General features: G+C 59.6%; 47 protein-coding genes and 2 pseudogenes (2 of these 49 running past the window's edge). 23 read left to right on the top strand and 26 right to left on the bottom strand.

Annotated features, from left to right (window positions below; all coding sequences use genetic code 11):
* The 12 genes from gbpA to ACVWYU_RS06805 all read right to left on the bottom strand — a co-directional run.
* Positions 1 to 2, bottom strand: partial view of an N-acetylglucosamine-binding protein GbpA gene (gene gbpA / locus ACVWYU_RS06750; protein ID WP_457372287.1) — a 2-nt sliver only. 1,465 nt of this gene lie to the left of the window's left edge; just 2 of its 1,467 coding nucleotides fall inside the window; its start codon straddles the left edge of the window (only 2 of its three bases are visible, at positions 1 to 2); its stop codon lies beyond the left edge, outside the window.
* Positions 3 to 297: 295 nt separating this feature from the next.
* Entirely contained in the window at positions 298 to 1,365 is a 1,068-nt protein-coding gene (hemE, locus tag ACVWYU_RS06755; protein ID WP_090328253.1) for a uroporphyrinogen decarboxylase, read from the bottom strand.
* Between the two features lie 246 nt (positions 1,366 to 1,611).
* Entirely contained in the window at positions 1,612 to 3,030 is a 1,419-nt protein-coding gene (locus ACVWYU_RS06760; protein ID WP_090328250.1) for an FAD-dependent oxidoreductase, read from the bottom strand.
* Between the two features lie 33 nt (positions 3,031 to 3,063).
* Entirely contained in the window at positions 3,064 to 7,509 is a 4,446-nt protein-coding gene (gene gltB / locus ACVWYU_RS06765) for a glutamate synthase large subunit (protein ID WP_247257832.1), read from the bottom strand.
* Between the two features lie 349 nt (positions 7,510 to 7,858).
* Positions 7,859 to 9,463, bottom strand: a complete 1,605-nt coding sequence (locus ACVWYU_RS06770; protein ID WP_457372288.1) for an AAA family ATPase — start codon at positions 9,461 to 9,463, stop codon at positions 7,859 to 7,861.
* Between the two features lie 10 nt (positions 9,464 to 9,473).
* Positions 9,474 to 10,574, bottom strand: a complete 1,101-nt coding sequence (gene aroB, locus ACVWYU_RS06775; RefSeq protein WP_090328241.1) for a 3-dehydroquinate synthase — start codon at positions 10,572 to 10,574, stop codon at positions 9,474 to 9,476.
* 152 nt (positions 10,575 to 10,726) lie between these two features.
* Entirely contained in the window at positions 10,727 to 11,245 is a 519-nt protein-coding gene (gene aroK / locus ACVWYU_RS06780) for a shikimate kinase AroK (RefSeq protein WP_090328238.1), read from the bottom strand.
* Positions 11,246 to 11,249: 4 nt separating this feature from the next.
* Positions 11,250 to 13,322 (bottom strand): type IV pilus secretin PilQ, encoded by a 2,073-nt coding sequence (pilQ, locus tag ACVWYU_RS06785; RefSeq protein ID WP_457372289.1) that lies wholly within the window; start codon positions 13,320 to 13,322, stop codon positions 11,250 to 11,252.
* Positions 13,323 to 13,335: 13 nt separating this feature from the next.
* Positions 13,336 to 13,863 carry a pilus assembly protein PilP gene (locus ACVWYU_RS06790; protein ID WP_457372290.1) on the bottom strand — a complete coding sequence of 176 codons (528 nt, stop codon included), beginning with the start codon at positions 13,861 to 13,863 and terminating at the stop codon, positions 13,336 to 13,338.
* On the bottom strand, positions 13,860 to 14,483 hold the full coding sequence (locus tag ACVWYU_RS06795; RefSeq protein ID WP_457372291.1) for a type 4a pilus biogenesis protein PilO: 624 nt from the start codon (positions 14,481 to 14,483) through the stop codon (positions 13,860 to 13,862). The genes ACVWYU_RS06790 and ACVWYU_RS06795 overlap by 4 nt, the downstream gene beginning before the upstream one ends.
* A complete protein-coding gene (locus tag ACVWYU_RS06800; RefSeq protein WP_457372292.1) occupies positions 14,480 to 15,046 on the bottom strand; it encodes a PilN domain-containing protein in 567 nt (188 codons plus the stop codon). The genes ACVWYU_RS06795 and ACVWYU_RS06800 overlap by 4 nt, the downstream gene beginning before the upstream one ends.
* A complete protein-coding gene (locus ACVWYU_RS06805) occupies positions 15,046 to 16,107 on the bottom strand; it encodes a pilus assembly protein PilM (RefSeq protein ID WP_457372293.1) in 1,062 nt (353 codons plus the stop codon). Before ACVWYU_RS06805 ends, ACVWYU_RS06800 begins: the two co-directional genes overlap by 1 nt.
* 214 nt (positions 16,108 to 16,321) lie before the next feature.
* Between ACVWYU_RS06805 and ACVWYU_RS06810 the strand changes: the two genes are divergently transcribed.
* On the top strand, positions 16,322 to 18,760 hold the full coding sequence (locus tag ACVWYU_RS06810; protein WP_390959818.1) for a penicillin-binding protein 1A: 2,439 nt from the start codon (positions 16,322 to 16,324) through the stop codon (positions 18,758 to 18,760).
* A gap of 209 nt (positions 18,761 to 18,969) precedes the next feature.
* Here the strand turns inward: ACVWYU_RS06810 and ACVWYU_RS06815 are convergent, their stop codons facing one another.
* From ACVWYU_RS06815 to rpmE, 3 genes are all read right to left on the bottom strand, one after another.
* Positions 18,970 to 20,238 (bottom strand): malic enzyme-like NAD(P)-binding protein, encoded by a 1,269-nt coding sequence (locus tag ACVWYU_RS06815; protein WP_090328218.1) that lies wholly within the window; start codon positions 20,236 to 20,238, stop codon positions 18,970 to 18,972.
* Between the two features lie 182 nt (positions 20,239 to 20,420).
* On the bottom strand, positions 20,421 to 21,209 hold the full coding sequence (locus ACVWYU_RS06820) for a thermonuclease family protein (protein ID WP_457372294.1): 789 nt from the start codon (positions 21,207 to 21,209) through the stop codon (positions 20,421 to 20,423).
* Positions 21,210 to 21,244: 35 nt separating this feature from the next.
* Positions 21,245 to 21,463, bottom strand: a complete 219-nt coding sequence (rpmE, locus tag ACVWYU_RS06825) for a 50S ribosomal protein L31 (protein ID WP_008047849.1) — start codon at positions 21,461 to 21,463, stop codon at positions 21,245 to 21,247.
* 289 nt (positions 21,464 to 21,752) lie between these two features.
* On the opposite strand from rpmE, the gene ACVWYU_RS06830 reads away from it, so the two are divergent.
* The 10 genes from ACVWYU_RS06830 (at position 21,753) to ACVWYU_RS06875 (ending at position 34,745) form a co-directional block, all read left to right on the top strand.
* Complete coding sequence (locus ACVWYU_RS06830) at positions 21,753 to 23,972, top strand: primosomal protein N' (RefSeq protein WP_247257824.1); 2,220 nt, start codon at positions 21,753 to 21,755, stop codon at positions 23,970 to 23,972.
* Between the two features lie 212 nt (positions 23,973 to 24,184).
* Entirely contained in the window at positions 24,185 to 25,921 is a 1,737-nt protein-coding gene (argS, locus tag ACVWYU_RS06835) for an arginine--tRNA ligase (protein WP_457372295.1), read from the top strand.
* A 1-nt stretch (position 25,922) separates the two neighbouring features.
* Positions 25,923 to 26,636, top strand: coding sequence for an SPOR domain-containing protein (locus ACVWYU_RS06840; RefSeq protein ID WP_090328206.1), 714 nt, complete (start codon positions 25,923 to 25,925; stop codon positions 26,634 to 26,636).
* Between the two features lie 173 nt (positions 26,637 to 26,809).
* Complete coding sequence (hslV, locus tag ACVWYU_RS06845; protein ID WP_090176604.1) at positions 26,810 to 27,340, top strand: ATP-dependent protease subunit HslV; 531 nt, start codon at positions 26,810 to 26,812, stop codon at positions 27,338 to 27,340.
* 54 nt (positions 27,341 to 27,394) lie between these two features.
* Positions 27,395 to 28,732: an ATP-dependent protease ATPase subunit HslU gene (gene hslU / locus ACVWYU_RS06850; protein WP_090328203.1), complete on the top strand. Its 1,338-nt coding sequence runs from the start codon at positions 27,395 to 27,397 to the stop codon at positions 28,730 to 28,732.
* A 204-nt stretch (positions 28,733 to 28,936) separates the two neighbouring features.
* Positions 28,937 to 29,317, top strand: coding sequence for a gamma-butyrobetaine hydroxylase-like domain-containing protein (locus tag ACVWYU_RS06855; protein ID WP_090328200.1), 381 nt, complete (start codon positions 28,937 to 28,939; stop codon positions 29,315 to 29,317).
* A 261-nt stretch (positions 29,318 to 29,578) separates the two neighbouring features.
* On the top strand, positions 29,579 to 31,258 hold the full coding sequence (gene phaC, locus ACVWYU_RS06860; RefSeq protein ID WP_090328197.1) for a class II poly(R)-hydroxyalkanoic acid synthase: 1,680 nt from the start codon (positions 29,579 to 29,581) through the stop codon (positions 31,256 to 31,258).
* 156 nt (positions 31,259 to 31,414) lie between these two features.
* Positions 31,415 to 32,269, top strand: a complete 855-nt coding sequence (gene phaZ, locus ACVWYU_RS06865) for a poly(3-hydroxyalkanoate) depolymerase (protein WP_090328195.1) — start codon at positions 31,415 to 31,417, stop codon at positions 32,267 to 32,269.
* Positions 32,270 to 32,382: 113 nt separating this feature from the next.
* A complete protein-coding gene (gene phaC / locus ACVWYU_RS06870) occupies positions 32,383 to 34,065 on the top strand; it encodes a class II poly(R)-hydroxyalkanoic acid synthase (RefSeq protein WP_248915256.1) in 1,683 nt (560 codons plus the stop codon).
* 59 nt (positions 34,066 to 34,124) lie between these two features.
* A complete protein-coding gene (locus tag ACVWYU_RS06875) occupies positions 34,125 to 34,745 on the top strand; it encodes a TetR/AcrR family transcriptional regulator (protein ID WP_457372296.1) in 621 nt (206 codons plus the stop codon).
* A 165-nt stretch (positions 34,746 to 34,910) separates the two neighbouring features.
* Here the strand turns inward: ACVWYU_RS06875 and ACVWYU_RS06880 are convergent, their stop codons facing one another.
* The 3 genes from ACVWYU_RS06880 to ACVWYU_RS06890 all read right to left on the bottom strand — a co-directional run bounded on the left by ACVWYU_RS06880 (position 34,911) and on the right by ACVWYU_RS06890 (position 36,733).
* The gene (locus tag ACVWYU_RS06880; RefSeq protein WP_390958238.1) at positions 34,911 to 35,774 is read right to left on the bottom strand and encodes a phasin family protein; all 864 of its coding nucleotides are present in this window, start codon (positions 35,772 to 35,774) and stop codon (positions 34,911 to 34,913) included.
* A gap of 10 nt (positions 35,775 to 35,784) precedes the next feature.
* On the bottom strand, positions 35,785 to 36,207 hold the full coding sequence (locus ACVWYU_RS06885; RefSeq protein WP_457372297.1) for a phasin family protein: 423 nt from the start codon (positions 36,205 to 36,207) through the stop codon (positions 35,785 to 35,787).
* A 250-nt stretch (positions 36,208 to 36,457) separates the two neighbouring features.
* On the bottom strand, positions 36,458 to 36,733 hold the full coding sequence (locus ACVWYU_RS06890; RefSeq protein ID WP_090328181.1) for a polyhydroxyalkanoic acid system family protein: 276 nt from the start codon (positions 36,731 to 36,733) through the stop codon (positions 36,458 to 36,460).
* A 155-nt stretch (positions 36,734 to 36,888) separates the two neighbouring features.
* On the opposite strand from ACVWYU_RS06890, the gene ubiE reads away from it, so the two are divergent.
* From ubiE to ACVWYU_RS06950, 12 genes and pseudogenes are all read left to right on the top strand, one after another.
* A complete protein-coding gene (ubiE, locus tag ACVWYU_RS06895; protein WP_007989286.1) occupies positions 36,889 to 37,659 on the top strand; it encodes a bifunctional demethylmenaquinone methyltransferase/2-methoxy-6-polyprenyl-1,4-benzoquinol methylase UbiE in 771 nt (256 codons plus the stop codon).
* Positions 37,659 to 38,282, top strand: coding sequence for a ubiquinone biosynthesis accessory factor UbiJ (locus ACVWYU_RS06900; RefSeq protein ID WP_090328177.1), 624 nt, complete (start codon positions 37,659 to 37,661; stop codon positions 38,280 to 38,282). The genes ubiE and ACVWYU_RS06900 overlap by 1 nt, the downstream gene beginning before the upstream one ends.
* Positions 38,279 to 39,883 (top strand): ubiquinone biosynthesis regulatory protein kinase UbiB, encoded by a 1,605-nt coding sequence (gene ubiB / locus ACVWYU_RS06905; RefSeq protein ID WP_090328174.1) that lies wholly within the window; start codon positions 38,279 to 38,281, stop codon positions 39,881 to 39,883. Before ACVWYU_RS06900 ends, ubiB begins: the two co-directional genes overlap by 4 nt.
* 81 nt (positions 39,884 to 39,964) lie before the next feature.
* A complete protein-coding gene (hisI, locus tag ACVWYU_RS06910; RefSeq protein ID WP_247257819.1) occupies positions 39,965 to 40,366 on the top strand; it encodes a phosphoribosyl-AMP cyclohydrolase in 402 nt (133 codons plus the stop codon).
* Positions 40,359 to 40,691: a phosphoribosyl-ATP diphosphatase gene (locus ACVWYU_RS06915; RefSeq protein ID WP_090328169.1), complete on the top strand. Its 333-nt coding sequence runs from the start codon at positions 40,359 to 40,361 to the stop codon at positions 40,689 to 40,691. Before hisI ends, ACVWYU_RS06915 begins: the two co-directional genes overlap by 8 nt.
* Positions 40,692 to 40,716: 25 nt before the next feature.
* On the top strand, positions 40,717 to 40,989 hold the full coding sequence (locus ACVWYU_RS06920; protein WP_090328167.1) for a twin-arginine translocase TatA/TatE family subunit: 273 nt from the start codon (positions 40,717 to 40,719) through the stop codon (positions 40,987 to 40,989).
* 10 nt (positions 40,990 to 40,999) lie between these two features.
* Positions 41,000 to 41,467, top strand: a complete 468-nt coding sequence (gene tatB, locus ACVWYU_RS06925) for a Sec-independent protein translocase protein TatB (RefSeq protein ID WP_457372298.1) — start codon at positions 41,000 to 41,002, stop codon at positions 41,465 to 41,467.
* A complete protein-coding gene (gene tatC, locus ACVWYU_RS06930) occupies positions 41,464 to 42,258 on the top strand; it encodes a twin-arginine translocase subunit TatC (protein WP_457372299.1) in 795 nt (264 codons plus the stop codon). The genes tatB and tatC overlap by 4 nt, the downstream gene beginning before the upstream one ends.
* Positions 42,255 to 42,962: a 16S rRNA (uracil(1498)-N(3))-methyltransferase gene (locus ACVWYU_RS06935; protein WP_247257816.1), complete on the top strand. Its 708-nt coding sequence runs from the start codon at positions 42,255 to 42,257 to the stop codon at positions 42,960 to 42,962. The genes tatC and ACVWYU_RS06935 overlap by 4 nt, the downstream gene beginning before the upstream one ends.
* 136 nt (positions 42,963 to 43,098) lie before the next feature.
* Positions 43,099 to 44,160 (top strand): annotated as a pseudogene (locus tag ACVWYU_RS06940) (methyl-accepting chemotaxis protein); the annotation flags it as partial.
* 141 nt (positions 44,161 to 44,301) lie between these two features.
* Entirely contained in the window at positions 44,302 to 45,015 is a 714-nt protein-coding gene (locus ACVWYU_RS06945) for a methyl-accepting chemotaxis protein (protein WP_457372397.1), read from the top strand.
* A gap of 217 nt (positions 45,016 to 45,232) precedes the next feature.
* Positions 45,233 to 47,560 carry a fibronectin type III domain-containing protein gene (locus tag ACVWYU_RS06950; protein ID WP_457372300.1) on the top strand — a complete coding sequence of 776 codons (2,328 nt, stop codon included), beginning with the start codon at positions 45,233 to 45,235 and terminating at the stop codon, positions 47,558 to 47,560.
* 55 nt (positions 47,561 to 47,615) lie between these two features.
* On the opposite strand, the pseudogene ACVWYU_RS06955 reads toward ACVWYU_RS06950, so the two are convergent.
* The 8 genes and pseudogenes from ACVWYU_RS06955 to ACVWYU_RS06990 all read right to left on the bottom strand — a co-directional run.
* Positions 47,616 to 47,752: pseudogene (locus ACVWYU_RS06955) on the bottom strand (peptide ABC transporter ATP-binding protein); the annotation flags it as partial.
* A 319-nt stretch (positions 47,753 to 48,071) separates the two neighbouring features.
* The gene (locus ACVWYU_RS06960; protein WP_457372301.1) at positions 48,072 to 49,490 is read right to left on the bottom strand and encodes an IS1182 family transposase; all 1,419 of its coding nucleotides are present in this window, start codon (positions 49,488 to 49,490) and stop codon (positions 48,072 to 48,074) included.
* Between the two features lie 97 nt (positions 49,491 to 49,587).
* On the bottom strand, positions 49,588 to 52,158 hold the full coding sequence (gene mdoH / locus ACVWYU_RS06965; protein WP_457372302.1) for a glucans biosynthesis glucosyltransferase MdoH: 2,571 nt from the start codon (positions 52,156 to 52,158) through the stop codon (positions 49,588 to 49,590).
* Complete coding sequence (locus ACVWYU_RS06970; protein ID WP_457372303.1) at positions 52,151 to 53,965, bottom strand: glucan biosynthesis protein; 1,815 nt, start codon at positions 53,963 to 53,965, stop codon at positions 52,151 to 52,153. The genes mdoH and ACVWYU_RS06970 overlap by 8 nt, the downstream gene beginning before the upstream one ends.
* A 321-nt stretch (positions 53,966 to 54,286) precedes the next feature.
* Positions 54,287 to 54,724 (bottom strand): D-aminoacyl-tRNA deacylase, encoded by a 438-nt coding sequence (gene dtd / locus ACVWYU_RS06975; protein WP_034148582.1) that lies wholly within the window; start codon positions 54,722 to 54,724, stop codon positions 54,287 to 54,289.
* A complete protein-coding gene (pip, locus tag ACVWYU_RS06980) occupies positions 54,721 to 55,692 on the bottom strand; it encodes a prolyl aminopeptidase (protein WP_090328150.1) in 972 nt (323 codons plus the stop codon). The genes dtd and pip overlap by 4 nt, the downstream gene beginning before the upstream one ends.
* 200 nt (positions 55,693 to 55,892) lie before the next feature.
* Positions 55,893 to 57,200, bottom strand: coding sequence for a hypothetical protein (locus ACVWYU_RS06985; RefSeq protein ID WP_457372304.1), 1,308 nt, complete (start codon positions 57,198 to 57,200; stop codon positions 55,893 to 55,895).
* Between the two features lie 290 nt (positions 57,201 to 57,490).
* Positions 57,491 to 57,671, bottom strand: partial view of a hypothetical protein gene (locus tag ACVWYU_RS06990; RefSeq protein WP_457372305.1) — the end only. Its footprint extends 1,136 nt past the window's final position; 181 of the gene's 1,317 nt are visible here — the last part of the coding sequence; its start codon lies off the right edge, out of view; its stop codon occupies positions 57,491 to 57,493.

Here is a 57,671-nt window from a genome sequence, read left to right on the forward strand (position 1 = left end):
ATCAAATGAATTCCAGACTACTTATCGAAGATCAAGACGCGCAGAACAGGCGCCGATTTTTGCGACATTGCTCAGCGAGGGGCTGGGCAAGGGTCCGAAACCTTACTTGGATAAATTCGTTTTCTATGTAGGGAAAATCGCTGCTTAACGCAGGATCAGTCTCTATAAGCCTCTGTCCGACAAAGAATGAAAAAGCTCTTACAAGAAACTTCCCCCTCACTAAACGCAAAGTTGAAAGACATAAAAAAAACCTGTCCGGCACCAGGCCGGACAGGCTTCTGATCATTGCAGAATCAATTACTCGTGATACTGCGCCGACAACTCATGCACCGCGCGCAGGAAGGCACCCGCGTGTTCCGGGTCGACTTCCGGCGTGATGCCATGACCGAGGTTGAACACGTGACCACTGCCCTTGCCATAACTGGCGAGAATGCGCCCGACTTCGGCGCGGATCGCTTCTGGCTTGGCGTAAAGCACGGTCGGGTCCATGTTGCCCTGCAGTGCGACTTTGCTGCCGACACGCTCACGGGCGTTGCCGATGTCGCAGGTCCAGTCCAGGCCCAATGCATCGGCGCCGGCATCGGCAATGCTTTCCAGCCACAGGCCACCGTTCTTGGTGAACAGGATCACCGGCACCTTGCGACCTTCGTGCTCGCGGATCAGGCCGCTGACGATTTTGCGCATGTAGGCCAGGGAGAATTCCTGATAGGCCGCCGCCGACAGGTTGCCGCCCCAGGTGTCGAAGATCTGCACCGCTTGCGCACCGGCCATGATCTGGCCGTTGAGGTAGCTGGTGACCGACTGCGCCAGCTTGTCCAGCAGCAGGTGCATGGCTTGTGGGTTGTCGTAGAGCATGGCTTTGGTCTTGCGGAAGTCTTTCGACGAGCCGCCTTCGACCATGTAAGTCGCCAGGGTCCATGGGCTGCCGGAGAAACCGATCAGCGGCACACGGCCGTTGAGTTCGCGGCGGATGGTGCTAACCGCGTCCATCACGTAGCCCAGGTCTTTCTGCGGATCGGGAATCGGCAGGGCTTCGATGTCGGCCAGGGTGCTGACGACTTTCTTGAAGCGCGGACCTTCGCCGGTTTCGAAGTACAGACCTTGGCCCATGGCATCGGGGATGGTCAGGATGTCGGAAAAGAGGATCGCCGCATCCAGTTGTGGATAACGATCGAGCGGCTGCATCGTGACTTCGCAAGCGAACGACGGGTTCATGCACAGGCTCATGAAATCGCCGGCCTTGGCACGGCTGGCGCGGTACTCCGGCAGGTAGCGACCGGCCTGACGCATCATCCACACGGGCGTGACGTCTACGGGTTGCTTGAGCAGGGCGCGAAGGAAACGGTCGTTCTTCAGGGCAGTCATGTCGGCATCCGGAAAAAAAGTGCGGGCATTTTCTCAGAGCCGGACGCAAAAGGCACGGATGCAGGTCAGCCTTTTGTCTATCGGGTCAATTTGTCGCAATGAAATGCAGGCTTTGCAGCAGCACAAAACACTGTGGGAGCTGGCTTGCCGGCGATGCAGACACCTCGGTTTGTCAGGTAGACCGAGGTGATGCTATCGCTGGCAAGCCAGCTCCCACAGGTATTGCAGTGCTGTGTCTAACGAAGCTTAGACGCCCAGGTAATCCAGGATCCCTTCAGCCGCCGTGCGACCTTCGAAGATCGCCGTCACCACCAGGTCGGAACCGCGGACCATATCGCCACCGGCGAAGATCTTCGGGTTGCTGGTCTGGTGTTTGTATTGGCCCTGCTCAGGCGCTACCACGCGGCCCTGGCTGTCGGTCTGGATGCTGAACTGTTCGAACCACGGCGCCGGGCTCGGGCGGAAACCGAAGGCGATGACCACGGCATCGGCCGGGATGATCTCTTCGGAGCCCGGGATCGGCTCAGGGCTGCGACGGCCACGGGCGTCCGGTTCGCCGAGACGGGTCTCGACCACTTTCACGCCTTCGACCTTGTCTTCGCCGACGATGGCGATCGGCTGACGGTTGTAGAGGAATTTCACGCCTTCTTCCTTGGCGTTCTTCACCTCTTTGCGCGAGCCCGGCATGTTCGCTTCGTCACGACGATAGGCACAGGTCACCGACTTGGCGCCCTGGCGGATCGACGTACGGTTGCAGTCCATCGCCGTGTCACCACCGCCCAGTACCACGACCTTCTTGCCTTTCATGTCGACGAAATCTTCCGGCGACTTTTCAAAGCCCAGGTTGCGGTTGACGTTGGCGATCAGGAAGTCCAGCGCGTCATACACGCCCGGCAGGTCCTCACCGGCAAAGCCGCCCTTCATGTAGGTGTAGGTGCCCATGCCCATGAAGACCGCATCGTATTCTTCGAGCAGTTGCTCCATGGTGATGTCCTTGCCCACCTCGGTGTTGAGGCGGAACTGGATGCCCATGCCGGTGAAGACTTCGCGGCGATTGCTCAGCACGGTCTTTTCCAGCTTGAACTCGGGGATACCGAAGGTCAGCAGACCGCCGATTTCCGGGTTCTTGTCGAACACCACCGGGGTCACGCCACCGCGCACCAGCACGTCGGCACAACCCAGGCCCGCCGGGCCCGCACCGATGATCGCGACACGCTTGCCGGTCGGCTTGACCTTGGACATGTCCGGGCGCCAACCCATGGCGAACGCGGTGTCGGTGATGTACTTCTCCACCGAACCGATGGTCACCGCGCCGAAGCCGTCGTTGAGGGTGCAGGCACCCTCGCACAGACGATCCTGCGGGCACACCCGGCCGCAAACTTCCGGCAGGGTGTTGGTCTGGTGCGACAGCTCGGCGGCCTGGAGGATGTTGCCCTCGGCCACCAGTTTCAGCCAGTTGGGAATGAAGTTGTGCACCGGGCACTTCCATTCGCAATACGGGTTGCCGCAACCCAGGCAGCGGTGGGCCTGGTCGGCCGACTGCTGGGGTTTGAACGGTTCGTAGATTTCCACGAACTCTTTCTTGCGTTGACGCAACAGTTTCTTCTTCGGATCCTTGCGCCCGACCTCGATGAACTGGAAGTCATTATTCAGACGTTCAGCCATTGTTAAAACCTCATCAAACTCTTCAGGCGCATATCACTGCGGGTTGGCACGGGTGCTGGAAAGCAACGATTTCAGGGAGGCAGCCTTGGGCTTGACCAACCAGAAACGGCGCACGTAATCGTCGAGGTTTTCGGCGAGTTCACGACCCCACTCGCTGTCGGTTTCCTCGACGTACTCGTTCAGCACGCGCTGCAGGTGGCTGCGGTAGGCTTCCATCGCCTCGCCGCTGATCCGCTGGATTTCCACCAGTTCGTGGTTGACCCGGTCAACGAAGGTGTTGTCCTGGTCGAGCACGTAGGCGAAACCACCGGTCATGCCAGAGCCGAAGTTGTAACCGGTCTTGCCCAGTACACAGACGAAACCACCGGTCATGTACTCGCAGCAGTGATCGCCAGTGCCTTCCACGACGGTGTGGGCACCGGAGTTACGCACGGCGAAACGCTCACCCGCGGTGCCGGCGGCGAACAGCTTGCCGCCGGTGGCGCCGTACAGGCAGGTGTTGCCGATGATGGCACTGTCCTGGGTCTTGTAGACGCTGCCCTTCGGCGGAACGATGACCAGCTTGCCACCGGTCATGCCTTTGCCGACGTAGTCGTTGGCATCGCCTTCCAGGTACATGTTCAGGCCGCCGGCGTTCCACACGCCGAAGCTCTGACCGGCAGTCCCTTTGAAACGGAACGTGATCGGTGCGTTGGCCATGCCCTGGTTGCCGTGCTTGCGGGCGATTTCACCGGAGATCCGCGCGCCGATGGAACGGTCGCAGTTGCAGATATCCAGGGCGAATTCGGCGCCGCTCAGGTCGTTGATCGCCGAGGTGGCCATGTCGACCATTTTCTCGGCCAGCAGGCCCTTGTCGAACGGCGGGTTACGGTCAACGCCACAGAACTGAGGCTTGTCAGCCGGCACGTGATCGCTGCCGAGCAACGGGGTCAGGTCCAGGTGATGCTGCTTGGCGGTCTGCCCTTCGATGATTTCCAGCAGATCGGTACGGCCGATCAGCTCTTCGAGGGAGCGCACACCCAGTTTGGCCAGCCACTCACGGGTTTCTTCGGCGACGTAGGTGAAGAAGTTGACCACCATGTCGACGGTGCCGATGTAGTGATCCTTGCGCAGCTTCTCGTTCTGGGTCGCAACGCCGGTGGCGCAGTTGTTCAGGTGGCAGATGCGCAGGTATTTGCAGCCCAGGGCGATCATCGGCGCGGTGCCGAAGCCGAAGCTTTCAGCGCCGAGGATGGCCGCCTTGATCACGTCGAGGCCGGTTTTCAGGCCGCCATCGGTCTGTACCCGGACTTTGCCGCGCAGGTCGTTGCCGCGCAGGGTCTGGTGGGTTTCGGCCAGGCCGAGTTCCCACGGGGCGCCCGCGTATTTGATCGAGGTCAGCGGCGATGCACCGGTACCGCCGTCGTAGCCGGAGATGGTGATCAAGTCCGCGTAGGCCTTGGCCACACCGGCGGCGATGGTGCCGACGCCCGCTTCAGCCACCAGCTTCACCGAAACCAGCGCTTTCGGGTTGACTTGTTTGAGGTCGAAAATCAGCTGCGACAAGTCTTCGATCGAGTAGATGTCGTGGTGTGGCGGCGGCGAAATCAGGGTCACGCCCGGCACTGCATAACGCAGCTTGGCGATCAGACCGTTGACCTTGCCGCCCGGCAGTTGACCGCCCTCGCCCGGCTTGGCGCCCTGGGCAACCTTGATCTGCAGCACTTCGGCATTGACCAGGTATTCCGGGGTCACACCAAAACGGCCAGTGGCGACCTGCTTGATTTTCGAGCTCTTGATGGTGCCGTAGCGCGCCGGGTCTTCGCCGCCTTCGCCGGAGTTGGAACGCGCACCGAGGCGGTTCATGGCTTCGGCCAGGGCTTCGTGAGCCTCCGGCGACAGGGCACCCAGCGAGATACCCGCGGAGTCGAAGCGCTTGAGCACCGATTCCAGCGGTTCGATTTCGCTGATGTCCAGCGGCGTGTCGAGGGTTTTGACTTTCAGCAGGTCGCGGATCATCGACACCGGACGGTTGTCCACCAGCGACGTGTATTCCTTGAACTTGCTGTAGTCGCCCTGCTGCACGGCGGCTTGCAGGGTGTTGACCACGTCCGGGTTGTACGCGTGATATTCGCCGCCGTGGACGAACTTCAGCAGGCCGCCTTGCTGGATCGGCTTGCGCGGGCTCCAGGCTTCGGTGGCCAGGGCTTTCTGCTCGGCTTCGATGTCGACGAAACGCGCACCCTTGATGCGGCTTGGCACGCCACGGAAGCTCAGGTTGCAGACTTCCTCGGACAGGCCGATGGCTTCGAACAACTGCGCACCACGGTACGACGTGATGGTCGAGATACCCATCTTCGACAGGATCTTGAGCAGGCCCTTGGTGATGCCTTTGCGGTAGTTCTTGAACACCTCATAGAGGTCGCCCAGCACTTCACCGGTACGGATCAGGTCACCCAGCACTTCATAAGCCAGGAACGGATAAACGGCAGAGGCACCGAAACCGATCAACACGGCGAAGTGATGCGGATCACGGGCGGTCGCGGTTTCCACCAGGATGTTGGAGTCGCAACGCAGGCCTTTTTCGGTCAGGCGATGGTGCACCGCGCCAGTGGCCAGGGAAGCGTGGATCGGCAGCTTGCCCGGGGCGATGTGACGGTCACTCAGCACGACCTGGGTACGACCGGCGCGCACGGCTTCTTCAGCCTGATCGGCAACGTTGCGGATCGCCGCTTCGAGGCCGACGCTTTCGTCGTAGTTCAGATCGATGATCGCGCGCTCGAAGCCCGGACGATCGAGGTTCATCAGCGAGCGCCACTTGGCCGGGGAAATGACCGGCGAGCTGAGGATCACGCGCGAGGCGTGTTCCGGCGACTCCTGGAAAATGTTGCGCTCGGCACCGAGGCAGATTTCCAGCGACATGACGATGGCTTCACGCAGCGGGTCGATCGGCGGGTTGGTCACCTGCGCGAACTGCTGGCGGAAGTAGTCGTACGGCGTGCGCACGCGCTGGGACAGCACGGCCATCGGCGTATCGTCGCCCATGGAGCCCACGGCTTCGTAGCCTTGCTCGCCGAGCGGACGCAGCACCTGGTCGCGCTCTTCGAACGTGACCTGGTACATCTTCATGTATTGCTTGAGCTGATCGACGTCGTAGAACGCCGAACCGTGGTCGTTGTCTTCCATGGTCGCCTGGATGCGCAGGGCGTTCTTGCGCAGCCATTGCTTGTACGGATGACGAGACTTCAGGCGGTTGTCGATGGCATCGGTGTCGAGGATCTGACCGGTTTCGGTGTCCACGGCAAAGATCTGGCCTGGGCCCACACGGCCCTTGGCGATCACGTCTTCAGGCTGGTAGTTCCAGACGCCGATTTCCGAGGCCAGGGTGATGAAGCCGTTCTTGGTGGTGACCCAGCGCGCCGGACGCAGACCGTTACGGTCGAGCAGGCACACCGCGTAGCGACCATCGGTCATGACCACGCCAGCCGGGCCGTCCCACGGTTCCATGTGCATCGAGTTGTATTCGTAGAACGCACGCAGATCCGGGTCCATGGTCTCGACGTTCTGCCACGCTGGCGGAATGATCATCCGCACGCCACGGAACAGGTCGATGCCACCGGTGACCATCAGCTCGAGCATGTTGTCCATGCTGGAGGAGTCGGAACCAACGCGGTTGACCAGCGGGCCGAGTTCTTCCAGGTCCATCAGATCGTTGGTGAACTTGGTGCGACGGGCCACGGCCCAGTTGCGGTTGCCGGTGATGGTGTTGATCTCGCCGTTGTGCGCCAGGAAGCGGAACGGTTGAGCCAGCGGCCATTTCGGCAGGGTGTTGGTGGAGAAGCGCTGGTGGAACACGCAAATCGAGGTTTGCAGGCGCTCATCGCTCAGGTCCGGATAGAAGGCGGTCAAGTCCGCCGGCATCATCAGGCCTTTATAAATGATGGTCTTGTGGGAAAAGCTGCAGACGTAGTGATCGACGTCGGCGGCGTTGGCCACGGACGAGCGACGACGGGAGGTGAACAGCTTGACGGCCATGTCCTGATCACTCAGGCCTTCACCGCCGATGAACACTTGCTCGATTTGCGGCAGACGCTCAAGGGCCAGGCGGCCGAGGACGCTGGTGTCGATCGGCACTTTGCGCCAGCCGACCAGCTGCAGGCCGGCGGCCAGGATCTCGCGGTTCATGTTCTCGCGAGCGGCTTCGGCTTTGACCGGGTCCTGGTTGAAGAAGACCATGCCCACGGCATATTGCTTGGGCAGGTCGACGCCGAACGTTTCCTGGGCGATGGCTCGCAGGAACACGTCCGGCTTTTGAATCAGCAGACCGCAACCGTCACCGGTCTTGCCGTCGGCATTAATCCCACCGCGGTGGGTCATGCAGGTCAGGGCCTCGATGGCCGTTTGCAATAGGGTATGACTGGGCTCGCCCTGCATGTGGGCTATCAGGCCGAAACCGCAGTTATCCTTGAATTCATCTGGTTGGTACAGACCTGCTTTCATAGACACTTTCTCACCAGGCTGCCTCTTGTCGAGGCAAATTTCTTTTCAATTCAACCACTTACCATCCACGCCGAACGTGCGCCGGCTTTGCGGGGGCAAAAGGGAGGTCATTGTACACACCGACACTTAGCCTCACAAATTTGACGACGAAATGTCGCAAATCCATGTCGCATTTGTGAAAGGTTTAAAGCGATCTGCTGTGCTAGTCAAAACTTTTTTAATTTTGACCGCAACGACTCAAAGACTACTGTGACGCAGACACCACAAGGCACGCGGCCTGTAGAGACTGCGCGCACTTGTAGAATTTTGAGGTGCTTGGAGAGGCGGCCTGGGTAAGGCCGCCGAATCTTCAGCGAGTTGTTGCCAGTTCCTGTTGGACGCTGGCGACAGTGCGAGGCCAAGGTTTACCAGCCTGAACCTTCGCTGGCAAGGCCTTGATGGCGGAAACGGCTGCATCACGATTGGCGAAACTGCCGTAAGTGATCACATAGAGCGGCTTGCCGTTGAGGACTTTCTTGAAGTAGCGGTACTCGCCGCCCTGCTCCTTGACGAAGTTTTGCGCAGCCGCTTCGGAGCTGGTGCCGAGGATCTGCACAACGTAGTTGCCCGGAGCCTGGCCTGCATACCAGGTGCCACCTGCAGCCTTGGCCACGGCGGCTGGTTTCTCGGCCGGTTTTTCAACCGGCTTGGCCGCTGGCGCGGCTTTGGCGACCGGTGCCGGAGCAGGTGCAGGCTTGGCGGCCGGAACAGGCGCTGGCTTGGCGGTAGCGACCTGAGTCGGCGCCGGCGTTGGCTTGACTGCTGGTGTCGGCGCAGGGCCGGCAGGCACGCCCGCAGGCGGCGCGGTGGTGGTCACGGTCGGCGGCGTGGCGCTTGAGCCTTCGACCGGCACACCGTCATCACCCTCGGTAATGCCTCCCGCCGCTTCGGCCAGCGGGCCGCGCATGACCGGCTGCGAATTACCGACCAACGGCAATGGCATCGGCTGCGTGTTGCCGGCGAATTCGACGGCCGGCGCGCCGCCATTGGCTTGCGGCTTGCCCTGGCCAAGTGGCAATTGCGCCTGTTCGTTGGCAGGCGCCCCCGTGGTCGGCGCTTTGTTGCGACCCGGCATCAACCAGGCGGCAGCTACCGCGACCACAACGACGGCGGAAATTGCCAATACGTGCTTCTTCGGCATATTGAACCCCATACTTGGACGCTTGACCGCTGTGCGGCTGGCAATCATGGCTTCGATCATGGCATCGCGGGCGACCTGGTTGATGTTGCCAGGCCAACCGTCAGCGCTTTCATGAATATCAGAGATCTGATCCGCGGTAAAAAGTTCGATACCCCGGCCGGCACCTTCGAGACGCTGCTCCAGGTATTCGCGCGTTTCCTCTACGGTGTAAGGCTGCAGTTCGATGACGTGGAAGCGCTCTTCCTCGAGGCTCAACTGCTCCAACTGGGCAATCAGCGACGACTCGCCAAACAGGAACACATGGGGGCGACCTTCCGGCGCGCCAGCCGCCAAAGCCATCAAGGCTTCCAGCGCGGACTCGTCGAGTTGTTCGGCGTCATCCACCAGCAGATAGACTTCCTGACCGGTGAGCGCCAGTTGCACCACCTGAGCCAGAATTGAGCCGATCTCGGCCTGGGCAACGTCCAGCGCCTGGGCGACCTGTCGCAAGATGCCTGCCGAATCGCCGGCGCCACGGGCGGAAACCACCACGCTCTGCACCGACTGTTTGTTGGTGCTGGCCACCAGGGCCTGGCGCAACAGGGTCTTGCCACTGCCTTGGGGACCTGTGACGACCAGCAGCAACTGGCTGTAACGCGCCAGGTGGTGCAACTGCCCCAGCACCGGTTTGCGCTGGGCCGGGAAAAACTTGAAGCCAGGCACCCGTGGAGCAAAAGGGTCATGACTCAACTGGTAATGGCCGAGGAAAGCCTCGTCCGCATGCAAACTAGTCATCGCGATCTTATTAACCTTTAAGCTGAGCCAGGGCGCGGTAATCCGCTCCCAGCGTGGCCTGTAAAACCTCTTTCGGATAATCGTCGGTCACCACTGCTTCGCCCATTTGGCGCAGCAGCACCAGGCGCAAACGACCGTCGATCACTTTTTTATCAATTGCCATGTGTTCGAGGAAATCAGCTTCAGTCATCTCTTGCGGCGGGATGACCGGCAGCCCGGCGCGCTGGAACAGGCGAATGCCGCGGTCGCGGTCCTGTTCGCTGATCCAGCCCAGGCGCGCGGACATTTCCAACGCCATTACGGTGCCCGCAGCGACGGCCTCACCGTGAAGCCAGACACCATACCCCATGTGAGTTTCGATGGCGTGGCCGAAGGTGTGGCCCAGGTTCAACGTTGCGCGCACGCCGGTCTCTTTCTCATCGGCGCCGACCACGGCGGCCTTGGCTGCACAGGAACGCTCGATGGCGTAGGTCAGGGCTTGCTGATCCAGGTTGCGCAGGCGATCGACGTTGTCTTCGAGCCAGGTCAGGAACGGCTCATCACAGATCAGCCCGTATTTGATGACTTCAGCCAGGCCGGCGGACAGTTCACGGGCCGGCAGGGTCTTTAGGGAGGCCGTGTCGATGAGCACGACATTCGGCTGATAGAAGGCACCCACCATGTTCTTGCCCAGCGGGTGGTTGATCCCGGTCTTGCCGCCCACCGAGGAGTCGACTTGCGACAGCAATGTGGTCGGAACCTGAATGAAATCGACGCCGCGCTGGTAGCAGGCGGCAGCAAAACCGGCCATGTCACCGATCACACCGCCACCGAGGGCAATCACCGTGGTACGACGATCGTGCCGCGCGGTCAGCAGGCCGTCGAAGATCAGTTGCAGGGTTTCCCAGGTTTTGAAGGCTTCGCCGTCGGGCAGCACCACGGAAATCACCGAGAACTGCGCGAGGCTGCGGGTCAGACGTTCGAGATAGAGCGGCGCGACGGTTTCGTTGGAGATGATTGCCACTTGCCGTCCGCGAATATGCGGGGCCAGCAGCTCAGGCTGATCCAACAAACCTTCGCCAATATGAATCGGGTAGCTGCGCTCGCCTAGATCGACCTTGAGTGTCTGCATGTGTCCCCACAGTGAAGATGGAATCAGGCGTTCCGCCTTGAGTTAACGAATGTCCACGGCCTTTGCAGTTATTGACGCCGTTGGGTCGCCGTTCGCCACAACCTTGAGCGGTTGTGGCAGGACGCCGAGGATAGCGCATTTCGCTCTGCGCATTAACGGGGAGGCAGCTGCTGCAAGCGTTCGAGGATATCGAGCACGACCATTCGTGGCGGTCGCTCATCGGTTTCCACCACCAGATCAGCGATTTCCCGATACAGCGGATCGCGGATCGCCAGCAGATCACGAAGGGTCTTGGCCGGATCGGCGGTGCGCAACAAGGGCCGATTGCGGTCGCGCGACGTGCGACCGACCTGCTGCTCGACAGAGGCATGCAGATAAACCACCCGCCCACCGGCGCGCAGAGCCCGACGATTGGCTTCGCGCATCACTGCACCGCCGCCGGTCGCCAGCACCACGCCATCGTAATCGCACAGTTCGGCAATCATTGCCTCCTCGCGGTCACGAAAGCCCGGTTCGCCTTCTTTATCGAAGATCCATGGGATATTGGCGCCCGTGCGTAATTCAATTTCCTTATCGGAATCTTTGAATGGCAAGCGCAGCTCTTTGGCCAGCAACCGGCCGATGGTGCTTTTTCCAGCGCCCATCGGTCCTACAAGAATCAAATTTCGCACAGAATCAACGACTCACAGCAATCGCCTGGTTATTCATGATACGCGGTGTGAGAAACACCAACAGCTCGGATTTTTTCTCCGAAACCACGTCACGCCGGAAAAGGCGGCCAAGATACGGCACATCGCCAAGAAATGGCACCTTATCTACAACCTTGCTTTGAGTATTTGAGAAAACACCGCCAATGACGATGGTCTCTCCATCATTGACCAGGACCTTGGCGTTGACCTCGTTTTTCTTGATGGGCGGCACATCCTGGACCTTGTTGAGGTAGTCCGGCTCGTCCTTGGTGACCTTGACCTCCATGATGATCCGGTTGTCCGGAGTGATCTGCGGCGTCACTTCCAGCGAGAGCGATGCCTCTTTGAAAGACACCGATGTAGCGCCGCTGGAGCTGGCTTCCTGATAGGGAATCTCGGTGCCCTTGAGGATTTTTGCGGTTTCCTTGTCGGACGTGACGACCTTGGGTTGCGAGACGATTTCCCCGTTGCCGGTCTTCTCCATGGCCGTCAGTTCCAGGTCCAGCAAGACGTTATCGGTAATAAACGCAATGCCGATCCCTGAGGTGTTGTTCGCCGCCCCTAAGTCGACGAACGGTGAATTGGTGCTGGTGCTGCCCGGAGTACCGATGGTCGATGATCCGTTGGCGCCGTTGCTGACCCCGGATGTATTCCAGTTGCCCTTGTTCTGGATCGAACCGCCCCAGCGCACACCCAGGCTTTTGTCGTAATCGACGTTGGCTTCGACGATGCGTGCTTCGATCATGACCTGGCGCACCGGAATATCCAGCTGGGCAACGATGCGTCGCAGCTCGTCGAGTCGCTCCTGAGTCTGGTAGGCAATGATGTTGTTGGTACGCTCATCGACAGTGATGGAGCCCCGCTCGTCGACTTTCGTCTCGGCACTGGTCACCGACTGGAACAGTTTGGCGATATCCGCCGCCTTGGCGTAATTGACCTGCAAAAGCTCCCGCCGCAGCGGCGCCAGGTCGGCGATCTGTTTTTGCGACTCCAGCTCCTGACGCTCACGGGCGGCAATTTCATCGGCCGGCGCCACCAGTAGCACGTTACCGATCTTGCGCTTGTCCAGCCCCTTGGTTTTCAGCACCAGATCCAGTGCCTGATCCCACGGGACGTTCTGCAGGCGCAGGGTAATGCCGCCCTGTACCGTATCGCTGGCGACCAGATTGAGATTGGTGAAGTCCGCGATCAGTTGCAGCACTGAGCGCACGTCGATGTCCTGGAAGTTCAGCGAAAGCTTTTCACCACTGTAGGTGTAGCGGTCGGCGTTACGCTTTTGCAGGTCGTCGGTGGTCACCGGACGGACGCTGACCGTGAGTTTGTTGTCGGTCTGATAGGTCGAGTAGTCGAAGGCGCCAACGCCGGGCTCGATCGTGATGATGGCCCGGTCACCAATGGCGCTGGCGTTGATGAACTGCACCGGCGTGGCGAAGTCCTTCACATCCAGACGCACGCGCAAGGGTTCGGGCAAGTGAGTCCTGGCAAACCCGACGATGATCTTGCCGTCGCGCTCCTGAATATCCGGCGCAATGGACGGGTCAGACAGATCGATCACCACATTGCCTTCACCCTGGGTACCACGCTGAAAGTCCACACCGCCGATAGCCTTGACCGATGGCACTGGGGGGCGCGCCGGAGCCGGCGCTGCAATGGCGGTCGATCTGGCCGTCACGTTTTTGCCGCCCTGCCCGACCAGCACAAACAGGTTGTTGCCCTCGATTCGCGTGCTGTAAGGGGCCGATTGGGTCAAATTGATGATCAGCCGCGTACGATCCTTGACCTCCACCACCGTCGCGCTTCGGGCATTGCCAGCACCCAGGTCGCGGGTTTTGTTCGCCAATTGACTGACGACTCCCGGCAAATCCAGCGCGATCCGCGCCGGTGATGCCGTGGTGTAGCCCTGAGGGGCCGGTGGCGGCTCATCGAATGCCAGCTTCAACTCGACGCGATCTCCCGGCAGCGCCACGACATCCAGCGCCTTGAGGCTGGCCGCTTGTGCCATCGGCGACAACAACGCCATCCATAGCGTCATTCCGATGGCTGAAAAAGTCCTGTTCATTTTTCCGGTTCCACTATGAGTGCTCTTTCAGAGGGATGGTCCGAGGCCGTTCCAGCCAGGCACCTTCCCCGTCGGGAACGATTTCGACCACATCCACTTGTGAGCCGCTGATGGCGACGATCCGCCCATCATTGCGCCCCAGGTAATCACCGACTTTCAGCCTGTGCACCCCGCCAGCCCCGCGCAGCAATGCAAAGGAGCCCGCTGCATTGGAAATCGTGCCGACCATTTCAAACTGCTCGATGTTGAAACCCTCGAGGTATTGCTTGACCCGGTCGGGGTCGGGCCTGACGTTGCGTGAGCCGTGTTTCTGACCGGACAGGTCGATTCTGACCTGCGGAGAAAACGGGCTGCGCAGGTTGGCTGCGTTGTAAGTGAATGACGGGTAAGACCGGATCGTGGGCGTTGGTTCAATCTTGCCCGGTGCGCGCACGCGCGTTTCGTTCAGCCAGGCATCCAGGTCACTGAAGTCATCGCCACTGCCACAACCGGAGAGGACCACTAACGACACAGCCATCGATAAACAACGAATCGGGCTCATTGATGCAAACCCCTGTCGTTGTAGCGATAGGTCTTGGCGAGGATGCTCATGCGCAGCTTCGGGCCGCCGTCGGGATTGGCAGGCACCAGGTCGAAATCATCCAGGGTAACGATGCGCGTTAGCCCGGCCACACCGCTGACGAAGGTGGCCAGGTCGTGATAGGCACCGGTGACGGTGATCTGGATCGGCAGTTCGATATAGAACGGCTGGGTCACCTCCGGCAGCAACTTGATCTCTTCAAACTCCAGCCCGCTCCCCAGACCGGTGCGAGTGATGTCTTCCAGCAGGCCGGGCACTTCGGTATCGCTGGGCAGTTGCCGTAGCAGTACACCAAAGGAGTTTTCCATCTCCCTCAGTTGCTGCTTATAGAGTTCCAGATTCGCCGCCATGCGCGCCTTGGTGGCGAACCGTTCCTTGAGAACCGTCTCTTCTTCGCGCTTGAGGTCAAGCTGGCTCCGAACCTCGCTCGTGGAGAAACTGTAACCGAGAGCCAGCACCAGGATCATGACCAACACGCCCACCAGCACCTTGATCGCAGGCGGCCATGAACCCATGTTGTGGGTGTCCAGTTCGTGAATATCGATCCTGCGCAGCCCTTCCAGCCATCCGGAGGGACTCATTGTTCACCTTCCAAGGCTGCCGGCTGAGTCTGACGAACGGTCAGCTGGAAGACATTGGCCTGATCCAGCTGACCCGCAGTGGTCGCTTTGACTTCAGTCAGGCTCGGCGCATCGAACCAGTCCGAAGCATTCAGGTTGCGCATCAGGTCGGAAACACGATTGTTCGATTCAGCGGCGCCAGAAATCGACAAGGTCTTGCCCACCCTTTTGACTTCGGTGAAAAACACACCGTCGGGAAGGGTCCGCGCCAACTGTTCAAAAATACGCCCACTGATCGGTCGATTGCCTTGCAGGTCCTGGATGATGCGCATGCGCTCAAGCAACTGCTGACGACGCGCCTTGAGATCGCTGATCTGTTTGATCCGTTCGTCGACCACGGCAATCTGCTGATTGATGTAATCATTTCGGGCGACTTGCCGTTCGATGGCGCCATTGATGGCCTGGTTCGCAACCAGCACCGCACCCGCCGCCCCCACCAGCACGCCCGCCAGAATCAGTAAAAAACGCTTTCGGCGCTCCTCGCGCAGCGCTTCGCGCCAGGGTAGAAGATTGATCCGCGCCATCAATCGAAACTCCTGAGAGCCAGCCCGCAGGCAATCATCATGGCCGGAGCATCGCTTGCCAGGGCTGCGGCGTTGACCTTGGCGCTCAACGTCATCTCGACAAACGGATTGGCCACCTGAGTCGGTGTTCCCAAATGCTCCTGGATCAACCGATCCAGCCCGCAGATCGAGGCGGTGCCGCCGACCAGCAGGATATGATCGACAGCATCGTATTGGCCGCCAGCGAAGAAAAACTGCAATGAGCGAGCTACCTGCTGCACCAGCGCCTCGCGAAACGGCTGTAACACTTCGTTGACGTAATCATCCGGCAAACCACCCTGCTTCTTTGCCAGCCCCGCCTGTTCGAGGGTCAGGCCGTAGCGGCGCTGAATGTCCTCCGTCAGCTGACGGCCACCGAACAATTGTTCACGGGTATAAATGATGCGACCGTGGTGCAACACGCTCAGGGTGGTCATGGTCGCACCGATGTCGACCACCGCCACCAGGCGTTCCTTGGGCACCACCGATTGATTGGCCAGCAGCGCGAAGGATCGCTCCAGGGCATGGGCCTCGACGTCAATGACGCGAGCGGTCAGGCCGGCCAGGGCCAGCGCGGCCTCACGGACTTCGACGCTTTCCTTGCGACAGGCCGCGAGCAGCACATCGACCCGCTCTGGATTGCGCGACGAAACCCCTTGGACTTCAAAATCGATGGCGACTTCATCCAGCGGATAGGGGATGTACTGATCGGCCTCGATCTTCAGCTGGTTTTCCATGTCGTCGTCACAAAGTCCGGCATCCATCTCGATGATCTTGGTGATCACCGCCGAGCCAGCCACCGCCACAGCCACGTGCTTGAGGCTGGTTCTGGCCTTGATCAATACGCGAGAGAGCGCCTGGCCCACAGCTTCGAGCTCGGCAATATTTTTTTCGATAACGGCGTTGGCGGGCAGCGGTTCGACCGCATAGGCCTCGACCCGATAACGGGCGCCCTGGCGGCTCAGCGCCAGAAGCTTCACCGAAGTGGAGCTGATGTCGATACCCAAAAGGGTGTCGGGCTTTTTGTTGAAGAGTCCTGGCACTGGCAATTCCCTATGACTATCCGTGAGTTACGGACTCTGTAATGTGTTTTGTGTTCCCTCCGCCCGTCTTGACATCAGCGCAAATGACGCTTCCGGCGGAAAAATGCTTATAATGCCCAGCGTTTTTTTCCGCTTTCTCAAGCGCGGGTCGTTCGCCTTTAGCCTGAACCCTGATGCCTAATTCATTCTTTGCCCTGGATATCCAAAAGCCTTGATTCGTCTGCTGAAATTTTTCGGTTGGTCCATCGTCGCGGTTTTCTGCGGACTGCTCCTGGGTCTGAGCGGGGCGTTTCTCTACCTTAGCCCCGGATTGCCGTCCGTAGAGGCGTTGCGAAGCATCCAGTTGCAGATCCCTTTGCGGGTCTACAGCAGCGATAACAAGTTGATCGCGGAATTCGGCGAAATGCGCCGTACACCGATCCGTTTCGCCGACATTCCCCCCAATTTCATTAATGCGTTACTAAGTGCTGAAGACGATAACTTCGCCAATCACTACGGCGTGGATCCCAGCAGCCTGATGCGTGCCGCGACCCAACTGGTAAAAAGCGGACACATCCAGTCCGGCGGCAGCACCATCACCATGCAGGTGGCGAAGAACTTCTTCCTGACCAGCGAACGCAGCTTCTCGCGCAAAACCACCGAAATCCTCCTGGCCTTGCAGATCGAACGGCAGCTGACCAAGGACGAGATCCTCGAGCTGTACGTCAACAAGATCTATCTGGGTAACCGCGCCTACGGCATCGAGGCGGCGGCGCAGGTCTATTACGGCAAGTCGATTCGTGACGTCAGCCTGGCGCAGATGGCGATGATCGCCGGCCTGCCCAAAGCCCCGTCGCGCTTCAACCCGCTGGCCAACCCGGCCCGCAGTAAAGAGCGTCGCGACTGGATCCTGGGGCGCATGTACAAGCTCGGCAAAATCAGCGAGGCCGACTACACCGCCGCGATCAACGAGCCGCTGAATGCCAGCTATCACGTCCCGACCCCGGAAGTGAATGCGCCATATATTGCCGAGATGGCCCGCGCCGAAATGGTCGGCCGCTACGGCAGCGACGCCTATACCGAAGGCTTCCGCGTGACAACCACGGTGCCGAGCAATCTGCAGGAAATGGCCAACACCGCGGTCCATGAAGGCCTGATGACCTACGACCAGCGCCACGGCTATCGCGGCCCTGAATCGCGCCTGCCGGGCAAGACCCGCGAAGCCTGGGCTACCGAGCTGACCAAGCAGCGCACCATCAGCAGCCTTGAGCCGGCCATTGTCACTCAGGTCGAGAAGAACGGCCTGCAGGTGCTGACCCGCACCGGCAACGAGCACGTCAGCTGGGACAGCATGAAATGGGCGCGTCCGTTCCTGAACACCAACAGCATGGGCGCCAATCCGAAGCAACCGTCCGATGTGGCCCAGGTCGGCGACCTGATTCGTGTGCAGCGTCAGGCGGACAATTCGCTTAAGTTCAGCCAGATCCCGCAAGCCCAGGGCGCGCTGGTATCCCTGGACCCGCAAAACGGCGCGATCCGCGCGCTGGTCGGCGGCTTCGCCTTCGAGCAGAGCAATTACAACCGCGCCTTGCAGGCCAAACGCCAGCCGGGTTCGAGCTTCAAGCCATTCGTCTACGCCGCTGCGCTGGATAACGGCTATACCGCCGCCAGCCTGGTGAACGACGCACCGATCGTTTTCGTCGACGAATACCTGGACAAGGTCTGGCGCCCGAAGAACGACACCAACACCTTCCTCGGCCCGATCCGCTTGCGCGAAGCGCTGTACAAGTCGCGTAACCTGGTGTCGATCCGCCTGCTGCAAGCGATGGGCGTTGGCAAAACCATCGACTACATCACCCGCTTTGGCTTCAACAAGCAGGATCTGCCGCCCAACCTGTCCCTGGCCCTGGGCACCGCGACCCTGACGCCAATGGAAATCGCCACGGGCTGGAGCACCTTCGCCAACGGCGGCTACAAGATCACCCCGTACATCATCGACAAGATCGAAAGCCGCAACGGCGATACGCTGTTTGTCGCCAACCCGCCGAGCGTACCGAAAGGCGGCGCCGCCAGCGATGGCATCGCCGCCCCGTCCGCCCAGGCCTTCACGGTCAACGCTACGCCAGGCGAAGCGCCGACGACCCAATCGGCACCACAGGCACCGGCCGTGGCTGAACGCATCGTCGATGGCCGTACCACCTACATCCTCAACAGCATGCTGGAGGACGTCATCAAGCTGGGTACCGGCCGCCGCGCACTGGCGCTGGGTCGTCCTGACATCGCCGGCAAGACCGGTACCACCAACGAATCCAAGGACGCCTGGTTCTCCGGTTACAACGCCGATTACGTGACCACCGTCTGGACCGGTTTCGACCAGCCGGAAAGCCTGGGTCGCAAGGAATTCGGCGGCACCGTCGCGCTACCGATCTGGATGAACTACATGGGCGCTGCACTCAAAGGCCTGCCACCACACACCCAACCAGAGCCGGATGGCATCCTGAGCCTGCGCATCGACCCGGTCAGCGGCCGTGCGGCAAGCCCAAGCACGCCTGGAGCCTACTTCGAGCTGTTCAAGGCCGAAGACACGCCACCGTCGGTGAATGAAATCGGTAATGGCACTGCACCGGGTAGCCCGTTGCCAGCGGATGAACAGGCGCCAATCGATTTGTTCTAGAGAAGCAGCCTGCAGGCGCGAGCCTGCTCGCGAAAAATGTTCAGACAACGCGGGTATTCATACCGCCCGCGTCATCGCTGACGACCATCGCGAGCAAGCTCGCTCCTACAGGGTTTGGCGGCGTACACAACTGCGCCATCGACCCTCCAGACAACAAAAAAGCCCCGACTCTCACGAGCCGGGGCTTTCTTTTGAAGCGCTACAACGACTTAGCCGTTGAACACGTCATCCACGCTTTTGAGCGGGTAGTTCTTCGGATACGGCAGGGTGGCCACGCCGGTCTCGATCGCAGCCTTGGCCACGGCATCGGAGATCAGGGTGATCAGACGGGCATCCATTGGTTTCGGAATGATGTACTCACGGCCGAATTCCAGTTTGATGCCGCCGTAGGCGTCGCACACTTCCTGAGGCACTGGCAGCTTGGCCAGTTCGCGCAGGGCGTTGGCCGCAGCCACTTTCATTTCTTCATTGATGCGCTTGGCGCGAACGTCCAGGGCACCACGGAAGATGAACGGGAAGCCCAGTACGTTGTTGACCTGGTTCGGGTAGTCCGAACGGCCAGTGGCCATGATCACGTCGTTACGGGTCGCGTGAGCCAGCTCCGGGGAGATTTCCGGATCAGGGTTCGAGCAGGCAAAGACGATCGGGTTAGGCGCCATCGACAGCAGGCCTTCAGCGCTCAGCAGGTTCGGGCCGGACAGGCCGACGAACACGTCAGCGCCTTGCAGGGCATCAGCCAGGGTGCGCTTGTCGGTCGCGTGGGCGAACACGGCTTTGTACTGGTTCAGGTCGTCACGGCCGGAGTGGATCACACCGGTACGGTCAACCATGAAGATGTTTTCGATCTTCGCGCCCATGCTGACCAGCAGCTTCATGCAGGAGATCGCGGCAGCGCCGGCGCCCAGGCAGACGATCTTGGCTTCCGCCAGGGTTTTGCCGGCGATTTCCAGGGCGTTGATCATGCCAGCGGCGGTCACGATAGCGGTGCCGTGCTGGTCATCGTGGAATACCGGGATGTCGCACTGCTCGATCAGGGCACGTTCGATCTCAAAGCACTCAGGTGCCTTGATGTCTTCCAGGTTGATGCCACCGAAGGTGATGGAGATGCGCTTGACGGTGTCGATGAAGGCTTGCGGGCTTTCGGAGTCGACTTCGATGTCGAAAACGTCGATGCCGGCAAAGCGCTTGAACAGCACGCCTTTACCTTCCATGACTGGCTTGGAGGCCAATGGGCCAAGGTTACCCAGACCAAGAATCGCGGTGCCATCGGAAATGACTGCAACCAGGTTGCCTTTGCCGGTGTATTTGTAGGCCAGTTCAGGGTCGCGAGCGATTTCGCGTACTGGTTCGGCTACGCCGGGGCTGTAGGCCAGCGACAGGTCGCGAGCGGTAGCGGTGGCCTTGGTGAGCTCGACGCTCAGCTTCCCTGGACGAGGATTGGCATGATATTCGAGAGCGGCAGTTTTCAAATCAGACATGGGGGCATTCCGCTTTTACTGTTGGACAGACTGGTCAGCGAGGATACGCGCCTCGCAAAATCCCCACAAGACTGACCGGTCACCCCTGTCAAGCGCCCTGCCCTACGACTTTGGGCCAAGAGCCGCAGAACACAAGGGATAGACTGTTCACAATCGACATAAAAAATGTCTACAATTTTTTATCAGTGCGCGACTTGAAGCATCGCTGGATCGGTCAAAGGCAACATCCAGCGCGCCTGCCCCTCCTTGAGCCCGCCCTTGCGCGAACGATCCAGCACCCAGCCGCGAGCCTCGACTTGCTTGCCTTTGAGGCCGTCAAGGGTGGCAGCCGGGAATCTGTCCAGCAAATTGGGTGCAACGCGCAGTACAACCGAGTCCTGCAACTCGATCCAAACCCCGCCGCGATTGCGCTGGACCTTGCTCACACGACCGCTGAGCACGGCAAACCCGGAGGCACTGATCTGATCCGCTTTCAGTACAGGTGACTGGCGCCACACGCCAAGGCCGGCCTGTCGGGCGCTGCGTTCTGCCGCTTGCTGACAGTCAACCAGATCGACATTCGGCGCGACCGCCACTTGAAAGCCGAGGCCTTCGGCGAGCATTTGCGCTTCGAGGTTGGCGCCATCGGCGCCATAGACGTGGGCCAGGGTACGGCCGTAATGGTCTTTGCCTTCCTTCCCGGGGAGCAATCCGAGCCGTCCGTCGCTCGCGGCCACCAAGGCTTCAAGGCGCTTACGCGCCGCCACGGCGAACGGTTCGTCGGAACGGCCTTTCTTGCCCAGCTCCGGCGTATTCAAGCCGATCATGCGCACGCTGCGACCATCCGTCAGCCGTAGCGTGTCACCATCCACAACCCGCTGTACCGCCACCGAGGCCAGACCACTCGGCGCCGGGCAGAAAGCCTGGGCGCCGGACAGCCAAATCGCGGACACAAAAAAGGCGCCCGCAAGGGACGCCTTTTTCATCAGCATGGAAAAACCGAAACGGCTTCCCAAGTTGATCGGCCTTAGGCCTTTTTCGCGCCGAAAGCACCGAAACGGTCTGCGAAACGCTGAACGCGGCCGCCAGTGTCCAGAGTCTTTTGCTTACCGGTGTAGAACGGGTGGCATTCGTTGCAAACGTCGATCGCCAGGGCTTTGCCGAAGGTCGAACGGGTTTCGAACTTGTTGCCGCAGCTGCAGGTAACAGCAACTGCTGGGTATTCTGGATGGATATCAGCTTTCATGGTGTCTTCCTCAGGCTAGCGTGCCGCCACCCAACACTATTGTTGAATACCGCACGTAATTAGGCCGCGGATTCTACCAGACAATGCCAATCACGCAAGCTGTCCCTGAGACCGACCGTCTGCTAGGCTCCCGAGCCAATACGCGATCCCCGGTGGGAGCGAGCCTGCTCGCGATAGCGGTGTTCCAGTCGCGATGAATGTTGACTGACACGCCGTCATCGCGAGCAGGCTCGCTCCCACACGTTATGCGCCTAGCCCTTTTTTTGCCTGTTTATCGAGATCCCCCCGCGTGCCCGACGCCATACTGCGCCTCGCTTTGCCCTCGCCGCTGCGCCGCCTGTTCGACTACCGCGCTCCGGCCGGAGTCCTGCGCGCCCAGTTGCACCCCGGCATGCGCCTGCGGGTGCCGTTCGGCCGGCGGGAGATGATCGGGATTCTGGTGGAGGTCACCGACACCAGCGAAGTCCCGGCGGAAAAACTCAAGCCCGCGCTGGCGTTGCTCGATGCCACGCCGCCGCTGCCACCCGCCCTGTTCAAGCTATGCCTGTGGACTTCCCAGTATTACCAGCACAGTCTCGGCGACACCTTGAGCTGGGCGCTGCCGGTGCTGCTGCGTCAGGGCGAACTGGCCGAGGCGCGCCAGGAGCGTTTCTGGTCCGCCGCCCCCGGCGCCAGCCTTGATGACCCGCGGATCGCCCGCGCCCCGCGCCAGCGTGAAGCACTGGCGACACTGGCCCAGCACCCCCACGGCGTCGCCCATCAGTTGCTGAGCAAGCTGATGCTGAGCAAGGACAGCCTCGATCTGTTGCTGGCCAAGGACCTGGTGCAGGTCGAGATCCGCAAGCATGCCCCCGGCGCACGCCACGAACACTGGCTGGCGCAGCCCGAACTGCCGCTCAATCCGGAACAACGTGCCGCTTATGAAGCCATTCGCGCCGGGTTCGACAGTTATCACGCGTTCCTGCTGGCCGGCGTCACCGGCAGTGGCAAGACCGAAGTCTATTTGCAACTGATCCGCGAAACCCTGGAGGCCGGTAAACAGGCGTTGGTGCTGATCCCGGAAATCAACCTCGGCCCGCAGACCCTGGCGCGCTTCGAACAGCGCTTCAACGCGCGTATCGCCCTGATCCACTCGGCAGTCAACGATCGTGAACGCCTCGACGCCTGGCTCGCCGCCCGTGACGGCGAGGCCGACATCATTATCGGCACGCGCTCGGCGCTGTTCACACCGATGAAGAATCCCGGCCTGATCATCATCGACGAAGAACACGACGGCTCCTATAAACAGCAGGAAGGCCTGCGTTACCACGCCCGCGACCTGGCGCTGGTGCGCGCCCGGCAGGAAAACATCCCGATCGTGCTGGGCTCCGCCACACCTTCGCTGGAAAGCCTGCACAACGCCTACACCGGACGCTATGGCCTGCTGCGCCTGAATGAGCGCGCCGGTGGCGCCAGGCAGCCACGTTTCCTGCGCCTTGACGTGAAAAGTCGTCCACTGGACAGCGGCATTTCCGGGCCGATGCAACAAGCCATCGGCCAGACGCTGGCTGCGGGCCAGCAAGTATTGGTGTTCCTCAATCGCCGCGGCTTCGCACCGACCCTGCTCTGTCACGACTGCGGCTGGATGTCCGAATGCCAGCGCTGCGACGCGCGGATGACCGTGCACCAGCGCCACGGCGAGTTGCGCTGCCACCATTGCGGCTACGTCGAGCGGGTGCCGCGCCAGTGCCCGAAATGCAACAAGGTCGATTTGCGTCCGGTGGGGGCCGGCACTGAGCGGGCCGAAGAGCGCTTGGGGATTCTGTTCCCCGACTACCCGGTTTTGCGGGTCGACCGCGACAGCACTTCGCGCAAAGACGCAATGAATCAGTTATTCGCGACCATCCAGAAAGGCCAGCCCTGCATCCTGGTGGGCACGCAAATGCTTGCCAAAGGGCACCACTTTCCACGGGTGACCCTGGTGTCGATTCTTGACGCCGACGGCGGGCTGTTTTCCGGTGACTTCCGTGCCAGCGAGCGCATGGCCCAGCTGATTGTCCAGGTCGCCGGGCGTGCGGGACGTGCCGAAGAGCCGGGCAAGGTGATCATCCAGACGCATCTGGCCGATCACCCGTTGCTGGTGCAATTGACCGAACAAGGCTATTTCGCCTTTGCCGAGCAAGCCTTGAGTGAACGCCGCGCGGCTGGCCTGCCGCCGTTTGCGCACCTGGCACTGCTGCGGGCCGAAGCGCACAAGCCTGGGCAGGCCGAAGGATTTCTCGACGAGGCGTGCAGCGAGGCCGAACGCCTGCTGGCCGAACAGGGTTTGACCGGCATCGAATTGCTGGGGCCAGTGCCGGCACCCATGGAGCGCCGCGCCGGGCGCTATCGTGCACAGCTATTGTTGCAGGCCACCGCGCGGGCGCCGCTGCATCGCTTGCTTGCCAGTTGGCTGCTGGTGCTGGAGCAGATGCCAAGCGGGCGGGCGGTGCGCTGGTCGCTGGATGTTGACCCTGTGGATTTGTATTGATGGGGCGACTGCCTTCGCTGGCAAGCCAGCCCCTGCAAGGGGCACATCGCGTCATTGCAGGAGCTGGCTTGCCAGCGAAAGCTGGTCGAATTGTCACCACACATCCACATCCTGCCTGCTAAGGTTGGCAAGCCCGTCTTCGCCACGGATAATGCCCAGTTTTTCCACCAGCGCACGATGCGCCGCCGCGCCAGCGGTCGAAAGAGAAGACCATGAAAGACACCATTCGCCAGCTGATCCAACAAGCCATCACCCAACTCGTCAACGAAGGTGTGTTGCCTGAAGGCCTGACGCCGGCGATCCAGGTGGAAAACTCTCGCGACAAGAAGAACGGCGACTTCGCCAGCAACATCGCCATGATGCTGGCCAAGCCTGCCGGCATGAAGCCGCGTGACCTGGCCGAGAAAATCATCGCCGCGCTGCCGGCTGACGAAAATGTCTCCAAGGCCGAAATCGCCGGCCCCGGCTTCCTCAACTTCTTCCAGAACACCCAGGCCCTGGCGACCCGCCTGGACGCCGCCCTGGCCGATGAGCACATCGGCGTACGCAAGGCCGGCCCGGTGCAACGCACGGTGGTTGACCTGTCGGCTCCGAACCTGGCCAAGGAAATGCACGTCGGCCACTTGCGCTCGACCATCATCGGCGACGGCGTGGCTCGAGTGCTCGAGTTCCTCGGCGACGACGTGATCCGTCAGAACCATGTCGGCGACTGGGGCACCCAGTTCGGCATGTTGATGGCCTATCTGCAGGAAAACCCGATCACCAGCGACGAGCTGTCGGACCTGGAAAACTTCTACCGCGCCGCCAAGCAGCGCTTCGACGAATCCGAAGAATTCGCCGACCGCGCCCGCGGCCTGGTGGTCAAGTTGCAGGCCGGCGACCCGGACTGCCTGGCGCTGTGGACCAAGTTCAAGAACATCTCGCTGTCCCACTGCCAGAAGATCTACGAACTGTTGAACGTCAAGCTGACCATGGCTGACGTGATGGGCGAAAGCGCCTACAACGACGACCTGATCAACGTGGTCAACGACCTCAAGGCCGCCGGCATGCTGGTCGAAAGCAACGGCGCCCAGTGCGTGTTCCTCGATGAATTCAAGAACGCCGATGGCGATCCGCTGCCGGTGATCATCGTCAAGGCCGATGGTGGCTACCTCTACGCCACCACCGACCTGGCGGCCGTGCGTTATCGCAGCGGCAAGCTCAAGGCCGATCGCGCCCTGTACTTCGTTGACCAGCGTCAGGCCCTGCACTTCCAGCAAGTGTTCGCCGTGGCACGCAAGGCCGGCTTCGTGACCCATCCGATGGAGATGGAACACATGGGCTTCGGCACCATGAACGGCGCTGATGGCCGTCCGTTCAAGACCCGCGATGGCGGCACCGTGAAGCTGATCGACCTGCTGACCGAAGCCCAGGAGCGCGCCTACACCCTGGTCAAGGACAAGAACCCGGAACTGGCCGAAGCCGAGCTGCGCAACATCGCCAAGGTCGTGGGCATCGGCGCGGTGAAGTACGCCGACCTGTCCAAGCACCGCACCAGCGACTACAGCTTCAACTTCGACCTGATGCTGAACTTCGAAGGCAACACCGCGCCGTACCTGCTGTACGCCTACACCCGTGTGGCCGGCGTGTTCCGCAAACTCGGCAAGGACTTCAGCGAAGTCGACGGCCAGATCGTGCTCGAAGCGCCCCACGAACACGAGCTGGCGGCAAAACTTGCACAATTCGGTGAAGTGCTGAACAACGTGTCCGAAAAAGGCACGCCGCACATTCTTTGCACTTACCTGTACGACGTCGCCGGCCTGTTCTCCAGCTTCTACGAGAACTGCCCGATCCTCGCCGCCGATACACCGGCGCAAATGCAGAGCCGCCTGCGCCTCGCCGCGCTGACCGGACGCACCCTCAAGCAAGGCCTGGAACTCTTGGGCCTGGAAACTCTGGAGCGTATGTAAGTTGGCCGCCAAGAAAAAACCTGCACCCAAGCGTGGCGCCAGCCGTTACCAAGCTCCAGCGAAGCAGCCGATTCCGGGCTGGTTGTGGATGGCCATCGGCCTGACGGTCGGTGCATTCATCGTATTCCTGATGAAGCTGGAGCCGGGCAAGGGCAGCGACACGGTCAAACGCGAGAAGGTGGAGCAACAACAGCAGAAAGCCACCAAGATCGCCGAGGCCAACAAGACGCCGCCGAGCCCGACGCAACCGGTGAAGCCGAAGTACGACTTCTACACCTTGCTGCCGGAATCGGAAGTCATCGTGCCGCCGGATGCCGTGCCGGAAAAAACCCTGCCGACGCCACAAGTGCCGGCGATTCCGACAACGCCGGTTACGCCAGCGGAAGCGGCGAAAATTGACACCGCCCGCGCTCAGGCGGCGCTGTCGGGAATCACGCCACCACCCGCGCCCCCGGTCACCAAGGCCGCGCCGGTGACCAAGTTCTTCCTCCAGGCGGGTTCGTTCCGCAAGCAAACTGACGCGGACAAGGTTCGTGCGCAGATCATCCTGCTTGGCCAGGCGGTGGCGGTTGAATCCGGCACAGTGAAAGACGAGACCTGGTATCGGGTTCTGGTCGGACCGTTCAGCAACCGCGAACAACTGACCACCGCCCAGAAACAACTGGCCGGCGCCGGCTTCAGCAATTTGTTGTTACAACAACGCCAAAGCCGATAACGCCCCCTGTGGCGAGCGAGCTTGCTCCCTCGCCACTATTGTTACAGCGGCAACCCATCACCATCGCAATACACCGCTCGTCCCCTCTCCCGCCCTACAGTTGAAATCCACTCCACCACCCCCATATGAGTGGGCATAAGGCATTTTCGCCCCGCTGCGTGGAGACTCTTCCCTTGACCACCATCGTTTCAGTTCGCCGCCACGGCAAAGTCGTCATGGGCGGCGACGGCCAGGTATCCCTTGGCAATACCGTGATGAAAGGCAACGCGAAAAAAGTTCGCCGCCTGTACCACGGCCAGGTCATCGCCGGTTTTGCCGGCGCCACCGCTGACGCCTTTACCCTTTTCGAACGTTTCGAAGGCCAGCTTGAAAAGCATCAGGGCCACCTGGTTCGCGCTGCCGTCGAACTTGCCAAAGAATGGCGCACCGACCGCTCCCTGAGTCGCCTCGAAGCCATGCTCGCCGTCGCCAACAAAGATGCCTCGCTGATTATCACCGGCAACGGCGACGTCGTTGAGCCCGAGCAAGGCTTGATCGCCATGGGTTCCGGTGGCGGTTATGCCCAGGCTGCCGCCAGCGCCTTGCTGAAAAAAACCGATCTGTCGGCCCGGGAAATCGTCGAAACCGCACTCGGCATCGCCGGCGACATCTGCGTATTCACCAACCACACCTTTACCATTGAGGAGCAGGACCTCGCGGAGTAAGCCTGTTCCGGCCTTGGCGCCACGGCTCACTTTTGCTTGAGGACCGCAATTACTATGTCCATGACTCCCCGTGAAATCGTCCACGAACTCAATCGCCATATCATCGGCCAGGACGATGCCAAGCGCGCCGTCGCCATTGCCCTGCGCAATCGCTGGCGCCGGATGCAGCTGCCCGAAGAGCTGCGCGTTGAAGTCACCCCGAAAAACATTCTGATGATCGGCCCGACCGGTGTCGGTAAAACCGAGATCGCCCGTCGCCTGGCCAAACTGGCCAACGCGCCGTTCATCAAGGTCGAAGCCACCAAGTTCACGGAAGTCGGCTACGTCGGTCGCGATGTCGAATCGATCATTCGTGACCTGGCCGATGCAGCGATCAAGCTGCTGCGTGAACAGGAAATCATCAAGGTTCGCCACCGCGCCGAAGACGCTGCTGAAGAGCGCATCCTCGACGCCCTGCTGCCACCGCCACGCATGGGCTTCAGCAACGACGACACCCCGACTCAGGATTCCAACACCCGCCAGCTGTTCCGCAAGCGCCTGCGCGAAGGTCAGCTGGATGATAAAGAGATCGAAATCGAAGTCGCCGAAATCACCGGCGTCGATATCTCCGCGCCTCCGGGCATGGAAGAAATGACCAACCAATTGCAGAGCCTGTTTGCCAACATGGGCAAAGGCAAGCGCAAGAGCCGCAAGCTCAAGGTCAAGGAAGCGCTGAAACTGGTGCGCGACGAAGAAGCCAGCCGCCTGGTCAACGATGAAGAGTTGAAGGCCAAGGCGCTGGAAGCGGTCGAGCAGCACGGCATCGTGTTCATCGACGAAATCGACAAGGTCGCCAAGCGCGGCAATGTCGGCGGCGCCGACGTGTCCCGCGAGGGTGTGCAACGTGACCTGTTGCCACTGATCGAAGGTTGCACCGTCAACACCAAGCTGGGCATGGTCAAGACCGACCACATCCTGTTCATCGCCTCGGGGGCTTTCCACCTGAGCAAGCCGAGCGACCTGGTGCCCGAGCTGCAAGGTCGTCTGCCGATTCGTGTTGAGCTCAAGGCGCTGTCGCCGGAAGACTTCGAACGCATCCTCAGCGAGCCGCACGCGTCGCTCACCGAGCAATACTGTGCACTGCTGAAAACCGAAGGCCTGACCATCGAGTTCCAGCCAAGCGGCATCAAACGCATCGCGGAGATCGCCTGGCAGGTTAACGAGAAAACCGAAAACATCGGTGCCCGTCGTCTGCACACGCTGCTTGAGCGCCTGCTTGAAGAAGTGTCGTTCAGCGCCGGCGACCTGGCCAGCGCCCATGACGACAAGGCGATCCAGATCGACGCTGACTACGTCAACAGCCACCTCGGCGAATTGGCGCAGAACGAAGACCTGTCCCGTTATATCCTGTAGGTCACATTCTGTGTGAGCGGGCTCCTGTGGCGAGGGAGCTTGCTCCCGCTGGGTCGCGAAGCGGCCCCATAGCCAGCGATGCGGTCCATCAGAAAGACCGCACTCTCTGGACTTACGACTGCTGCGCAGCCGAGCGGAAGCAAGCTTCCTCGCCACAGGATCACCCGCCGACACAGGGCCTCAATAAGACGGAAGACCGGCCCCATGACAACCCAACTCCCCACCGACATCAAACTGCACAAAGCCTCGAAAACCCTGACGCTCAAATACGCGTCCGGCGAGGAATTCACCCTGCCCGCCGAATTCCTTCGCGTGCACTCTCCTTCCGCCGAAGTCCAGGGACACGGCAAACCCATCCTGCAATTTGGCAAGATCAACGTAGGCCTGAGCAAGATAGAACCGGCCGGTCAGTACGCACTGAAATTGACCTTCGACGACGGCCATGACAGCGGCCTGTTCACCTGGGAATACCTCTATGAGCTGGGGCGACGTTATGACGCACTCTGGGAGGATTACCTTGCCGAGCTCAAAGCCGCCGGAAAAACCCGCGATCCGAACGAGTCCGTCGTCAAGCTGATGCTCTAGCCTGAGCCTCTTGCTCTTTAGAGGGCATTTTCTAATTTCATCTGTTTGAATGCTTGGCCGCGAGGTCAGTCATTGGCCTGCTTGCGAAAAAAATTAAACTCGGGTAACCAATGGAGCTGGCAAGTTCCCTGCAGTGCTCTCTGCGAAATTAAAAGCAGCGATGCAGAATTAACGGTCACCCGAGCAGTAGTACCTGGCATTGGCTGTGTGACTGCACAACCAGGGCCCGGGTACTCGCCTCAGGACAATGGAGCGTCGTAGATGAGTATCAAGAATAACGATGACTTGAAGTATCAGGCCTCGGAAAACACCTTGGGACTGAATCCTGTCGTTGGGCTGCGTGGAAAGGATCTACTGGCTTCTGCTCGAATGGTGCTCAGGCAGGCCATCAAACAACCGGTGCACAGCGCCAAGCATGTTGCGCACTTCGGCCTTGAACTCAAGAACGTGCTGTTCGGCAAATCCGCACTGCAACCGAGCAGCGATGACCGTCGCTTCGCCGATCCGGCCTGGAGCCAGAACCCACTCTACAAACGCTATCTGCAAACCTACCTGGCGTGGCGCAAGGAACTCCACGACTGGATCGATGACAGCAATCTCACAGCCAGTGACGCGGCTCGCGGGCACTTCGTGATCAACCTCATGACCGAAGCCATGGCCCCGACCAACACGGCGGCCAACCCGGCGGCCGTCAAACGCTTCTTCGAAACCGGCGGCAAGAGCCTGCTCGACGGCCTCTCGCATCTGGCCAAGGACCTGGTGCACAACGGCGGCATGCCGAGCCAGGTCAACATGGGCGCGTTCGAGGTCGGCAAGAGCCTTGGCGTGACCGAAGGTGCGGTGGTCTTTCGCAACGATGTACTTGAGCTGATCCAGTACAAGCCGATTACCGAGCAAGTCCACGAGCGCCCACTGCTGGTGGTGCCGCCACAGATCAACAAGTTCTACGTTTTCGACCTGAGCCCGGACAAGAGTCTGGCGCGGTTCTGCCTGCGCAATAATGTGCAGACCTTCATCGTCAGCTGGCGCAACCCGACCAAGGAACAGCGCGAGTGGGGCCTGTCGACCTACATCGAGGCGCTCAAGGAAGCGGTCGACGTGGTCACCGCCATCACCGGCAGCAAAGACGTGAACATGCTCGGTGCCTGTTCCGGCGGTATCACCTGCACCGCCCTGCTGGGCCACTACGCCGCGATCGGCGAGAACAAGGTCAACGCCCTCACCCTGCTGGTCAGCGTGCTCGATACCACGCTGGAGAGCGACGTCGCCCTGTTCGTCAACGAGCAGACCCTCGAAGCCGCCAAGCGCCACTCGTACCAGGCCGGTGTGCTGGAAGGCCGCGACATGGCAAAAGTCTTTGCGTGGATGCGTCCCAATGACCTGATCTGGAACTACTGGGTCAACAACTACCTGCTGGGCAACGAGCCACCGGTTTTCGACATCCTGTTCTGGAACAACGACACCACCCGGTTGCCTGCCGCATTCCATGGCGACCTGATCGAGATGTTCAAAAACAATCCACTGATTCGCCCCAATGCACTGGAAGTGTGCGGCACGCCCATCGACCTGAAGCAGGTCACGGCCGACATATTTTCCCTGGCCGGCACCAACGACCACATCACCCCGTGGAAGTCCTGCTACAAGTCGGCGCAACTGTTTGGCGGCAATGTGGAGTTCGTGCTGTCCAGCAGCGGGCATATCCAGAGCATCCTGAACCCGCCGGGCAATCCGAAATCCCGCTACATGACCAGCACCGAAAAGGCTGCCAATGCCGAGGAGTGGCAAGAAAACTCCACCAAGCACACCGACTCCTGGTGGCTGCATTGGCAGGCCTGGCAGGCCCAGCGTTCGGGTGAACTGAAAAAATCGCCGACAAAACTGGGCAACAAGGCTTATCCGGCGGGCGAGGCTGCCCCAGGTACTTACGTACACGAGCGGTAACTGACACACCCCGCTCTTGCTGTGGGCGCGAGCTCGCTCGCGATGGACGTTAACGAAAACGCGTACTGTCTGAATTAACGCGTTGCCCGGACATTCTTCGCGAGCAGGCTCGCTCCTGCAGGGGGCGGGGATGAATTCATAAACAGGGCCAGAAGCATGCCGCAACCGTTCATATTTCGTACCGTCGACCTGGATGGCCAGACCCTCCGCACGGCGGTACGCCCCGGCAAGCCTCACTTGACGCCCCTGCTGATTTTCAACGGCATCGGCGCCAACCTGGAGCTGGTGTTCCCGTTCGTCGCAGCGCTGGACCCGGACCTGGAAGTCATCGCTTTCGACGTGCCCGGTGTCGGTGGCTCTTCGACGCCGAGACGACCGTATCGCTTTCCAAGCCTGGCCAAACTGACGGCACGCATGCTCGACTACCTCGACTACGGACAGGTCAACGTGATCGGTGTGTCCTGGGGCGGCGCCCTCGCCCAGCAGTTCGCCTATGACTATCCGGAGCGCTGCAAGAAACTGGTGTTGGCGGCCACGGCGGCCGGCGCGGTGATGGTGCCGGGCAAGCCGAAAGTACTGTGGATGATGGCGAGCCCCCGGCGCTACATTCAGCCGTCGCACGTCATCCGCATTGCGCCGATGATCTACGGCGGCTCATTCCGTCGCGACCCGACACTGGCTGCGAGCCATGCGGCGAAAGTGCGTTCGGCGGGCAAGCTCGGTTACTACTGGCAGCTGTTCGCCGGCCTCGGCTGGACCAGCATCCACTGGCTGCACAGGATCAATCAGCCGACCCTGGTACTGGCGGGCGATGACGATCCGTTGATCCCGCTGATCAACATGCGTTTGCTGGCCTGGCGAATTCCCAATGCTCAGTTGCACATCATCGATGACGGCCATCTGTTCCTGATCACCCGGGCCGAGGCGGTAGCGCCGATCATCATGAAATTCCTTGAAGAAGAACGACAACGCGCCGTGATGCATCCGCACCCGGCGCCATTGGGCGGTTAATCCGCACATTGACGCGCGGCAGGACGCCGCGCCGCGCAACAACCCGTTACAGCGTCTATGGTGTTCTGGTTCGGTTGTTTGTTTTTGGCCTGAAGACGAAGGAGTGTTGACTCATGCGTGACAAACCAGCGCGGGACTCTTTGCCCACTCCCGCCGCGTTCATCAACGCACAGAGTGCGATTACCGGCCTGCGCGGCCGGGATCTGATGTCGACCCTGCGCAGCGTGGCCGCCCATGGCCTGCGCAACCCGCTGCACAGTGCCCGGCACGCCCTGAAACTGGGTGGGCAACTGGGCCGCGTGCTGCTCGGCGAAACCCTGTACCCGACCAATCCGCAGGACAGTCGTTTTGCCGATCCGGCATGGAGCCTCAACCCGTTTTACCGTCGCAGCTTGCAGGCGTACCTGGCCTGGCAAAAGCAGGTCAAAAACTGGATCGATGAAAGCAACATGACCCCGGACGATCGCGCCCGGGCGCATTTCGCCTTCGCCTTGCTCAATGATGCCGTGTCACCGTCCAACAGCCTGCTCAATCCCCTGGCGATCAAGGAACTCTTCAACTCCGGCGGCAACAGCCTGGTGCGCGGGATCGGTCACCTGGTGGATGACTTGCTGCACAACGACGGCCTGCCCCGGCAAGTCACCAAACAGGCGTTCGAAGTCGGCAAGACCGTCGCCACCACCACCGGCGCTGTGGTCTTTCGCAACGAATTGCTGGAGCTGATCCAGTACAAACCGATGAGCGAAAAGCAGTATTCCAAGCCGCTGCTGGTGGTGCCGCCGCAGATCAACAAGTACTACATTTTCGACCTGAGCCCGCATAACAGCTTCGTCCAGTTCGCCCTCAAGAACAGCCTGCAAACCTTCGTGATCAGCTGGCGCAACCCGGATGTGCGTCACCGCGAATGGGGACTGTCGACCTACGTCGAGGCGGTTGAAGAAGCCATGAATGTGTGCCGGGCGATCACCGGTGCCCGCGAGGTCAACCTGATGGGCGCCTGCGCCGGCGGGCTGACCATCGCTGCGTTGCAGGGGCACTTGCAAGCCAAACGGCAGCTGCGCCGGGTCTCCAGCGCGACGTATCTGGTGAGTCTGCTCGACAGTCAGCTGGATTCGCCAGCGACCCTCTTCGCCGATGAACAGACCCTGGAAGCCGCCAAGCGTCGCTCCTACCAGAAAGGCGTGCTCGACGGTCGCGACATGGCCAAGGTGTTCGCCTGGATGCGCCCCAACGACTTGATCTGGAGCTATTTCGTCAACAACTACCTGCTGGGCAAAGAACCACCGGCGTTCGACATCCTCTACTGGAACAACGACAACACGCGCTTGCCGGCGGCCCTGCATGGCGACTTGCTGGATTTCTTCAAGCACAACCCGCTCACCCACCCGGGCGGCCTGGAAGTGTGCGGCACGCCAATCGACTTGCAGAAGGTCACCGTCGACAGTTTCAGCGTGGCCGGTATCAATGACCACATCACGCCGTGGGACGCGGTGTATCGCTCGACGCTGCTGCTCGGCGGCGATCGCCGCTTCGTGCTGTCCAACAGCGGTCACGTGCAAAGCATCCTCAATCCGCCGAGCAACCCGAAAGCCAACTACGTCGAGAACGGCAAACTGAGCAGTGATCCACGGGCCTGGTACTACGACGCCAAGCACGTCGATGGCAGCTGGTGGACCCCATGGCTGAGCTGGATTCAGGAGCGCTCGGGGGCACTGAAGGAAACCCACATGGCCCTCGGCAACCAGAACTATCCACCGATGGAGGCGGCGCCCGGCACATACGTGCGCGTGCGCTGACACTCAACAACCCACGGCCGAGACCGGCCGTGGCATGACCCGATCACTAAGAAGACTGGATGAAAACCCGCGACCGCATCCTCGAATGTGCCCTGCAGTTGTTCAATCAGAAGGGCGAACCGAACGTTTCCACCATGGAAGTTGCCAACGAAATGGGCATCAGCCCCGGCAACCTCTACTACCACTTCCACGGCAAGGAGCCGCTGATTCTCGGGCTGTTCGAACGCTTCCAGAATGAGCTGACCCCGCTGCTCGACCCGCCATCGGATGTTGAACTGGCACCGGACGATTACTGGCTGTTCCTGCACCTGATCGTCGAACGCCTGGCCCACTACCGGTTTCTGTTCCAGGACCTGTCGAACCTGGCCGGCCGCCTGCCGAAGCTGGGCAAGGGCATCCGTAACCTGCTCAATGCACTCAAGCGCACGCTGGCGTCGTTACTGGCGCGACTGAAAGCTCAGGGGCAATTGGTCAGTGACACCCAGGCACTGGGGCAACTGGTGGAGCAGATCACCCTGACGTTGCTGTTTTCGCTGGACTATCAGCGGATTCTCGATCGCGAAGGTGAAGTGCGGCTGGTGGTCTACCAGATCATGATGCTGGTGGCGCCGCATCTGCTGCCACCGATCAAGGTGGCGACGGAGCAACTCGCGATGCAGTACCTGGAAGAGCACGACTGACCCTTGTTCGCGGTGGCGGTGGGTCACTCAATGACAATGTTGAATGTTCCGGCCTCATCGCGAGCAAGCTCGCTCCCACAGGGTTTATTGGTATTTCCAGAATACAGCCACAAACAAAAACGCCCGACCTTGGCAGGCCGGGCGTTTTTTTGAGCCCTGAAAAAATCAGGACTGACTGGTTGGCGTCGATGGTGCTGGCGCGGCAGTCGGGGTTACAGCAGGGGTCGGTGCGGTAGCGGAGTTCGTCGCGCTGACCGGTGCAGCCGGCGTTGCTGGCTTGGCGGCAGCCACTGCTGGTTTTGCTGCGGCAGCCTTTGGAGCGGCCGGTTTTTTCACTGCGGGCTTCTTCGCAGCGGCAGGTTTTGCGGCTGGTTTGGCTGCTGGCTTGGCCGCTGCGGTTTTCGCCGCAGGCTTGGCGGCGGCTGGTTTGGCAGCAGGTTTGGCGGCGGCTTTTGCGGCAACCGGTTTGGCTGCTGGTTTGGCTGCAGCAGGTTTGGCTGCGGCCGTTTTCGCCGCTGGCTTGGCAGCAGGTTTAGCCGCCGCTTTGGCCAGTGGCTTGGCAGCGGTTTTGGCTGCTGGTTTGGCCGCTGCGGTTTTCGCCGCAACAGGCGCAACCTTGGCACCGGTGAGTTTTTCGATCTGCTTGGTCAAGGTATCAACCTTGCTGTGCAGTGCCTTGACTTCGTTGCGGCTCGGTACGCCCAGACGCGAGATGGCGCTGTTCAGACGCTTGTCGAAAGCGCCTTCCAGTTCGTCCCACTTGCCCAGTGCACGGTCTTTCACGCCGCTGATGCGCGACTTGGCCGAAGAAGCGGAGTCCTTGGCGGCGTCGACAGTTTTGCCAACGGCGCTCTTGGTCAGCTTCTCGGCTTTCTCGCCGTCCTTAACCAATGCATCGAAGAGTTTGCTGCCGTCAGTGTCGATCTTCGAGTACACGCCTAAACCCGCCAGCCAGATTTTTCGGGAGTAGTCTTCGACTTTCCCGATCCACGAGCTGCCTTCTTTTTCAGTGTTCTTTTTGCCAGCCATCCCGTTCTCCTTAAGATTTACGCGCGACGCGTTCGAGCAATGCCGTCAGCTCATCGAGCTTAGCAGAGAGTGTCTCAACGTCATGTTTAGACGGAATGCCGATACGATTCAAGGCACTTGCGACACGCGTGTCGAACGCCTTCTCTACCTTGTCGAGTTGATCTTCGACCTTGCCTTTGAAAGTGCGCACTTCACTCTTGGCTTCATCGATCTCGGCATTCGCCGCTTCAAGCTTCTCAGCGACTACTTTTTTGCCTTTCCTTTCAACAGTTTGACCAGCCTTGATCAACTCTTGAAAGTAATCGCTACCCTCTTGGCCAACCTTGGTGTAAGCACCCAGGCCTGCCAGCCAGATCTTGCGGGCATAGGATTTGACGTCGCCGAGGGCGGTGGTCGATGCGTCGATTTTTTTCTTCAAAATAACTTTGGCCATGGTGCACCTCACGCGCAGAAGGTTTGAGGAACTGCCCGCGAAAGTGTCGGGCTCTGGCACAAAGTAGGGAGAAAAATTAGAAACGGCACCCTAACAACTGACATAAACAGCAAGCAGAGCAAACACGAAACCTGTGGGAGCGGGCTTGCCCGCGATGGCGGTGGGTCATCCAATAAAGATGCTGGATGTGCCGGCCTTATCGCGGGCAAGCCCGCTCCCACAGGGACCTCATTTCATGGAAAACACCTGATCAGACCAGAGCTTTATCCAGTGCCTTTTCGATTTCCGATTTGATCATGCCACTCATGGCCGACATCATCAGGCCCAACTCCACATCGACCCTGATCGAATCTTCACTGACGTGGACGGCACCTTTCACGCCCGAGCGCTTGAGGTTCAGGGTGTCGCCAGACCACTGCGGCTCCAGGCCATAATGATCGGAGAGTTTCTGCGCCAGCTTGTCGGCCTTCTCGCGAGCCGCTTCCTTACCCAGGCCGTGGGCACGCTCAACACTAATATGGGCCATCGAATGACTCCTGCTTTATGAATGCTTGTTCGGTGAATCTTGACCACTGATGCGGCAAAACGTCCCGAAGGTGATCCATCTTACCTTCAGCCTTGCCAAGACAAAGCATCCCTTGGGGATTAGAATGTCGCGCATTCTATTTTGGTGACAGCGATATGACTGATCAGCGCAAAGGCAGCGATGCCGAACCCACCACTCACTTCGGCTTCAAAAACGTTCCGGAAAGCCAGAAAGCGGAAAAAGTCGCTGAGGTTTTCCACTCGGTAGCCGCCAAGTACGACTTGATGAACGACCTCCTGTCGGGCGGCATGCACCGTCTGTGGAAGCGTTTTGCGATCGAGCTGTCGGGTGTACGCACAGGCAATCGCGTGCTGGACATCGCCGGCGGCACCGGCGACCTGACCCGCAAGTTCTCGCACCTGGTAGGCCCGACCGGCCAGGTCGTATTGGCCGACATCAACGAATCCATGCTCAAGGTCGGTCGTGACCGCCTGCTGGACCTGGGTGTGGCCGGTAACGTCGAATTCGTCCAGGCCGATGCGGAAAAACTGCCGTTCCCGGACAACCACTTCGACTGCGTGACCATCGCCTTCGGCCTGCGCAACGTCACCCACAAGGAAGACGCCCTGCGCTCGATGCTGCGCGTACTCAAGCCAGGCGGCCGCCTGCTGGTGCTGGAGTTCTCCAAGCCGACCAACGCGCTGATGTCCAAAGCCTACGATGCCTACTCGTTCGCTTTCATGCCGTTGATGGGCAAGCTGATCACCAACGATTCGGAAAGCTATCGCTACCTGGCCGAATCGATCCGCATGCACCCGAATCAGGAAACCCTGAAGTCGATGATGGTCGAGGCCGGTTTCGACCGCGTGACCTATCACAACATGACCGCAGGCATCGTCGCCCTGCACCGCGGCATCAAGCCCTGATGCTGCTCGCCGGCCTGCTCGCCAGCGTTGAACTCGGACTGAACCGGGTGCTGCGCCTCGACAGCACGGCGCTGCCGCGGCTGGCGCATTTAAGCGGCAGGGTAATTGCCGTCGATTGCCGCAGCCCGGCATTGCAATTGTTCATCCTGCCCAGCGATGAAGGCCTGATGCTGGCTTCCCAGTGGGAAACCGGTGCCGACTGCACCTTGCGGGCCCCGGCTTCAAGCCTGTTGAAACTGGCGATGAGCAAGGACAAGACGTCGGTCCTGCATGGGCCTGAAGTCGAGCTCGAGGGTGACAGCGGCGTACTGCTGGAGCTGGCGGCCATCCTTCAGGACCTGGAGCTGGACTGGGAGTACGAACTCTCGCGCTGGCTCGGCCCTGTCGCGACGCAACTGGTCGGTGGTCATCTGCGCAGCCGCGCCCGCTGGTATCAGCAAGGGTTCGCCAGCCTGGGCCAGAACCTGGGCGAATACCTGGCCGAAGAATCGCGCACCCTCGTCGGTCAGCGCGAAGCCGAAGCCCGATTCAGTGAACTGGACCAGATCAAGCTTGATCTGGAACGTCTCGAGGCGCGTTTCGAGCGCCTTTCCCGATCCCTCGACCCAAGCGATAACGCATGAAGCTGCTTGCCGTCCGCCGTTTGTTGCGCATCCAGCGCGTCGTGATCCGCTACCGCCTCGATGACCTGCTGTTCGCCCTGCCGCTGCCCTGGTTCCTGCTGGTGCTGCGCTACGCCCTGCCATGGCGCTGGTTCCCGCGCAAGACACTGGACCTGAGCCGAGGCGCGCGACTGCGCCTGGCGTTGCAGGACCTGGGGCCGATTTTCATCAAGTTCGGCCAGATTTTGTCCACCCGCCGTGACTTGCTGCCCGAAGACATCGCCGATGAGCTGATGAAGCTGCAGGACCGCGTCCCGCCGTTCGATTCACAGCTGTCGGTCAAGCTGATCGAAGAGCAGTTGGGCAAGAAAATCAGCGAAGTCTTCAGCCGTTTCGACGTCGAACCCCTGGCCTCGGCCTCGGTGGCGCAGGTGCACGCCGCACAACTGAAAACCGGCGAAGAAGTCGTGGTCAAGGTGATTCGTCCAGGCCTGAAACCGGTGATCGCCCAGGACTTGGCGTGGCTGTTCATCCTCGCCCGCGCCGCCGAAAAAGTGTCGGCCGATGCGCGCCTGCTGCACCCGGTGGACGTGGTCAGCGACTATGAAAAAACCATCTATGACGAACTCGACCTGCTGCGTGAAGCCGCCAACGCCAGTCAGTTGAAGCGCAACTTTGAAGGTTCGCCGCTGTTGTACGTGCCGCAAGTCTATTGGGACTGGTGCCGCCCGAAAGTGTTGGTGATGGAGCGCATCTACGGCATCCAGGTTACCGATCTGGCGACCCTGGCCGACCAGCGCACCGACATGAAAATGCTGGCCGAGCGGGGCGTGGAAATTTTCTTCACCCAAGTGTTCCGCGACAGCTTCTTCCACGCCGACATGCACCCCGGCAACATCTTCGTCAGCACGGTGAATCCGTGGAGCCCGCAGTACATCGCGATCGACTGCGGCATCGTCGGCAGCCTGACTCCGGAAGACCAGGATTACCTGGCCCGCAACCTGTTCGCATTCTTCAAGCGTGATTACCGTCGCGTGGCGCAACTGCACATCGATTCGGGCTGGGTGCCGGCGGAAACCAAGCTCAACGAGTTCGAAGCGGCGATCCGTACCGTGTGCGAGCCGATTTTCGAAAAACCGTTAAAAGATATTTCCTTCGGCCAGGTGCTGATGCGCCTGTTCCAGACCGCGCGGCGCTTCAACATGGAAGTGCAGCCGCAACTCGTACTGCTGCAAAAAACCCTGCTGAACATCGAAGGCCTGGGCCGTCAGTTGTACCCGGAGCTTGATCTGTGGAACACCGCCCAGCCGTTCCTGGAACGCTGGATGCGCGAGCGGGTCAGTCCCAAGGCCTTGCTCGGCAATGTACAAAGCCAGTTCGAGCAGATCCCGCACCTGGCCAACATGGCCCGCGACCTGCTCGAACGCATGTCCCAGCCCCACGCCAATGACCCGCCACCGCCGTGGCATCGAGCTCGCGACGACTGGTTCCTGCGCCTGCTCGGTACCGCGCATCTGGCCGGTGGCGCCCTTCTCGCCGCCGGCGGGCCGTTGAACCAGTTGGCGTATTGGCCGGCAGGCATCATGATGGCCGTGGGCTTGTATCTGGTCGTTCGCCGATAGCCAGTTGCGTGAACGACTGGCACACTGTTTGAACGCTTGGGTTCGACTAATGAAGTGTCGGGCCCGCTGTCGGAGTCGAAGATGAAAAACTGGCTGGACGAGATCAAGTGGGACGCCGATGGCCTGGTGCCGGCAATTGCCCAGGATCACAAGACCGGGCGTGTCCTGATGATGGCCTGGATGAACCGTGAGGCACTGGAGCTGACCGCTGCCGAAAACCGCGCCATTTACTGGTCGCGCTCCCGTGGCAAGCTGTGGCGCAAGGGCGAAGAGTCCGGCCACGTGCAGACCCTGCACGAGATGCGCCTGGACTGCGACGCCGACGTGATCATCCTGATGGTCGAACAGATCGGCGACATCGCCTGCCATACCGGCCGCCAGAGCTGCTTCTATCGCGTCTTCGAGAACGGCGACTGGAGAACCGTCGACCCGGTCCTGAAAGATCCCAATGCCATCTATTCCTCAGGACACAAACATGAGTGACACTCTGACCCGTCTGGCTGCCGTACTGGAAGAGCGCAAAGGCGCCGCCGCCGATAGCTCGTATGTCGCCAGCCTGTATCACAAGGGCTTGAACAAGATTCTGGAAAAAGTCGGCGAAGAGTCGGTCGAAACCATCATTGCCGCCAAGGACGCTGCCGTCAGCGGCGACTGCAGCGATGTGATCTACGAAACCGCCGATTTGTGGTTCCACAGCATGGTCATGCTCGCCCAACTAGGGCAGCATCCACAGGCTGTACTCGATGAACTGGACCGTCGCTTCGGTCTGTCCGGACACGCCGAGAAAGCCTCGCGCCCGTCCGCCTGAATAACTATTAGAGAGGAGCAGCAGCATGGGCATTTTTGACTGGAAACACTGGATCGTCATCCTGGTTGTCGTGGTACTCGTATTCGGCACCAAGAAACTGAAGAACCTCGGCACGGACGTTGGCGAATCGATCAAGGGCTTCCGCAAAGCCATGAACGATGACGAAAAGCCGGCCGACCCGAGCGCGACTCCGGCCCAACCGGTTCCGCCCGTTCAGCCACAGGCCTCTGTGAACCAGCCGCACACCATCGATGTGCAGGCGCAAAAAGTCGAAGAGCCGATCCGCAAAGACTCGTGAGCACAGACTAATGTTTGGTATCAGCTTCTCTGAACTGCTGCTCGTCGGCCTCGTCGCCCTGCTGGTACTGGGCCCCGAGCGTCTGCCGGGCGCTGCGCGCACCGCCGGCCTGTGGGTCGGGCGTCTGAAGCGCAGCTTCAACGCGATCAAACAGGAAGTTGAACGTGAAATCGGTGCCGACGAGATCCGTCGGCAACTGCACAACGAGCACATCCTGTCGCTTGAGCAGGAGGCACGGAAGATCTTCACGCCGACCCAGCAGGAGCCGACGCCGGTGGAGCACGTGGGTGAGCAGTCGACTCACACGCCCGCCGCACCGACGCCAACTCCAACGCCTGCGGCTGCGCCGGCTACCGTTGTCGCGACAACCGAAGCGGCGCCCGTTGTGGCGGCACCTGCGGTTGAACCTGTTGCTCCAGCCGCCGCGCCTGTCGCGCCGGCTCCTCATGACCCAACACTGCCGCCGCGAGCCCCATGAGCGATCTTCCTGAAAACGACCAGCACATGCCGCTGGTTTCGCACCTCACCGAGTTGCGTACCCGCCTGCTGCGCTGCGTAGCGGCGATTTTCATCATCTTCGCCGGGTTATTCGCCTTCACCCAGCAGATCTACACCTTCGTCTCGACACCGCTGCGCGCCTACTTGCCAGCCGGCGCGACGATGATCGCCACCGACGTGTCGTCACCGTTCCTGACGCCACTGAAGCTGACGATGATGGTGTCGCTGTTCCTGGCGATCCCGGTGATCCTGCACCAGATCTGGGGCTTCATCGCACCAGGCCTGTACAAGCATGAAAAGCGCATTGCAGTACCCTTGCTGATCTCCAGCATCATGCTGTTTTACACCGGCATGGCGTTCGCCTATTACCTGGTGTTCCCGCTGATCTTCAAATTCTTCGCCTCCGCTACTCCGGCCGGCGTGGAAATGATGACCGACATCACCAGCTACCTCGACTTCGTCATGACGCTGTTCTTCGCGTTCGGCGTGGCGTTCGAGATTCCGGTGGCCGTGGTGCTGCTGGTGTGGATCGGCGTGGTCGACGTCAAATACCTGAAGAAAATCCGCCCCTACGTGATCATCGGCTGCTTCGTGGTCGGCATGATCCTGACGCCACCGGACATCTTCTCGCAGACCCTGCTGGCCGTACCGATGTGGCTGCTGTTCGAGATCGGCATCCTGTTTGGCAGCCTGGTCAGCAAGCGCAGCGAACATTCGGACGACCAACCGGCTGACGATCACAACGACCAGCCGCCAGCGACCCAAGCGTGAACCTGCTGCTCCTCGAATCGGCCGACTTCATTGCGGCCGACCGGGTGATCCTGCGTGATCGCCGGTTGACCCACATGCAGGACGTTCACCGCTGTGAAGTCGGTGACAGCATGCGTGTCGGACGTCTAGACGGGCTGATGGGTTCCGCCGAGGTGCTGCGCCTGGACGCCACTGAAGCGGAATTGCGCGTCAACCTCGACCAGCCTCCCCCCGCCAAGCTGCCATTGACCCTGGTACTGGCCCTGCCACGGCCCAAAATGCTGCGCAGGGTGTTCCAGACCGTGGCGGCCATGGGTGTGCCACGGATCGTGCTGGTCAACAGCTATCGCGTCGAGAAGAGCTTCTGGCAGACCCCGTTCCTGGAGCCTGAAGCGATTCGCGAGCAGTTGATCCTCGGCCTCGAACAGGCCCGGGACAGCGTGCTGCCGGAAGTGGTGATCGAGAAGCGCTTCAAGCCGTTCGTCGAAGATCGCCTGCCGGCCATCGTCGAAGGCACCCTCGGCCTGGTAGGCCATCCCGGCCAATATCCGCCCTGCCCTCGCGCCCTGAGCGAACCGGTGACCCTGGCCATTGGTCCGGAGGGTGGCTGGATTCCTTACGAGATCGACCTGCTGGGCAAGGCCGGGTTGCAGCCAGTGCAACTGGGCGAGCGCATCCTGCGGGTCGAAACCGCCGTCACCGCCCTTTTGGCCCGCCTCTTCTAGATCCCGCCCCTGTAGGAGGGAGCTTGCTCGCTCCTACAGTTCATCATCCCCCCACACATCGGGCGCACCTACAGAATCGCACTCGCCTGCCGATACATCCCCCATAAAACCAATGTGTGGTCCGGGGAGTTGCAGCATGTACCAATGGCTAGCCGATAAGCTGGGAAACGTCAGCGTCAAACGCAAACTCGGAATCGGTTTTGGTCTGGTGTTATTGCTGACCCTGCTGATCACCTTCACGGGCTGGAGCGGTCTGGGCAACGTGACCAGTCGTGGCGATAAGCTGGGCTTCATTTCCGATATCAACGGGGTGACCAAAGACCTGCGCATAGCACGCCTGGATTACGAAATGCGTCGCGGCGAACAAGGCCCTGGTGCCGTCAACGAGCAATTGAGCAAACTCGAAAGCGACCTGAAAACCGCCCGTAGCCTGATCGAGCAACCCGCTGACGTGGCACTGGTCGATCAACAACTGGCCGCTGTCGCCGAGTACCGTCGCGCGTTCAGTGATATGACCCAGGCCGGCGCTCAGCGTGAAGACGCCCGCAGCAAACTCGGTGCCACCGCCGACAACGCCGTGGCCCATGTCGCCGAAGTGGAAAAATCCATGCTGCAAGGCGACAGCGTGACCGCCTTCAACAGCGTCATCGACCTGAGCAAATTGATCCAGCAGGCCCGTTTCCAGGTGCGCGGCTACACCTACAGCGCCAAGAGCGAGGCCGAGCAGCCAGCCCTGGACGCCATCGACAACGCCCTGAAAAACCTCGAAAGCCTGCCGGCCAAACTGCCCGAGGAACACATCGCCAACCTGAAGCAGGCGACCGACTCACTGAAGGCTTACCGTGCCGCCGTCAGCCAGTTCCGCGATTCCCAGGTCGCCAGCGCCAAAGCCCTCGAGCGCATGGCCGCCCAAGGCGAGATCCTGCTGGACGTCAGTAAAAAACTCACCGCCTCGCAAACCGTTGTCCGTGACACCGACGTCGCCCATGCCAAGAACATGCTGGCCCTCGCCACCGTCTTGGCCATGGCCTTCGGCCTGCTGGCCGCCTGGGCGATTACCCGGCAGATCATCATTCCTCTGAACCAGACCCTGCTCGTGGCCCAACGTGTGGCCGGCGGCGACTTGACCCACGACCTGAAGTCCCCGCGCCAGGATGAACTCGGCCAACTGCAACGCGCCATGCAGAGCATGACCCAAGGCCTGCGCGAACTGATCGGCGGCATCAGTGATGGCGTCACGCAAATCGCCAGCGCCGCCGAAGAGCTGTCCGCCGTCACCGAGCAGACCAGCGCCGGGGTCAACAGCCAGAAGGTCGAGACCGATCAGGTGGCGACCGCCATGAACGAAATGACCGCCACGGTGCAGGAAGTCGCGCGCAACGCCGAAGAAGCCTCCGAGGCCGCCGTCGCCGCCGATCAGCAGGCCCGTGAAGGCGACAAGGTAGTGGGTGAAGCGATCGCGCAGATCGAGCGCCTGGCCCTGGAAGTGGGTCACTCCACCGAAGCCATGGGCGAGCTCAAGCGTGAAAGCGACAAAATCGGCAGCGTCCTCGATGTAATCAAATCCGTGGCCCAGCAAACCAACCTGCTGGCGCTCAACGCAGCGATCGAAGCGGCGCGCGCGGGTGAGGCCGGACGGGGTTTTGCCGTGGTCGCCGACGAAGTCCGCAGCCTGGCGCAGCGCACCCAGAAGTCCACCGAAGAGATCGAAGAGCTGATCGTCGGCCTGCAAAACGGCACCCAGCAAGTGTCGACCATCATGGACAACAGCCGCACCCTGACCGACAGCAGCGTCGAACTGACCCGCCGCGCCGGCGGCTCACTGGAAAGCATCACCCGCACCGTGTCGGCGATCCAGGCGATGAACCAGCAGATCGCCGCCGCTGCCGAGCAGCAAAGCGCCGTGGCGGAAGAGATCAACCGTAGCGTGCTGAATGTGCGGGATGTATCGGATCAGACCTCGGCGGCCAGCGAGGAGACGGCGGCGTCCAGTGTTGAGCTGGCGCGGTTGGGGACACATCTGCAGATGCTGGTGGGGCGGTTCAGGGTTTGAGGTGAGCACGAAGCCCCCGCAGATGAAAAAAGGCCGGTATCTCACATCCCGGCCGATTTGCGACTTCCAGCCCCGAACAAAAGCATTGAGAAATTAATAACTTAAGCTTTAACACCAATACATTAGCTATGTCCGTACCACTATCAGTTCTGATAGTTATGTAAATTTTTTAAACAGCGCACTATTTAGCTCCTGCCCATTTTTCAGGAGCACAATCATGAGCAATGACCTGATCGACACCTCTGAAACCTCAGAAACACCAACGCCTGACGACATCGTCCCCTACACTAACTACAGCCGCTGGATGACTGATATGCTTTCAGCGATTGCATTGCTCAAGCTACACCAATTGGCAATTCCTGGCTCACACAACTCTGGCGCCGACAGAGCCGGGATGGTCCCTATTGGAAAAGAATGGGCTGCCAATCAGGATAACACCTTCCCGCAGCAACTCGCCGCTGGGGCACGCTATTTTGATTTGCGCCTCTACGACAGTAGTTATAAAAAAACCATCGGCAATAAGTTTCCAACCTATAAATTCATTGAAATATTCGAATTCAAACACGGCATTTCTGCAGGAAGACGCCTGGAACATTTAGTGCGTGATGTAAAAAACTTCGTGACCGCCAACCCTGGCGAAATTGTGATTCTTGACTTCCACAAATATGACCGAGGTACAAATTACGCTCATAGCAGCCTTGAACGCTGCTTACCGTACTTTACGCCAATCAAGGGGCTTTTGATTCCACCATCAGCCAGCAACATCAACATTTACACTATCCGCGATCGACACCGTGGGCGCAGCATTATTCTTCACTTTCCCCATAACAACCCGAATGGCAACTGGAAAAGTGAATGGATCCAAAGAGAGCAGATATGGGGATCCTTTCACCGCCAATGGGAAAATAATGCCACGCCCGAAAACATAGAATCACTCGTTATCAACTCAATGGCTTCACCACCAACAAATCCTTATTGGGTACTGGACGCATCCGTTTACGGCGCCGGCGGCCCCGTGCACTTGAATAAAAATCACCCTATTCGGACAGAAGCATTCAAAGAGGGTCGGCTAAATGCCAAAATACTCCTGGTCGACTTCATTGAAAGGTCAGATACAAAGATTTCCGTTACCGACAACTGCATCGCCCTGAACAGGAGAAGAGCAAGGGACAATACGAAGCCGACCCCCCCCTCCAACTTTAATGTCATTGCAAAAAACGAGACAGTTGTCGACGGACAATTTCAGAATACTCTACAGTTCAAATGGAATCCGTCGTTTGATGAAATGGGCGTGCGTGAATATCACATCTATCGTAATGGCGAGCATTTCGCGACAACTAATAAGACCACTTACGAGCACCAAAATTTTGTCCTGAAGGATTACACCTTCAAAGTTAAAGCCATCGACAACATGGATAATCACTCGGACTTTTCTCCGGCATTTGATCTTGTTCAAGACAATATACCGCCAACCATACCGGGAGAAATTTCGGTTACCAGGTTTGCGAACTATTCCTGCATCATAAGCTGGGAGCACTCATTCGACGCAGCGGGAATAGAAAGCTACGAACTATATCTAAACGAAACTCTCAAAGATATCATCCCATATAGAGACAGCCCTTATGCTTCCGTAACTTATGTCGACATCAACCTAGACCGGCAGAACGAAGTTAAAATACGCGCAAAAGATAATAATGGATTTTATTCTGAATACACAACCAGCACACTTTACCCAAATCCCGTCCTATCAAACCCGACACACTACATAGTTGGGTACGACGAGGTAACGGAAAAATATGAAATCAAGGTCGTGTGGAGCGTAACTGAACACGCCATTTTTTTCCCTGACCTCTCATACAATGCCGATGATACGGGCCAAGATTACTATCCAATTTCGGGAGAAGGGCCGTCTTTTAGCTACCAGGTTAGTGAAGGCCAATACATATCACATAGATGCCGCATGATAAATGCTGGAGAGTTTGACAGAGGTACTCCTTACGCTTTTTATTTTTCCGGAATCCGTCCAGAACCAGTGACCAATTTGACTATCACCTCTCGCACTCATTCAGGCACTTCCCTCTCCTGGACTCCGTCGACCAGCACGAATCTTAAAAATTATGCAATTTCGCTAAACGAGGAGCCGCCTATTCTCGTTGCAAGCTCTGAGACTACTTATGTATTTCAAGAGCTGCCACTAAACGAAAGCTACACGGTTGAAATGTGGGCCATTAATACATACGGCGCCTGTTCTATAACTGAATCGATCACAATTGAGCCTGTTGCACCCGACGCGCCCCGTAACTTCAGTTATAACTATGTTCAATTGAGACACATTCTCTCCTGGGATGCGCCCGCGAACGGGGCAGATGTCAGCGAATATAAAGTTGTCGTGACTGGCCCGGGCGGAGGCGTCTTTTATTACACAACAGTCGAATCAACTCTGAACATATTGGCGTATCGAAACACTCGGTACGGTATAAGCATAACGGCAATCAACGCTACGGGTGAGTCACTGCCGCTGATCTCCGAATTCACAACGTCTTAAACCAGCTCCCCGAGCAAATCGAACCTTTGCTCGGGGACACCCCAATTCAGCCTGCTTACAAAACCTGCCGCAAAAACGCCTGCGCCCGCAGATCCTTCTGTGCATCGAAGAACTCCGCTGACGAGGCGTCTTCCAGCCATTTGCCGTGATCAAAAACATCACCCGATCCGCCACTTCCGGGGCGAAGCCCATATTCACATCGGTTTCGGGTCAGCCAATTGCAAACCGTCAAAACGCACCGAGCCCGAATCGAACGCCTCCAGGCCATTGAGATTGCGCAGAAATGAAATTGATGCCGTCGCAGTCACCAGTCTTCAGACGATAACGGGGTCGCTGAAGCTCAAGCACAGGTAGCGCTCCGGCTGACGCTGATCGTTCCCACCGCTTGCGCACGATCATAAAAAAACCCGCTTTTCCAGACTGTGTGAAAACGCACTGAAGGCCAGCCCACCAAACGCCCCAACTTGTTCGGGGCGTTTTTTTGTGCGGGCAACAGTCGAACAGAGGCTTTTCAACCCATTAGCGCCATCAATTGGCGGGCTCCGAGTACGCTAATCGCTCGCTTGAGGTTGTAAGCGTTCACCGCCAAGGCCATCTCCGCTTTTGCTCCCTCCAACTGGCGCAGCAGGAAGCGACCATTCCCAAACAGCCATTGCTTGAGATTGCCGAAAGGGTGCTCAATGATGGATCGTCGAGTGGCCATCATTTGCGGATACGCGAGCATTCGCTGCTCCATTCGCTCAAAGGCTTCCTCATGGGCATGGCGTGAGACATAGCGGCGTTGAGCGCCAGTGCATCGGGATTTGAGCGGGCAGGCGCCGCAGTCGCTGACATCTGCCTGATAGATCCGCTCACCCTTGTTGCGCTGCTTGAGCGTCAGCCACTTGCCCGCCGGGCACTGATAACGATCATGTTCGGCTTCGTAGGTAAAGTCTTTGCGCTCAAAGAGTTCCTCGCCGCCTGGGTTGACTGAGCGATTAGGTGGCACATAGACCGTAATTGCAGCCTCCTCGCAGGCCTGAAACTGCTGGCCGTTGGAGTAGCCGGCATCGGCCGTCACGCTCAAGGCATCTTGTTCCAGATGTTCTTTGGCAGCCTTGGCCATTGGCTCCAGTTGTTTTCGGTCATCGCCGTCCTGAGTTACGTCATGGTGCAGAATCAGGCAATGTGCGGCGTCCACGGCGGTTTGTACGTTGTAGGCCACCCGTGGCCCTTTGGGCGTACGCATCATTCGGGCATCGCTTTCATGGGTGTTGAACTGCTCCAGGCCCATCGAGCTCATCAACGCTTGGCAGCTGTGATTGTCCTGCTGCCGAACTTCAAGCTGCGCCAGTGCTGTTTTGATCGCGCCGCGATCAATCACCTCTCCCGCCTCGGCCTTGTCGGCCTCATCCAGTTCCGCCAGATATTGGACTATGCGCTTGTCCAGCTTCTCTTCCTGATGCTTGAGTTGTTTGAGGTTCATGTGGCGCCGCGAGGAAGCGACCGCCTGAAACTTACTGCCATCGATGGCCATCAAGTCACCTGCGATCAGGCCTGCCATGCGGCAAAACTGAACGAAGGCGCGACACGTCGCCACAAAGGCGAGTTTGTTGTTTTTACGAAAGTCGGCGATGGTCTTGAAGTCGGGTTTGAGTCGGTTGATCAGCCACATCACTTCGATGTTGCGCTGGCATTCGGCTTCAAGCCGCCGCGATGAGCGGATCCGCTGAAAATAGCCGTAGAGGTAGAGTTTTAGCTGATCGGCGGGGTCATAGGACGGGCGACCGGTGCCTTTGGGCAGCGCTTTGTCAAAGCCCAATTGCACCAGATCCAGCTTGGCGACGTACAGGTCAATAACCCGGACGAGGTGATCCTCAGGTATCAACTCCTCCAGCGAGACCGGGAACAGGCTGGTCTGGCTGCGGGGCTCTCCCTGGATGTAGGCCATAACGAAAAATGCTCCGTATCTTTCGATACGGAGCATTTTCTTTGAGCACCGCGCAGATTGCTAGGTTTTCACACAGTCTGGAGAAGCGGTTTTTTCATCAGGCCAACTGCGGCTGAATGCTCACTGGCTTGAGCGGAAGCAGCGGTGCATGAGGGTCGGCCTTCACCGACTTGCGCCATGCGCCCAGCCACTCCTGGTGACCTTCGCTCCAGACCTGCTCATGCAGGCGAGCCAATGCCACCGGATCGCTCAACAGTTGCACACGTTCATTATTGGTCAGCCCGTCAGGCCCGACCTTCATCGCATGCCGTACCCGCTCGACGCGCAGCCACTCGATCGGTTCCGCCTGACGGTGACGGGAGGTCGCCAGCGAGCACGCCAGGGCGTTCTGCTGCGGGTCGACCACCGAACGGACAAAGCCGTCATTCAGTGCATGCCAGCGGTTTTCGTGGGTGTACTGGTCGGTGGCCAGCAACGCCTGCGGCGGATTGTATTCCTCAGGGATCAGGAACAGGCTCTCGTCACGGGACTTGAGGCCCAGGCCGACACGGCTGGAAATCACCGATACCGGGATGGACAGCATCAACGAACCGACGATCGGCACCAGCCACCAGAGGAAGCTCGGGTTCAGCCAGATCACCAGCAAAGCCCAGAAGAAGCCGAGCAAGGTTTGCGGACCATGGCGTTTTACCGCCTCGCTCCACGGCGTGGAGTCGTCGTCACGTTGCGGCGAGTTCCAGGTCGCGGCCCAGCCGAGGAACGCGGCAAGGACGAAACGGGTGTGGAAAATCATCCGCACCGGTGCCAGCAGCATGGAGAACAGCATCTCCAGCAACATGGACAGGGTCACCTTGAACTTGCCACCGAACTCTTTCGCGCCCTTGGCCCAGATCAGGATGATGCTCAACAGCTTCGGCAGGAACAGCAGCACGATGGTGGTCGAGAACAACGCAATGGCCTTGTCCGGGTGCCATTGAGGCCATAGCGGATAAAGCTGGCGCGGTTCGAGGAAGTACTGCGGCTCCATCAGCGTGTTGACCGCCAGCAGCGCCGTCGACAGCACGAGGAAGAAGAACCACAACGGCGCCGACAGGTAAGACATCACACCCGTGAGGAACACCGCACGGTGCACCGGGTGCATGCCCTTGACCAGAAACAGTCGGAAGTTCATCAGGTTACCGTGGCACCAGCGACGGTCACGCTTGAGTTCGTCCAGCAGGTTCGGCGGCAGCTCTTCGTAACTGCCAGGCAAGTCGTAGGCAATCCACACGCCCCATCCGGCACGGCGCATCAACGCGGCTTCGACGAAGTCGTGGGACAGAATCGCACCGGAAAACGCGCCTTTACCGGGCAACGGCGCCAGGGCGCAGTGGTCGATAAACGGCTTCATGCGGATGATTGCGTTGTGGCCCCAGTAGTGGGATTCGCCCAACTGCCAGAAGTGCAGGCCGGCAGTGAACAGCGGACCGTACACGCGGGTGGCGAACTGCTGCATGCGCGCATACAGGGTGTCCATGCCCGACGCACGAGGCGCGGTCTGGATGATCCCGGCGTCCGGCGTGGCTTCCATCAAGCGCACCAGACTGGTCAGGCACTCACCGCTCATCACCGAGTCGGCGTCGAGCACGACCATGTACTTGTAGTCACCGCCCCAACGGCGGCAGAAGTCGTCGAGGTTACCGCTCTTGCGCTTGACGCGACGGCGGCGGCGGCGATAGAAAATCTTGCCGAAGCCCCCTGCCTCGCGGCAGACGTCCAGCCAGGCCTGTTGCTCGGCGACGCAGATATCGGCGTCGTTACTGTCGCTGAGGACGAAGAAGTCGAAGCGGTCCAGATCACCCGTGGCCGCGACCGACTCGAAGGTCGCGCGCAGACCGGCGAATACCCGGGGCACGTCTTCGTTACAGATCGGCATCACCAGGGCGGTGCGCGCGTCTTTCGGAATCGGCTCGTTGCCGGCACTGGCGCCGGAAATGCGGTACTTGTCGTGACCGGTGAGCAACTCCAGGAAGCCCATCAGTGCCGTCCAGAAACCGGCCGATACCCAGCAGAACAGGATGCCGAACAGGATCAGGATGCTGGTCTGCAATGCATACGGCAGCACTTGCGTGGCGGTTTGCAGCAGCGGTTGATGCAACACTTCGTTGAGGTCGACGAACGACCAGCCCTGGTACGGCATGATGCCTTTCATGTACCAGCCGGCGACGATGGTCTGGCCGAGCATCAGCAGCAACAGAATGTAGCGACGAATCGAACCGACGGTGCGCCAGCGCGCAGCCGGCAGGACACGTTCGTCCTTCGGCGGCTTGGGCGGGTTGGTACGACCGGTCAGGCGGCGCCAGCCACGCACCAGGATATTGGTGCGCCACGGTTCCGGCACGACTTTGGTCCGACGGATCGGCGGGGTCGCCTTGAGGCAGACCCGACCGTTGGCGTCGAGCACCAGCATTTCGGCGTCTTGCAGCTCTTCGGCGGTACTCAGGGTCAGGCGCTTGCCGACCGACGCCTGGGCGGCATCGGTCGGGGCGTCGAACGTCTGGGACGACAGACGTTCGTGCAGTTCGCTGAAGGACTGGCAGCCCGCGAGTTCCGCGCGCTGCTGGTCGGTCATCGGCAGGTGCGCCAGGTACTCGGACAGAGTCTCTGGCTGTACGTGTGAATTACTCATCGGCAGGCAACTGATAGCTCCAGGTCTCGGTCAGGACTTCTTCAGTCGATGCCGATTCCGGTGTGGCTGGGGCCGCGTCGGCAGCGACAGGCTGCTTGGCGTCTTTATTGGCCTTGTCCTTGGCATCTGCAACCGGCTTGGCGTCACCCTGAGTAGCCTCGGCCTGCTTGGCTTCCTTGTCCGTTTTCTCCTGTTGCTTGGCGGCGACCTTGTCGGCCTTGGCCACGGAAGAACTGGAGGCCGGAATCGAAGTCTTGGCCAGGTCGGCAGGCGTGACGTTCTGAACCAGCGCCGCACGCATCTCGGTGGACTTGCTCGGGTCCTTGATCTTCATGCGCAGGGTCAGGCGCCAGCCCTTGGTCTCGGGGTTGTAGCGCACGCTGTTTTCCACGAGCTCGGCGTTGTCGCCCACGCTCACCTGGCTGCGAACGTCCGCATTCTCTGGCAGTGCCGCCAGGGATGGGCCTTCGAAGTCCACCAGATAGGCGACGCTACCGTCCGGCTGACGAATCAGGTTGGACTGTTTGACATCGCCGGTGGAACGCAGGGTCTGCTTGACCCAAGCGCTGTCCGGAGCGTGGATCGAGGCTTCATCCATGGTCCAGTGCATACGATAAGCGACATCGAGCGGCTGGCCAGGTTCCGGCAGTTTTTCCGGGCTCCAGAAAGCCACGATATTGTCGTTGGTTTCGTCGGCGGTCGGAATCTCTACCAGATCGACGGAGCCCTTGCCCCAATCGCCTTTCGGTTCGATCCAGGCGCTTGGGCGCTTGTCGTAGCGGTCGTCGAGGTCTTCATAGTGGCTGAAGTCACGACCACGTTGCAGCAGACCGAAACCGCGCGGATTCTCGACGGAGAAGTTGCTCACGGCCAGGTGTTTCGGGTTGTTCAGCGGACGCCAGATCCACTCGCCGTTACCGGCGCGGATCGACAGACCGCTGGAATCATGCAGTTCGCGACGGTAGTTCAGCACTTTCGATGGCTGGTTGGCACCGAACAGGTACATGCTGGTCAGCGGTGCAATGCCGAGCTTGGAAACTTTGTCACGCAGGAACATCTGCGCCTTGACGTCGACAATGGTGTCGCTGCCTGGACGAAGGATCAGGCGATAGGCGCCGGTCGCCCGTGGCGAATCCAGCAACGCGAAGATCACCAGGTGCTTGTCGCCCGGCTTGGGCTGTTGAATCCAGAATTCGCGAAAACGCGGGAATTCCTCACCGGATGGCAAGGCGGTATCGATCGCCATGCCGCGAGCGGACAAACCATAGACGTGGCCTTTGCCGACAACGCGGAAGTAACTCGCGCCGAGCATGGTCATGATTTCGTCTTGCTTGTCAGCCTTGTTGATCGGGTACAGCACACGGAAACCGGCGTAACCCAGCTGCTCAGTGGCTTTTGGATCGAATTTCAAGTCGCCGAAGTCGAAACGACTTGGGTCGTATTTGATCTCTTCGACGTTGTTCGCCGTGATTTCGTTGATTTTCACCGGCGTATCAAAATGCATGCCCTGGTGATAGAACGACAGCTTGAACGGGGTTTTCTGGTCCGCCCATTCGGCTTTTTCCGTCAGAAAACGAATTTTCTGATAGTCCGCGAATTTCATCTCGCGGAATTCGTTCGGCAGGTTACTGCGCGGCGCTTCGTATTTTTGCCCGGCCAGTTCTTTTGCCTTGGCCGATACATCATCCAGATTGAAGGCCCAAAGCTGGCCGGCGCTGAACAGGGTGAGCAGAGCAGAGCCCGCTACCAGAGCGCTACGTAACCGTTTGGCAGACAATTTTGGTGCGTTACAGGGACTAACAATCACGAGCAACCCTCGCCGAAAACAGATCAAAAAACCAACGGCCAGTTAAAGGGTCTGTACGGTTTCCGATACGAAAAAACCGGCCATACAAACCACTCTTGCCAAGTTGGCGAGCATTGTTCCGACTCCGATGGGGCTAAATGATTCCCCAAACGGTTCAGGACAAGTCTCTACCTAAGTCAAAATGGACCAACGAACGCTGATCCCCGTAGCGCGCGATTATCTAGTAGGCCGCGTTACAACGCATCAGGGGTAACAAAGTATTTATCGGGAAACACCCCTGTTTTCAGTCGAAAACCGCGCAAAAAGGTGTTTCAAGCGCTTTTACGTCTGTAACAGGAAGGTTACCGGGCCATCATTGACCAGGTGCACCTGCATATCCGCGCCGAATCTACCTGATGCCACAGTGCCATGCACCTGTTTCGCTTTGCCTAATAGATAGTCGAAAAGCTCCTCGCCCAGCGCCGGAGGGGCCGCGGTCGAAAAACTCGGGCGCAACCCGCTCTTGGTGTCGGCGGCCAGGGTGAACTGCGAGACCAGCAGCAACCCGCCACCCACGTCCGCCAGGGACAGGTTCATCTTGCCCTCGGCGTCACTGAACACTCGATAGTTAAGCAGCTTATTGAGAAGTTTGTCGGCGCTGGCCCGAGTGTCCTCGGGCTCGACGGCGACCAGCACCAATAAACCCTGGTCGACTGCGCCAACCACCTCGCCCGCTACCTCGACCCGCGCCCCACGCACGCGCTGCAGCAGGCCCTTCATGCTTCTTCAGGTGTCAGGTCGAGCAAGCGCCGGGCCATCTGATCAGCGGCACGCACCAAGGCATCGGTAATCCCCGGTTCAGCGGCGGCATGACCGGCGTCACGGATAATTTGCAGCTCGCTGTTCGGCCAGGCCTGGTGCAGTTCCCAGGCGTTGTCCAGCGGGCAGATCACGTCATAACGACCGTGGACGATCACCCCCGGCAAGTGAGCGATTTTGCCCATGTCGCGAATCAACTGGTTCGGCTCGAGGAAGGCGTTGTTGGTGAAGTAGTGGCACTCGATACGGGCGATCGACAGCGCGCGCTGAGGCTCGGAGAAACGATCGACCACCTGCGGGTTCGGACGCAGGGTCGCGGTCCGGCCTTCCCAGGTGGACCAGGCCTTGGCCGCATGCATCTGGGCGATTTGATCGTTGCCGGTCAGGCGCTTGTGAAAAGCCGTGAGCAAGTCGTCGCGCTCGTCCAGCGGGATCGGCGCGATGTAGTCCTGCCAGTAATCCGGGAACAGACGGCTGGCACCGGCCTGGTAGAACCACTCGATTTCCTGCGGGCGGCAGAGAAAAATCCCGCGCAGGATCAGACCGTGCACGCGTTCCGGATGGGTTTGCGCGTAGGCCAGCGCCAGGGTCGACCCCCAGGAACCGCCAAACAGCACCCATTTTTCGATGCCCAGGTGTTTGCGGATCCGCTCAAGGTCGGCGACCAGATCCCAGGTGGTGTTGTTTTCCAGGCTGGCGTGGGGCGTGGAACGGCCGCAACCGCGCTGGTCGAAGGTAACAATGCGATACAGATTTGGATCGAAGTAGCAGCGACTCTGGGCGTCGCACCCGGCGCCGGGGCCGCCATGGATGAACACGACCGGCAATCCTTCCGGTGAACCGCTTTCGTCGACGTACAGCGTATGGGTTTCATCGACAGCCAGATCATGCCGGGCGTAGGGTTTGATCTGCGGGTACAAAGTCTGCATTGCGCGCTCCGTAAGGGGTCTGGGTCATCCCTGGGGGGACTTCTATTATTCTGCCGTTGGGCATCATAAACCCGAATGGGGCGATGAAGCATGTACCTGGAAAAACCGGACGGCTTCGCCCATCAGCAAAAAACCGCCCTTTCAGCGCTGGCTGAAAGGACGGTTTCTGTTCTGGCGGTGCGCCCTATGCTCAACTCAAACTAATCCAGCACCGCGAACTCGATTACCTCGCCAAAACCGGTGGTGTACCCTTGGAAATGTTGTCGCGCTTTTACGCGATGCACCCCTCTGGACCATGTTTGGTGATAAACCCATGTCGTGTCTTTTACCATCGCATCGCTGATAAAACTGCCGTCTTCTGTAAATATTTGCACCATGGCGCCACGATCGCAGACTCCCGATAGGTACAAAGGCACTGACACAGGGTGTGAGGTCCCGCTTAGAGGGGACAATAACAAAGGCGGGATCGGGAATACTGATACTGTGACCGGTTCGCTCCATTCAGAAAACTCGGAGTCATTCACACGTTGCCGTGCACGGATTGTTTCAGAACCGAATACCCCTAAGCTATTAGCGTGCCAGGTGGTGCCAACCACCAAAGCCGTGTATCGGTAAACACCATTAATTTCGTATTGCACGAGCGCTCCTTCCTCGCACGCCCCCTCGATACGAAAAAATCGCACTAAAAGTCTGGAGTCGCCATTAACAGGCGTACTTATTGAGGGTGCATTGGGCTTTTGGACATTAGCCGATGCTTTGTCGGCACAAGCATTGGATTCAACGGTCGACTTCTCTGGACTTGCGGCTACATAGCTGAGGGTAACCGGCAGGCTGAAATCGGATGGCAACAGGCCAGGAGACGTCTGCCTGTATTGGTAGGTGAAAGTTTGTCCCGGGCGAACAACGCGCCCCACTATACACATACCGTTCCTCTCCTGACCACCAATGCCCAGTGGCAAAACACCTTCAGCGAGAAGCTCAACATTAGCGCCCGCGTCGCAATTTACCAGGACATACCCTCTATCATTAATAGTATTAGTCGGCAGTACGGGAACCTCGCTTCCATCCTTCGGCCACGCGACTTCCGGAGTTGGTGATATTTGCATCCGTCCTATTGTAAACAAGCGCGGCAAGCTGGGTTCGGAACGCAGGCCATTGACGACTTGCACCGCATGGACAAACCCGCCTTCGGCCCCACGGCCGACCCATCCCCACCACTCCGGGTCATACCATGGTTGCCCCCATACTCGATAAAAAAACCATCGAGTCCCCACAACCAAGGCGTCACCCCATTTGCCAGCTTGGGTAAACACCTCAACGGTCGCATTTTCCCGGCACGTACCACTGACCAGAACATGGGTACCTGCGGCAAATCCCTCCATCGGTTTAGGCGTTAAAACGACCGGCGCTGCCCGCGATGGGTCTAACGGTTCGTCCGTAAGGCGAAGGTCTGGATTAAATTCGTCGCCAATCACCGCTCCAGCCTCGTCAACTTTTGTACTCGGCATGACATTAGTCTCCCTTACACGGCACCCGGTGATGCCCTGCTTGTCCGGAGATATTCAGCCAAAGACGAGCCAAAAAACATCTGTCACAAATGACAGTATCGACCAACGGTCACCGCTGATCAAAGCCGCCCGGCGAGTATTCTGCTGGCGCCGTCAACCCGAATGGGGCGATGAAGCATGTACCTGGAAAAACCGGACGGCTTCGCCCATCAGCAAAAAACCGCCCTTTCAGCACTGGCTGAAAGGGCGGTTGGGGTTTTAGTCTTCAGAGCCCAAGGCCAATCAAATCGTTATTGCACCGTGAATGAGATCTGTTCACTTTCGCGAGAGGTGTATCCCCAATAGGTTTGTTTCACTACCAAACGGTGCAAACCTTTGCTCCATTCGTGGAAAAAAACCCAGGTCTTACCCGTGACGACTGCATACCCCAGAAGCTGATTAGTGCTAGCGTTAAATACAGCAACGGTTGCG

This window comes from Pseudomonas sp. TE12234, assembly GCF_054061835.1.

Excerpts from the sequence above, each read along its gene's own strand:
- hemE (WP_090328253.1), bottom strand. The coding sequence starts at position 1,365 with ATGACTGCCCTGAAGAACGACCGTTTCCTTCGCGCCCTGCTCAAGCAA.
- ACVWYU_RS06760 (WP_090328250.1), bottom strand. The coding sequence starts at position 3,030 with ATGGCTGAACGTCTGAATAATGACTTCCAGTTCATCGAGGTCGGGCGC.
- gltB (WP_247257832.1), bottom strand. The coding sequence starts at position 7,509 with ATGAAAGCAGGTCTGTACCAACCAGATGAATTCAAGGATAACTGCGGT.
- ACVWYU_RS06770 (WP_457372288.1), bottom strand. The coding sequence starts at position 9,463 with ATGACTAGTTTGCATGCGGACGAGGCTTTCCTCGGCCATTACCAGTTG.
- aroB (WP_090328241.1), bottom strand. The coding sequence starts at position 10,574 with ATGCAGACACTCAAGGTCGATCTAGGCGAGCGCAGCTACCCGATTCAT.
- pilQ (WP_457372289.1), bottom strand. The coding sequence starts at position 13,322 with ATGAACAGGACTTTTTCAGCCATCGGAATGACGCTATGGATGGCGTTG.
- ACVWYU_RS06790 (WP_457372290.1), bottom strand. The coding sequence starts at position 13,863 with ATGAGCCCGATTCGTTGTTTATCGATGGCTGTGTCGTTAGTGGTCCTC.
- ACVWYU_RS06795 (WP_457372291.1), bottom strand. The coding sequence starts at position 14,483 with ATGAGTCCCTCCGGATGGCTGGAAGGGCTGCGCAGGATCGATATTCAC.
- ACVWYU_RS06800 (WP_457372292.1), bottom strand. The coding sequence starts at position 15,046 with ATGGCGCGGATCAATCTTCTACCCTGGCGCGAAGCGCTGCGCGAGGAG.
- ACVWYU_RS06815 (WP_090328218.1), bottom strand. The coding sequence starts at position 20,238 with ATGTCTGATTTGAAAACTGCCGCTCTCGAATATCATGCCAATCCTCGT.
- ACVWYU_RS06820 (WP_457372294.1), bottom strand. The coding sequence starts at position 21,209 with ATGCTGATGAAAAAGGCGTCCCTTGCGGGCGCCTTTTTTGTGTCCGCG.
- rpmE (WP_008047849.1), bottom strand. The coding sequence starts at position 21,463 with ATGAAAGCTGATATCCATCCAGAATACCCAGCAGTTGCTGTTACCTGC.
- argS (WP_457372295.1), top strand. The coding sequence starts at position 24,185 with ATGAAAGACACCATTCGCCAGCTGATCCAACAAGCCATCACCCAACTC.
- hslU (WP_090328203.1), top strand. The coding sequence starts at position 27,395 with ATGTCCATGACTCCCCGTGAAATCGTCCACGAACTCAATCGCCATATC.
- ACVWYU_RS06855 (WP_090328200.1), top strand. The coding sequence starts at position 28,937 with ATGACAACCCAACTCCCCACCGACATCAAACTGCACAAAGCCTCGAAA.
- phaC (WP_090328197.1), top strand. The coding sequence starts at position 29,579 with ATGAGTATCAAGAATAACGATGACTTGAAGTATCAGGCCTCGGAAAAC.
- phaZ (WP_090328195.1), top strand. The coding sequence starts at position 31,415 with ATGCCGCAACCGTTCATATTTCGTACCGTCGACCTGGATGGCCAGACC.
- phaC (WP_248915256.1), top strand. The coding sequence starts at position 32,383 with ATGCGTGACAAACCAGCGCGGGACTCTTTGCCCACTCCCGCCGCGTTC.
- ACVWYU_RS06875 (WP_457372296.1), top strand. The coding sequence starts at position 34,125 with ATGAAAACCCGCGACCGCATCCTCGAATGTGCCCTGCAGTTGTTCAAT.
- ACVWYU_RS06880 (WP_390958238.1), bottom strand. The coding sequence starts at position 35,774 with ATGGCTGGCAAAAAGAACACTGAAAAAGAAGGCAGCTCGTGGATCGGG.
- ACVWYU_RS06885 (WP_457372297.1), bottom strand. The coding sequence starts at position 36,207 with ATGGCCAAAGTTATTTTGAAGAAAAAAATCGACGCATCGACCACCGCC.
- ACVWYU_RS06890 (WP_090328181.1), bottom strand. The coding sequence starts at position 36,733 with ATGGCCCATATTAGTGTTGAGCGTGCCCACGGCCTGGGTAAGGAAGCG.
- ubiE (WP_007989286.1), top strand. The coding sequence starts at position 36,889 with ATGACTGATCAGCGCAAAGGCAGCGATGCCGAACCCACCACTCACTTC.
- ACVWYU_RS06900 (WP_090328177.1), top strand. The coding sequence starts at position 37,659 with ATGCTGCTCGCCGGCCTGCTCGCCAGCGTTGAACTCGGACTGAACCGG.
- ubiB (WP_090328174.1), top strand. The coding sequence starts at position 38,279 with ATGAAGCTGCTTGCCGTCCGCCGTTTGTTGCGCATCCAGCGCGTCGTG.
- hisI (WP_247257819.1), top strand. The coding sequence starts at position 39,965 with ATGAAAAACTGGCTGGACGAGATCAAGTGGGACGCCGATGGCCTGGTG.
- ACVWYU_RS06915 (WP_090328169.1), top strand. The coding sequence starts at position 40,359 with ATGAGTGACACTCTGACCCGTCTGGCTGCCGTACTGGAAGAGCGCAAA.
- ACVWYU_RS06920 (WP_090328167.1), top strand. The coding sequence starts at position 40,717 with ATGGGCATTTTTGACTGGAAACACTGGATCGTCATCCTGGTTGTCGTG.
- tatB (WP_457372298.1), top strand. The coding sequence starts at position 41,000 with ATGTTTGGTATCAGCTTCTCTGAACTGCTGCTCGTCGGCCTCGTCGCC.
- tatC (WP_457372299.1), top strand. The coding sequence starts at position 41,464 with ATGAGCGATCTTCCTGAAAACGACCAGCACATGCCGCTGGTTTCGCAC.
- ACVWYU_RS06945 (WP_457372397.1), top strand. The coding sequence starts at position 44,302 with ATGAACGAAATGACCGCCACGGTGCAGGAAGTCGCGCGCAACGCCGAA.
- ACVWYU_RS06950 (WP_457372300.1), top strand. The coding sequence starts at position 45,233 with ATGAGCAATGACCTGATCGACACCTCTGAAACCTCAGAAACACCAACG.
- ACVWYU_RS06960 (WP_457372301.1), bottom strand. The coding sequence starts at position 49,490 with ATGGCCTACATCCAGGGAGAGCCCCGCAGCCAGACCAGCCTGTTCCCG.
- mdoH (WP_457372302.1), bottom strand. The coding sequence starts at position 52,158 with ATGAGTAATTCACACGTACAGCCAGAGACTCTGTCCGAGTACCTGGCG.
- dtd (WP_034148582.1), bottom strand. The coding sequence starts at position 54,724 with ATGAAGGGCCTGCTGCAGCGCGTGCGTGGGGCGCGGGTCGAGGTAGCG.
- pip (WP_090328150.1), bottom strand. The coding sequence starts at position 55,692 with ATGCAGACTTTGTACCCGCAGATCAAACCCTACGCCCGGCATGATCTG.
- ACVWYU_RS06985 (WP_457372304.1), bottom strand. The coding sequence starts at position 57,200 with ATGCCGAGTACAAAAGTTGACGAGGCTGGAGCGGTGATTGGCGACGAA.